The 56,013-nt window shown below is 70.8% G+C and carries 52 protein-coding genes and 5 pseudogenes (2 of these 57 only partly in view); 22 read left to right on the top strand and 35 right to left on the bottom strand.

The genetic code is table 11. From position 1 onward, the window contains the following. Nucleotides 1-90, top strand: the final stretch of a protein-coding gene (locus ACQEV8_RS33160; protein ID WP_432967569.1) for a hypothetical protein. It extends 150 nt beyond the left edge of the window; only the last 90 of its 240 coding nucleotides appear in the window; the start codon falls outside the window, past its left edge; the stop codon is at nt 88-90. A gap of 134 nt (nt 91-224) precedes the next feature. Continuing rightward, on the top strand, nt 225-716 hold the full coding sequence (locus ACQEV8_RS33155) for a CinA family protein (protein ID WP_432967566.1): 492 nt from the start codon (nt 225-227) through the stop codon (nt 714-716). A gap of 166 nt (nt 717-882) precedes the next feature. On the opposite strand, the gene ACQEV8_RS33150 is transcribed toward ACQEV8_RS33155, so the two are convergent. The 7 genes from ACQEV8_RS33150 to ACQEV8_RS33120 all read right to left on the bottom strand — a co-directional run bounded on the left by ACQEV8_RS33150 (nt 883) and on the right by ACQEV8_RS33120 (nt 5,017). Further along, the gene (locus ACQEV8_RS33150) at nt 883-1,761 is read right to left on the bottom strand and encodes a cytochrome P450 (protein WP_432967563.1); all 879 of its coding nucleotides are present in this window, start codon (nt 1,759-1,761) and stop codon (nt 883-885) included. Beyond that, nucleotides 1,758-2,081, bottom strand: a complete 324-nt coding sequence (locus tag ACQEV8_RS33145; RefSeq protein WP_432967560.1) for a hypothetical protein — start codon at nt 2,079-2,081, stop codon at nt 1,758-1,760. The genes ACQEV8_RS33150 and ACQEV8_RS33145 overlap by 4 nt, the downstream gene beginning before the upstream one ends. Then, complete coding sequence (locus tag ACQEV8_RS33140) at nt 2,078-3,013, bottom strand: hypothetical protein (protein WP_432967557.1); 936 nt, start codon at nt 3,011-3,013, stop codon at nt 2,078-2,080. The genes ACQEV8_RS33145 and ACQEV8_RS33140 overlap by 4 nt, the downstream gene beginning before the upstream one ends. Further along, nucleotides 3,013-3,387: a phosphatase PAP2 family protein gene (locus ACQEV8_RS33135; RefSeq protein ID WP_432967554.1), complete on the bottom strand. Its 375-nt coding sequence runs from the start codon at nt 3,385-3,387 to the stop codon at nt 3,013-3,015. Before ACQEV8_RS33135 ends, ACQEV8_RS33140 begins: the two co-directional genes overlap by 1 nt. After that, a complete protein-coding gene (locus tag ACQEV8_RS33130; protein WP_432967551.1) occupies nt 3,368-3,667 on the bottom strand; it encodes a hypothetical protein in 300 nt (99 codons plus the stop codon). Before ACQEV8_RS33130 ends, ACQEV8_RS33135 begins: the two co-directional genes overlap by 20 nt. Further along, on the bottom strand, nt 3,664-3,789 hold the full coding sequence (locus ACQEV8_RS33125; RefSeq protein ID WP_432967548.1) for a hypothetical protein: 126 nt from the start codon (nt 3,787-3,789) through the stop codon (nt 3,664-3,666). The genes ACQEV8_RS33130 and ACQEV8_RS33125 overlap by 4 nt, the downstream gene beginning before the upstream one ends. A gap of 64 nt (nt 3,790-3,853) precedes the next feature. After that, nucleotides 3,854-5,017, bottom strand: coding sequence for a hypothetical protein (locus ACQEV8_RS33120; RefSeq protein WP_432967545.1), 1,164 nt, complete (start codon nt 5,015-5,017; stop codon nt 3,854-3,856). Between the two features lie 963 nt (nt 5,018-5,980). On the opposite strand from ACQEV8_RS33120, the gene ACQEV8_RS33115 reads away from it, so the two are divergent. From ACQEV8_RS33115 to ACQEV8_RS33085, 7 genes are all read left to right on the top strand, one after another. After that, nucleotides 5,981-6,622: a TauD/TfdA family dioxygenase gene (locus ACQEV8_RS33115; protein WP_432967542.1), complete on the top strand. Its 642-nt coding sequence runs from the start codon at nt 5,981-5,983 to the stop codon at nt 6,620-6,622. A gap of 218 nt (nt 6,623-6,840) precedes the next feature. Further along, complete coding sequence (locus ACQEV8_RS33110) at nt 6,841-7,758, top strand: polyprenyl synthetase family protein (RefSeq protein ID WP_432967539.1); 918 nt, start codon at nt 6,841-6,843, stop codon at nt 7,756-7,758. Then, entirely contained in the window at nt 7,755-8,864 is a 1,110-nt protein-coding gene (locus ACQEV8_RS33105; protein WP_432967536.1) for a Rieske 2Fe-2S domain-containing protein, read from the top strand. Before ACQEV8_RS33110 ends, ACQEV8_RS33105 begins: the two co-directional genes overlap by 4 nt. Beyond that, a complete protein-coding gene (locus tag ACQEV8_RS33100; RefSeq protein ID WP_432967533.1) occupies nt 8,861-10,969 on the top strand; it encodes a Rieske 2Fe-2S domain-containing protein in 2,109 nt (702 codons plus the stop codon). Before ACQEV8_RS33105 ends, ACQEV8_RS33100 begins: the two co-directional genes overlap by 4 nt. After that, nucleotides 10,962-13,346, top strand: coding sequence for a PEP/pyruvate-binding domain-containing protein (locus ACQEV8_RS33095; protein WP_432967530.1), 2,385 nt, complete (start codon nt 10,962-10,964; stop codon nt 13,344-13,346). Before ACQEV8_RS33100 ends, ACQEV8_RS33095 begins: the two co-directional genes overlap by 8 nt. Further along, entirely contained in the window at nt 13,343-14,311 is a 969-nt protein-coding gene (locus ACQEV8_RS33090; RefSeq protein ID WP_432967527.1) for a lysylphosphatidylglycerol synthase transmembrane domain-containing protein, read from the top strand. The genes ACQEV8_RS33095 and ACQEV8_RS33090 overlap by 4 nt, the downstream gene beginning before the upstream one ends. Next, complete coding sequence (locus ACQEV8_RS33085) at nt 14,308-14,766, top strand: protein-tyrosine phosphatase family protein (RefSeq protein WP_432967524.1); 459 nt, start codon at nt 14,308-14,310, stop codon at nt 14,764-14,766. Before ACQEV8_RS33090 ends, ACQEV8_RS33085 begins: the two co-directional genes overlap by 4 nt. A gap of 98 nt (nt 14,767-14,864) precedes the next feature. Here ACQEV8_RS33085 and ACQEV8_RS33080 read toward each other — a convergent pair whose 3' ends face one another. After that, on the bottom strand, nt 14,865-15,566 hold the full coding sequence (locus ACQEV8_RS33080) for a restriction endonuclease (RefSeq protein ID WP_432967521.1): 702 nt from the start codon (nt 15,564-15,566) through the stop codon (nt 14,865-14,867). Between the two features lie 424 nt (nt 15,567-15,990). On the opposite strand from ACQEV8_RS33080, the gene ACQEV8_RS33075 reads away from it, so the two are divergent. Together ACQEV8_RS33075 and ACQEV8_RS33070 are read left to right on the top strand one after the other, a co-directional pair. After that, complete coding sequence (locus ACQEV8_RS33075; RefSeq protein WP_432967518.1) at nt 15,991-16,521, top strand: C39 family peptidase; 531 nt, start codon at nt 15,991-15,993, stop codon at nt 16,519-16,521. Nucleotides 16,522-16,819: 298 nt separating this feature from the next. Continuing rightward, nucleotides 16,820-17,560, top strand: a complete 741-nt coding sequence (locus tag ACQEV8_RS33070; RefSeq protein WP_432967515.1) for a DUF1775 domain-containing protein — start codon at nt 16,820-16,822, stop codon at nt 17,558-17,560. 255 nt (nt 17,561-17,815) lie between these two features. Here the strand turns inward: ACQEV8_RS33070 and ACQEV8_RS33065 are convergent, their stop codons facing one another. Genes ACQEV8_RS33065 through ACQEV8_RS33035 form a run of 7 tightly spaced genes read right to left on the bottom strand, consistent with a single transcriptional unit; the run spans nt 17,816 to nt 27,915 of the window. Then, a complete protein-coding gene (locus ACQEV8_RS33065) occupies nt 17,816-18,766 on the bottom strand; it encodes a DUF6183 family protein (RefSeq protein WP_432967512.1) in 951 nt (316 codons plus the stop codon). 44 nt (nt 18,767-18,810) lie between these two features. Beyond that, nucleotides 18,811-20,190, bottom strand: coding sequence for a TIGR02679 family protein (locus ACQEV8_RS33060; protein ID WP_432967509.1), 1,380 nt, complete (start codon nt 20,188-20,190; stop codon nt 18,811-18,813). Beyond that, nucleotides 20,187-21,851 (bottom strand): TIGR02680 family protein, encoded by a 1,665-nt coding sequence (locus ACQEV8_RS33055; RefSeq protein ID WP_432967506.1) that lies wholly within the window; start codon nt 21,849-21,851, stop codon nt 20,187-20,189. Before ACQEV8_RS33055 ends, ACQEV8_RS33060 begins: the two co-directional genes overlap by 4 nt. Nucleotides 21,852-21,865: 14 nt before the next feature. Further along, nucleotides 21,866-24,400 (bottom strand): TIGR02680 family protein, encoded by a 2,535-nt coding sequence (locus ACQEV8_RS33050; RefSeq protein WP_432967503.1) that lies wholly within the window; start codon nt 24,398-24,400, stop codon nt 21,866-21,868. Continuing rightward, nucleotides 24,397-25,659, bottom strand: a complete 1,263-nt coding sequence (locus ACQEV8_RS33045) for a TIGR02678 family protein (RefSeq protein WP_432967500.1) — start codon at nt 25,657-25,659, stop codon at nt 24,397-24,399. Before ACQEV8_RS33045 ends, ACQEV8_RS33050 begins: the two co-directional genes overlap by 4 nt. Then, nucleotides 25,656-27,395, bottom strand: a complete 1,740-nt coding sequence (locus ACQEV8_RS33040) for a TIGR02677 family protein (protein WP_432967497.1) — start codon at nt 27,393-27,395, stop codon at nt 25,656-25,658. The genes ACQEV8_RS33045 and ACQEV8_RS33040 overlap by 4 nt, the downstream gene beginning before the upstream one ends. 31 nt (nt 27,396-27,426) lie before the next feature. Then, nucleotides 27,427-27,915 carry an ATP-binding protein gene (locus ACQEV8_RS33035; protein WP_432967494.1) on the bottom strand — a complete coding sequence of 163 codons (489 nt, stop codon included), beginning with the start codon at nt 27,913-27,915 and terminating at the stop codon, nt 27,427-27,429. Nucleotides 27,916-28,059: 144 nt separating this feature from the next. Between ACQEV8_RS33035 and ACQEV8_RS33030 the strand changes: the two are divergent. Next, nucleotides 28,060-28,923, top strand: a pseudogene (locus ACQEV8_RS33030) (helix-turn-helix domain-containing protein). After that, nucleotides 28,920-29,117 (top strand): DUF397 domain-containing protein, encoded by a 198-nt coding sequence (locus ACQEV8_RS33025; protein WP_432967491.1) that lies wholly within the window; start codon nt 28,920-28,922, stop codon nt 29,115-29,117. The pseudogene ACQEV8_RS33030 and the gene ACQEV8_RS33025 overlap by 4 nt, the downstream one beginning before the upstream one ends. 62 nt (nt 29,118-29,179) lie before the next feature. Here the strand turns inward: ACQEV8_RS33025 and ACQEV8_RS33020 are convergent. Continuing rightward, nucleotides 29,180-29,461 (bottom strand): annotated as a pseudogene (locus tag ACQEV8_RS33020) (3'-5' exonuclease); the annotation flags it as partial. Nucleotides 29,462-29,887: 426 nt separating this feature from the next. On the opposite strand from ACQEV8_RS33020, the gene ACQEV8_RS33015 reads away from it, so the two are divergent. After that, complete coding sequence (locus ACQEV8_RS33015) at nt 29,888-31,078, top strand: acetyl-CoA C-acetyltransferase (RefSeq protein ID WP_432967488.1); 1,191 nt, start codon at nt 29,888-29,890, stop codon at nt 31,076-31,078. 70 nt (nt 31,079-31,148) lie between these two features. Here ACQEV8_RS33015 and ACQEV8_RS33010 read toward each other — a convergent pair whose 3' ends face one another. Further along, nucleotides 31,149-31,274 (bottom strand): hypothetical protein, encoded by a 126-nt coding sequence (locus ACQEV8_RS33010; RefSeq protein WP_432967485.1) that lies wholly within the window; start codon nt 31,272-31,274, stop codon nt 31,149-31,151. Between the two features lie 59 nt (nt 31,275-31,333). Here ACQEV8_RS33010 and ACQEV8_RS33005 point away from each other — a divergent pair, with 59 nt between their 5' ends. After that, nucleotides 31,334-31,594, top strand: coding sequence for an acyl carrier protein (locus ACQEV8_RS33005; protein ID WP_432967482.1), 261 nt, complete (start codon nt 31,334-31,336; stop codon nt 31,592-31,594). Next, nucleotides 31,591-31,986, top strand: a pseudogene (locus tag ACQEV8_RS33000) (esterase/lipase family protein); the annotation flags it as partial. The gene ACQEV8_RS33005 and the pseudogene ACQEV8_RS33000, both read left to right, overlap by 4 nt. 18 nt (nt 31,987-32,004) lie before the next feature. Here the strand turns inward: ACQEV8_RS33000 and ACQEV8_RS32995 are convergent. The 4 genes and pseudogenes from ACQEV8_RS32995 to ACQEV8_RS32980 form a co-directional block, all read right to left on the bottom strand. Further along, nucleotides 32,005-32,137 (bottom strand): annotated as a pseudogene (locus ACQEV8_RS32995) (IS110 family transposase); the annotation flags it as partial. 603 nt (nt 32,138-32,740) lie between these two features. Continuing rightward, the gene (locus ACQEV8_RS32990; RefSeq protein WP_432967479.1) at nt 32,741-34,069 is read right to left on the bottom strand and encodes a class I SAM-dependent RNA methyltransferase; all 1,329 of its coding nucleotides are present in this window, start codon (nt 34,067-34,069) and stop codon (nt 32,741-32,743) included. Between the two features lie 121 nt (nt 34,070-34,190). Next, on the bottom strand, nt 34,191-36,242 hold the full coding sequence (locus ACQEV8_RS32985; RefSeq protein WP_432967476.1) for an APC family permease: 2,052 nt from the start codon (nt 36,240-36,242) through the stop codon (nt 34,191-34,193). Nucleotides 36,243-36,507: 265 nt separating this feature from the next. Further along, complete coding sequence (locus ACQEV8_RS32980; RefSeq protein WP_432967473.1) at nt 36,508-37,422, bottom strand: adenosine kinase; 915 nt, start codon at nt 37,420-37,422, stop codon at nt 36,508-36,510. Between the two features lie 260 nt (nt 37,423-37,682). Here ACQEV8_RS32980 and ACQEV8_RS32975 point away from each other — a divergent pair, with 260 nt between their 5' ends. Next, nucleotides 37,683-38,354, top strand: coding sequence for a potassium channel family protein (locus ACQEV8_RS32975; protein WP_432967470.1), 672 nt, complete (start codon nt 37,683-37,685; stop codon nt 38,352-38,354). Next, nucleotides 38,354-39,031: a potassium channel family protein gene (locus ACQEV8_RS32970; RefSeq protein ID WP_432967467.1), complete on the top strand. Its 678-nt coding sequence runs from the start codon at nt 38,354-38,356 to the stop codon at nt 39,029-39,031. Before ACQEV8_RS32975 ends, ACQEV8_RS32970 begins: the two co-directional genes overlap by 1 nt. A 63-nt stretch (nt 39,032-39,094) precedes the next feature. Here the strand turns inward: ACQEV8_RS32970 and ACQEV8_RS32965 are convergent, their stop codons facing one another. The 8 genes from ACQEV8_RS32965 to ACQEV8_RS32930 form a co-directional block, all read right to left on the bottom strand. After that, nucleotides 39,095-39,826, bottom strand: a complete 732-nt coding sequence (locus tag ACQEV8_RS32965; protein ID WP_432967464.1) for a DUF3159 domain-containing protein — start codon at nt 39,824-39,826, stop codon at nt 39,095-39,097. Nucleotides 39,827-39,829: 3 nt separating this feature from the next. Then, nucleotides 39,830-40,228 carry an OB-fold nucleic acid binding domain-containing protein gene (locus ACQEV8_RS32960; RefSeq protein ID WP_432967461.1) on the bottom strand — a complete coding sequence of 133 codons (399 nt, stop codon included), beginning with the start codon at nt 40,226-40,228 and terminating at the stop codon, nt 39,830-39,832. Nucleotides 40,229-40,372: 144 nt separating this feature from the next. Further along, nucleotides 40,373-41,056: a response regulator gene (locus ACQEV8_RS32955; protein WP_432967458.1), complete on the bottom strand. Its 684-nt coding sequence runs from the start codon at nt 41,054-41,056 to the stop codon at nt 40,373-40,375. Further along, a complete protein-coding gene (locus tag ACQEV8_RS32950) occupies nt 41,053-43,596 on the bottom strand; it encodes an ATP-binding protein (protein ID WP_432967455.1) in 2,544 nt (847 codons plus the stop codon). Before ACQEV8_RS32950 ends, ACQEV8_RS32955 begins: the two co-directional genes overlap by 4 nt. A 131-nt stretch (nt 43,597-43,727) precedes the next feature. Next, nucleotides 43,728-44,894: an alginate lyase family protein gene (locus tag ACQEV8_RS32945; protein WP_432967452.1), complete on the bottom strand. Its 1,167-nt coding sequence runs from the start codon at nt 44,892-44,894 to the stop codon at nt 43,728-43,730. Between the two features lie 182 nt (nt 44,895-45,076). After that, on the bottom strand, nt 45,077-45,826 hold the full coding sequence (locus ACQEV8_RS32940; protein ID WP_215118086.1) for a DUF3710 domain-containing protein: 750 nt from the start codon (nt 45,824-45,826) through the stop codon (nt 45,077-45,079). 1 nt (nt 45,827) lies between these two features. Next, nucleotides 45,828-46,397, bottom strand: a complete 570-nt coding sequence (dut, locus tag ACQEV8_RS32935) for a dUTP diphosphatase (protein ID WP_382832370.1) — start codon at nt 46,395-46,397, stop codon at nt 45,828-45,830. Nucleotides 46,398-46,456: 59 nt separating this feature from the next. Beyond that, a complete protein-coding gene (locus ACQEV8_RS32930) occupies nt 46,457-47,041 on the bottom strand; it encodes a PaaI family thioesterase (protein ID WP_432967448.1) in 585 nt (194 codons plus the stop codon). A gap of 58 nt (nt 47,042-47,099) precedes the next feature. Between ACQEV8_RS32930 and ACQEV8_RS32925 the strand changes: the two are divergent. Further along, nucleotides 47,100-47,566, top strand: a pseudogene (locus ACQEV8_RS32925) (DUF3093 domain-containing protein). 45 nt (nt 47,567-47,611) lie between these two features. Here the strand turns inward: ACQEV8_RS32925 and ACQEV8_RS32920 are convergent. The 4 genes from ACQEV8_RS32920 to ACQEV8_RS32905 form a co-directional block, all read right to left on the bottom strand. Further along, nucleotides 47,612-48,598: a hypothetical protein gene (locus tag ACQEV8_RS32920; RefSeq protein ID WP_432967445.1), complete on the bottom strand. Its 987-nt coding sequence runs from the start codon at nt 48,596-48,598 to the stop codon at nt 47,612-47,614. 13 nt (nt 48,599-48,611) lie between these two features. Beyond that, nucleotides 48,612-48,908: a DUF4193 domain-containing protein gene (locus tag ACQEV8_RS32915; protein ID WP_003993510.1), complete on the bottom strand. Its 297-nt coding sequence runs from the start codon at nt 48,906-48,908 to the stop codon at nt 48,612-48,614. Between the two features lie 406 nt (nt 48,909-49,314). Beyond that, nucleotides 49,315-50,547 (bottom strand): sensor histidine kinase, encoded by a 1,233-nt coding sequence (locus tag ACQEV8_RS32910; RefSeq protein ID WP_432967442.1) that lies wholly within the window; start codon nt 50,545-50,547, stop codon nt 49,315-49,317. Nucleotides 50,548-50,553: 6 nt separating this feature from the next. Beyond that, nucleotides 50,554-51,207, bottom strand: a complete 654-nt coding sequence (locus ACQEV8_RS32905; RefSeq protein ID WP_016432179.1) for a response regulator transcription factor — start codon at nt 51,205-51,207, stop codon at nt 50,554-50,556. Nucleotides 51,208-51,631: 424 nt separating this feature from the next. Here ACQEV8_RS32905 and ACQEV8_RS32900 point away from each other — a divergent pair, with 424 nt between their 5' ends. Continuing rightward, nucleotides 51,632-51,805 (top strand): hypothetical protein, encoded by a 174-nt coding sequence (locus ACQEV8_RS32900; protein ID WP_432967438.1) that lies wholly within the window; start codon nt 51,632-51,634, stop codon nt 51,803-51,805. A gap of 119 nt (nt 51,806-51,924) precedes the next feature. Here the strand turns inward: ACQEV8_RS32900 and ACQEV8_RS32895 are convergent, their stop codons facing one another. Both ACQEV8_RS32895 and ACQEV8_RS32890 read right to left on the bottom strand, forming a co-directional pair. Further along, nucleotides 51,925-52,740, bottom strand: a complete 816-nt coding sequence (locus ACQEV8_RS32895; protein ID WP_432967435.1) for an inositol monophosphatase family protein — start codon at nt 52,738-52,740, stop codon at nt 51,925-51,927. 8 nt (nt 52,741-52,748) lie between these two features. Further along, nucleotides 52,749-53,876, bottom strand: coding sequence for a ferrochelatase (locus tag ACQEV8_RS32890; RefSeq protein WP_432967432.1), 1,128 nt, complete (start codon nt 53,874-53,876; stop codon nt 52,749-52,751). A gap of 169 nt (nt 53,877-54,045) precedes the next feature. Between ACQEV8_RS32890 and ACQEV8_RS32885 the strand changes: the two genes are divergently transcribed. Together ACQEV8_RS32885 and ACQEV8_RS32880 are read left to right on the top strand one after the other, a co-directional pair. After that, a complete protein-coding gene (locus ACQEV8_RS32885; protein WP_432967429.1) occupies nt 54,046-55,287 on the top strand; it encodes an MFS transporter in 1,242 nt (413 codons plus the stop codon). Next, on the top strand, nt 55,247-56,013 hold the 5' portion of the coding sequence (locus ACQEV8_RS32880) for a D-arabinono-1,4-lactone oxidase (protein WP_432967426.1). 553 nt of this gene lie beyond the right edge of the window; 767 of the gene's 1,320 nt are visible here — the first part of the coding sequence; the start codon lies at nt 55,247-55,249; its stop codon lies off the right edge, out of view. The genes ACQEV8_RS32885 and ACQEV8_RS32880 overlap by 41 nt, the downstream gene beginning before the upstream one ends.

The raw sequence follows: 56,013 nt of genomic DNA, 5'->3' as shown, positions 1-56,013 counted from the left end.
AACCTCCTCAGCAGAACCACCAACGCACTCAACACCCTCAACCCCCTCACCAGCCTCCTCCCGGTGAACATCAGCAACCTGTCCCGCTAGACGTACCGGCCCCCGGGAATCTCCTGGCGATTCCCGGGGCACGGCACGGCGCGACTCCGCCGCGTACCGAGTTGATTCAATGAGCACTCGCGGCGACGGACCCCCCGGCGCGGCCCCGCAACGGAGGAGTCTTTGTGACACTGGAGGACATCGCGGCACAGCTCGGTTCGCTGCTCCGCGCCGGCGGACTGTCCGTCAGCACCGCGGAATCCCTCACCGGCGGCATGCTCGGAGCGACGATCACCGCAACCCCCGGCGCGTCGGACTACTACCGCGGCGGCGCCATCACCTACGCGACGGACACCAAGGCCACGGTCCTCTCCGTAGCCGAGGCGACCCTCGCCTCCGACGGACCCGTGAGCCCTGCGACGGCCGAACAGATGGCGCGCGGCGTACGGGAGTTGTTCGGCAGTTCCCTCGGTCTCTCGACCACCGGCGTCGCCGGCCCCACCGGCCAGGACGGCAAGCCCGTGGGCCTCGTCCACATCGGCGTCTCCGACGCGGAGCACACGGTCAGCCACGAGTTCACAAGCACCGGCTCGACTCGCGACGAGGTACGCCGCCAGGCCGTGGAGCGGGCACTGAGCCTGCTCGTCGACCATCTGGAACGCCCGGAGACGATCTGACAGCCACCACGTCCGCCGTGTCGTGGCGGAACCAATCCGCCGGAACTCTCCCAGGCATACGGCCGTGCGTACACGCCGCCCTGCCCCTGGCCGTTCACTTCCCCGTCCTGGCCTCTGGGGCGGCAGGATCGCCTGCTGCCCCAGAGGCCCGCGCAGGGCGTGACAATCAGACGCTGACGGGGAGGTGGGTGGCCCCGCGCAGACTCAGAAGGCCGTTCCAGCGGACCTCCCCCGCCTGCTCCAGGCCGGGGAAGCGGCGGACCAGTCCTCCGACGGCGATCCTTCCCTGGATACGGGCGAGCATCCCGCCGATGCAGTAGTGGGCGCCACCGCCGAAGGAGACGTGGCGGCGTGCGTTCTCGCGGTCCAGCCGAAGTTGGCCGGCGTCCGGGCCCCAGAACTCCTCGTCGCGGTTGGCCCCGGCCAGGCTTGCCAGGACGACCGAGCCGGCCGGGATCTCGTGCCCGCCCACCCGGTGGGGGTGCAGGGTGATGCGCCGGGCGAGGTGCACCGGAGGTTCGTAGCGGAGCAGCTCCTCGATCGCGTTCCGGTCGAGATCGGGTGTGGCTCGCAGGAGTCCGAGCTGGTCGGGATTGCGCAGCAGCGCGAGTATCCCGCCCGAGAGCAGGTTGACGGTCGTCTCGTATCCGGCGACGTAGAGCATCGCGACCTGGGCGACCAGTTCGTCGTGGCTGAGCCGGTCACCGTCGTCCTCGGCATCGATGAGGGCGGTGAGCAGGTCGTCGCCGCGCTCCCGGTGCTTGCGGGAGATCGCGTCGGACACGAGCTCGAACATCTCCGCGTCGGCAGCTTCGATGTCCTGTTTCGAGCGGGAGTCGCCACCCGGCTCGCCCAGCCGGATCAGCAGGCCGGTCAGCTCGCGCAGGCGTGCGGTGTCGATCTCCGGCATCCCCAGGATCCGGGTGATCACGGCGAACGGCAGGGGGAACGCGAGTTTTTCGACCAGGTCGCCGCCCCCGGCGAGGCCCAGATCGTCCAGTGCCTTGTCGACCAGGTCGTGCACCACCAGCTCGATGCCGCTCATCGCCCGGGGGGTGAACGCCTGGGAGACGAGTTTGCGCAGCCTGGTGTGGTGCGGGGGTCCAGGTCGATCAGCGCGAGGCCCTTGAGACGCGGTGCGCGTGCGGAGCCGCCGGACCCCTGGGCCTTGCGTTTGTCGACGGAGTGCTCCGCGCGCAGCAGCGCCTCCACGTCCTCGTGCCGGGAGACCATCCAGAAGCCGCCTGGGTGCTCGTGCACCGGCGCGTGCCGCCGCACCTCCGCGTAGTGGGGGTGCGGGTCCTCCATGAACCCCTCGGAGAGCGGGTTGAACATGACCGGGGTCTGGCGCATCGCGCTGCTCATGCGGTGTTTCCTCTCGTTGTGCGTAGCAATGAGGAGGTGAGCGACGGCCGGGGCCGTCCACGGCCGTACGCCGCTGCGGCGAGCGCGCCGGCGGCCAGGGCCGCGCCGATGGCGGCCTTCTTGCGCAGGCTCGTGCCGGTGGGCCGGGCCGGGGACGCGGGGGACGCGAGGGCCGGGGGCTGGGTGATCATCCGGGGGAACGGCCGCACCGCCGCCGCATAGCGGCGTCGGCACACCTCCGCGACCTGCGCGCTCCGCTCGGGCGGCAGGGCCGAGACGCGTTCCAGGAACATCGATTCGTACCGCTCGACCTCGCGGCGCAGTTCGGTGTCGGCCTTGTCGCCGTAGAGCTTCACGAAGGCGGCGTAGACGTTCAGGGTGCCCTGGGCGACGTCCTGTTCGTAATGTTCGAGATCGTTCGCGATGTCCGCGAGCACTTCCACCGGCCAGAGCAGGTCCCGGGTCGCGGGGTCCATCGTCCGTCCGCGCAGAGCGAAGGTCATGGCGCGCAGCAGGCGTACGTCGGTGGGCCGCAGTTCGACCAGGGCGAGGGTGTCCTGACGGGTGACGGTGCCGCGCGACGTGGTGGCGTTCTCCAAGCGGATGAACCGCTCCGCCTCGTCGACCAGGAAGGCCACATCCTCACTCCATGCTCCGAGGGCCCGCAGGACTTTCTCGAAGGCCTTCTTGTACGTGTGGAACGCCTCGTAGTCGCTGGTGCGTTCGGCGTCGAGGTCCACCTCCGAGTTGCGTTCCGCCAGTGAGTCGACGCGATAGACCAGGTACTCGACGGCAAGTAACACGGGGGTCAGACGTAAGCGCTGTCTGCGCGGTACCTCGTCCACGACGTAGTACATCCGCGACACGTAGTCCCGGGTGATGCCCACCGCCTTCCCCAACGGGGTGGCCGCCAGGCGGGCCAAGCTGTTCATCAGGTTTCCTTTCTGGAGAGGTGCGGGGAGCGGACGTCGACACGCCAGGCGACCGCGAAGCCGACCACGAGCCCCAGGAGGACGCCGCCCGCGACGTCGGCGGCGTGGTGGGCATCTGCCAGTACGCGCGAGACGCCCACGGCCCCCACGAGGGCCGAGCCCAGGACCAGGCACGACCACCACACTCGCGTGCCGCTACGCAGCACGGCCAGGAGCACCATGAGGACGAGCGTCGCGGAGGCCACATGCCCGGACGGGAAGCTGTACCCGGGGTCGGGGGAGAGCCGTCGGCCGGCAGCGGCATGGGCCGTCCCACCAGCGTTTCGAGTGCCGTTTCCGCCGCGAACTGCACGGTCAGGCCGACGAGCACCCACAGTGCGGCGCCGGGCCGGCGACGGTACAGCAGTACGCCGAGCGCCGTGAGCAGGCCTGCCCCAACAGGGCCGAGCCGACCGCGTCGGCCGGCCCGTCGGGGCCGAGCCAGCCGGCCGGCGTCCCGAAGGCACGGTCGGCCCCTGCACGGAACCGGGCGTCGAACGCGCTGACGAGGTCGCTCCCGGACGCCACCAGCGCGGTCAGTGCGGCGAGCACCGACGCCGCGACCGCCGATCCGAGGAGATGTCTGGAGGCGGTCCCGGCTGCGGCGCCGGTCACGGCGTGGGCTCGACGGGGGCGCCTGTGATCGGGCCGGCGCCGCCCATCCTGGTCGTGACGACCTTGCCTGGGGTGTCCCGGCGTGCTCCCTCGGCGTTGCGCGCGTCCTGTCGGCGGGGCACGTTCACCGCACTTCCTTCCTGTCGTGCGAGCGCGGACCGCGGCCTTGGTGTGGAGCGGAGGTGCTCAGAGCCGGCGCCAAGGCGACATGCCGGCGGCCTTGAGGGAGCGGTGGAGCAGGACGCAGTAGGCGACGTCGAGCAGGAACGTCCAGGCGTACATGACATTGATCAACGGCGTCAGCGGGTACGAGCGATGGCCCAGCGACTTCCGTACGAATTCGGACCAGCTGGTGGGCCAGGTCCGCTGCGACGAGGTGGTGACGGTGAGGGCCGTGGCGATCCAGGCGCACAGCGTGCCCAGCCATTTGCCGACGGCGATGTACATCGACTGGCCCGCGGGCGATCCGCGGTCCTCCAGCATCTTGAGGTACAGGATGGACATCATGAGGTTGATGCCGAATCCGGTGTACTCCCCGTCGGGGTCAGCCAGGTCGATGAACGCGTGGTAGTTGACCGACAGGGCGGCGGCCACGCACACTCCGAAGAGTGGCCGGAAATAGCGGCCGAGCGTGCTGTTCGGGAACTGCGCCGCACCGTACTTCCACACCTGCCAGGCGATCACCACGTCGACCAGGAAGCCGGCGATGCTCGCGGTGTGGAAGTAGTCGCCCAACGGGTCCAGGAGGAAACCGTAGGCGAACTCCCAGGTGAGATTGGCAAAGAAGGCGGCGAGTGGCACGCCGTACGTCTGGTCGGCGAATCCCCGGTAGACGATCGCCACGTAGGCCACGAGCCATCCCAGGGCGCACAGCAGGCCGAACAGGACGACGGCGCTGGAGACGCCTTCAGCCGCGTTCCTCTCCTCGTGCCGGTCGGCGGCCGGATCCGGTAAGGCGTCCCGGAGCGGGGCACAGGTGAGCGCAAACGCACGTTCGAGTCGCTCCCGGTCCGCCACGCCGACCGATCGCAGTCCTCGCTCGAACTGTGCCTCGAAGTACGCGACTTCTTCGCGCACTCGTTCCGCCGCCGTGTCGCCGTAGGTCTCGACGAAGGCCGCGTAGATGTTGGTGCGTTTGATCGGTTCGGTGGCGGAGGCGTACTGCTTCAGGTCCCACGCGACGTAGGCCAGGCTCTCGGCGGGACGCAGCGCCTCGCGGAGCTCCTCGTCACCGTCGTGGTCCCAGGGCCGGCCGAGGTCGCGGACGATGCGCAGTTCACTGGGAGCCAACTCCACGAGCCGCCGCAGTTGTTCCGGTTTCGCCTCGCCCGCACGGATCGCGAACTCCACTTCGGCGAGTTCCGTGACGTCCCGCTGAGCCCGCCGGCCATCGGGGATGCGGGCGCAAAGACGGTTCAGGATCTTTTCGATACCTGCATCCCGAAGTTCCGCCAAATGTCCGGAAAGATTGCCTCCAATAGGCTCCGGAGCGAGAGCCGCATGGCGGGCGCGTTTCACCGCGAAGGCGAGATACCGCGCCGTCAACCGGACTGGAGCAGCCCGGAGTTGCCGCTTCAGGGAGGACCCGAGGACGGGGTCGTGCATACGCTCACTGACGGCGGACTCGGTGCCGCGCCGAATGGGCGGGGCCACTTGGGTGACGGCCGAAGCCAACAACCGTTTGGCGCGCTGAGAAGCCGCCAGCCTCAGATTTCGCATCGTGCTCAATCCAGCCTCCTAGAGCCGAGCCCCCGCGCAGCGCGTCCGATCCGTGGACGCTCAACTGGGGTGCCAGGACGGGCCGTTCAGGACAACTTCCCCTGAACGGATGATGAACATGGTGTACCATCAAGATCCGCACCGTCCAGGCTCGCTCGGAAGACTTGACACACAGATTCATGTCCAACCGACCATGGGGGACTCGCAATGGACGTCGCATTAGAACACTCTCCATATGTTTTAGCGTGCGTGCTGTCGGTTGAAGAAGCTGATGGTTTGTGCGCGGCGGCCCAGACAGCTCTGGCCGCTCAGGGGTCTCCCGCGAGGCCCTTTTTCTATGAAGGCCTGGAAGAACACATTCATCGAATACCGGAGTCGATTCGCTCGGTACTGAATGAGTTCAAGGACTCTTCCTCGCTGTGCGCACTGCAAATCTCAGGGGTACGCGTCGACCCCGACCGCTGCGGGCCCACACCGCTCTCCTGGCAGGAAGCCCTCGACAGCGGACGTCAGGCGCTGGAGGAGGCGCAGCTGGCCCTGCTGGCCGCCGGTCTGGGCGAGGTCTTCGCCTGGCCGACCATCCAGCGCGGTCGGATGGTGCAGAACCTCGTCCCGGTCGAAAGCGACCGAGAGGAACAGAGCGGCCATGGTTCAGTCGCTCTGGAGTGGCACACCGAGGACGGCTTCCACCAGGACAGATGCCGCTATCTGGCGCTCCTGGGCATCAGAAACCCCGACCGGGTGCCGACCACGCTCGGCACGGTCAACGACGTGCGGCTGACCGAGCACCACCGGTCCGTGCTCCGCGAGCCCCGCTTCCTCATCCGGCCCGACCTGGAGCATCTGCGCCAACTGGCCAGGTTCGCCCCGGACAGCGACATGCTCAGGCGTGCGCGCGAGATGTACGAGAACCCGGAGCCGGCCGCGCTCCTCTTCGGTGACCCCGAGTCCCCCTGTCTGCGGATCGACGCACCGTACACGACCGCGGTGGCCGACGACGGCGAGGCCGCCGAGGCGCTGGCCGCGATCGTCGACGAGCTCACTCGCGCCCAGCAGGACGTGGTGGTCGGCCAGGGCGACGTGCTGATCGTGGACAACTACCGCGCGGTGCACGGCCGCCGGGCGTTCCTACCGCGTTTCGACGGTACGGACCGCTGGCTGAAGCGCATGAGCGTGGCCGGCAGTCCGCTGTCCGGGACGACGCCCGGCGTGGGCGCGCGTGTACTGACGATCTGAGCGGATCCGCTGTCGCACCGCGGTCCCCCGTCGTCATCTCCGCAATCTCTGCACGAAGGACCCCGGCGAGCCGAACGCAGCTCTTCCGCAGCCCGGATGAATGCGATGGGCGCTGGATCCAGCCGTCAGTCTCTATTTCATCGCCGTGAAGCGGCGCCATCACCTTCCTCGATCACTCGATGGCCCGTCCGGCGTATCCATGGGGAGAGTGAGCACTCGTGTCTTTCGCGATTGACAGCACCCAAGCAGAAACAGACTTTCCGGCACCGATGGAAGAATTCCGTCGCCAGGTCAACGAAAAACTGCGCTCCTCCGTCGACTCGGTGGAGCCGCCTCGACTGCGCGAGGCCATGGCCTACTCGCTGCTGGCCGATGGAAAGCGTGTCCGGCCGACTCTGTGCCTGTTGGCCTACCAGATATTCGACACCGACGTCTCGGTTGCGCTTCCCACCGCCTGCGGCCTGGAAATGCTGCATACAGCTTCGCTCATCCATGACGACCTGCCGGCCATGGACGACGACGACTTCCGGCGCGGCAGCCCTTCCAACCACCGGGTGTTCGGTGAGGGCATGGCGCTCCTGGCGGGCGACGCGCTGCTCGCCTACGCACTGGAGTTCATACTCCAGAACTCCGACTCGCTGCATCCGGAAAGACTGCTGAGCGTCATGGCCAAACTGATCGAGGTGGTCGGCCCGTCCGGGCTGTCCGGCGGTCAGGCGATCGACTTGCACTCCCAGGGACGCGACCATGTCGACCCGTTGACCGTGGAGGAGATGCACATCAAGAAGACCGGCGCGCTCATCGAGGCGGCCGTGGTCACCGGGGCGATTCTGGGAGGGGCGTCGAAGGCCGACATAGCCCGCCTCACCACGTATGCGCGAAACCTCGGACTCGCCTATCAGATCGTCGACGACATCCTCGACGAGACATCGAGTTTCGAAGAATTCGGCAAGGAGGTCGGCCAGGACCGGGCCGCGGGCAAGTGGACGTATCCCCGGCTGGTGGGAGTGGAGCAGGCCCGCGAGCGGGTGCGCGGACTGATCACGCAGGCAGTGGCGGAGCTCGACGGGTTCGGCGAGCGCGCGGCGATGCTTCGCTGGGCCGCGCAGGTGGTTCACGGCCGGGCGGCGGCGTGATCGGCGCAGAGGGCTCCCAGGAAGAGCTGCGGACCGTCCCCGCCTCGGCCGCTCCGCCGAATCCAGCCGGGGCGAACATCGCCGCGTCCTGGTATGCCGCGATCAAGAGCTCCCGTCTGGGCAAGGGACCGCACCGGATGCGGTTGTTCGGGCGCGAGGTCGTGCTGTGGCGCGACCGGAAGGGAGCGCCGCGCTGCGTGGCCGCGCACTGCCCGCACCAGGGCGCCAACCTGGGCCTCGGGGACGTCGTCAAAGGCGAACTGCGCTGCCCCTTCCACCACTGGCGGTTCGACGGGAACGGGGTCTGCTCCGCCATCCCCGGTCTCTCACGCATCCCGACGACGGCCCGGACCCGGTCCTACCCCACCCGCGAGGCATACGGCTTCGTCTGGGTCTGGTACGGCACCGCCGAACCCCTCTTCGAACTCCCGGAGTTCCCGGCGCTGACCGACAGGCCCCGCCGCTACCTCGGCTTCCACTACGACGACGCGACCACCGGGACGGTCCGCCAACTGCTGGAGAACGCGGTCGACCACCAGCACTTCAGCGCCCTGCACGGACTGGCCCTGGACGGGGTGGAGTTCCGCGTGCTGGCCGAACAGTCCGAGGCAGCGGACAACGGCCCGCCGCTGACGCGGGACGACGCCTGGTTCGGCGTCTGGTTCTCAGGCCGGCCATGGCGGCCGCCGCTGCGCCGCTCGCCCCTGGGCTGGTTGACCGGCGTCGTCTCCACCTTCGCGATGGGCCGGCACATGCAGCTGCTGGTCGACGGGTGGCCGGGCGGCCAGCGCTTCACGGCGTACGTGGACGGCACCGAGATCTACAAGGTGATCATGGGCATCGTCCCCGAGGGCGACCGGGTCACCCGCCAGGTCGGCTGGGCGGGGGTGCGCCGCACCGGCCGCTGGTACCGCACCCTCTTCAACTACGTCCTGTTCTGGGTCCAGAACCGCGCCGGCACCTTCCAGGACGTACCCGTCTACGACTCCACCCGCAACGCCCAGCCCACCGTGTACGTGCGCTATGACAACGGGCTGCTCCGGTTCCGTCGCTACTACCAGTCATGGGTCGACCGCGCCGCGGAAGACGGAAGGGTCGGCCGATGAGTCTCGCGCCGGTACGGGGGCGACCACCCCGCGATCTCGAACCGCCCCGCGATCTGGCGCGCGGTTGGTATGTGGCCGGGCGTTCCAGCCACGTCGGGGGGCGGCCCAGGGCCGCCGTGGTGGCCGGGCGGGAGGTGGTGCTCTGGCGCGCGGGAGACGGCGCAGCGGTCGTGATGGACCGCTTCTGTCCCCATCAGGGGGCCGCTCTCGAGTTGGGCCGGGTGGTGAACGGTGAGCTGCGGTGCACGTTCCACCACTGGCGGTTCGACGGCGAGGGGACCTGCGTGGCCGCCCCCGCCACCCGGAGGGTGCCGCGGGGGGCCTCGGCCCGGGTCCATCCCTCCTGGGAGGGGCTCGGCTACGTCTGGACCTGGGTGGGCTCGGCGGACCCCGAGTACCCGCCGCCGGACTTCCCCCACCTGGACAGGCGCTCACCGGCCCACCGGCGTTACCGGTTCGCCTTCGACACCCCCGCACCGGCACGCCGGGTGCTGGAGAACGGATTCGACGTACCCCACTTTCCGGTGGTGCACGGGCTCGCCGACGGTCTGCGGCTCACCTGGGACACCAAGGAGGACCCGCACACGATCGCGGCGCGCATCACTACCGACAAGATCACCCTGCCGGCTCCGCTGGACCGGCGGCCGGGCGGTCTGGGCCGACTCTGTCTGCACCTGCGTTCGACGCCCTCCTACCAGGTACTGACCTTCGAGCTGAACGACCGACCGGTGGCACACGAGCTGCTCGCCGTGACGCCGGTGGCGCAGGGGCGGACCACGATGCACGGCTGGACCGTCGTGCCGCGGTCCGGTGGTCTGCTCGGCTCTTCCCCCGTCTTCTGGGGTACCGGCTCCAGCACTGGTGGGGGACCCGGGCGGATCTGCGCATCTACCGGGACGCCGAGGAAACCGACGGCTCGATCAACACCGCCGACGACGAGGGAGTACTGCGATTCCGCCAGTTTCATCGCCGTTGGACGGGACGGGGGGACACGTGAGAGACCGTCCGAGGGCGGCGCGGAAACTCCGGCGGGGTGTTCGGGAGGAGGCGCGATGAGGCGCAGTACGTCCGATCGGATCGCGGCGTCGGCGAGGCCCACCACAAACCTCGCCTCGGGCTGGTACGTCGCGCTGCCCTCCGAGGAGTTGAAGCGGCGGCCGCGCCGGATCACCCTCTTCGGCGACTCCTACGTGGGCTGGCGCGGCAGCGACGGCCGTGCCCACGTACAGAGCGCGACCTGCCCGCACGCGGGGGCCGCCCTGCACGGCGGCAAGGTGGTCGACGGCACGCTCGAATGCCCCTTCCACCGCTGGCGGTTCGACGAGTCCGGGGCATGTGTCTTCGTGCCGGGGCGGCGTCCTCCGGCGCGGGCCGCCATCACCGCGCTGCCCACCCGCGAATGCTCGGGTTATGTGTGGGCCTGGTACGGCGGCGGGGCGCCCCGTTACGAACCGCCGGATCTCCCGGACCTCGAATCGCGGCAGGTTCCCGGCATCCGGAGGTTCCGGCTGGCCGACCCGACCCGAGCCACCACCCGGCGGATCCTGGAGAACACCTACGACCCCGACCACTTGGTGGCCTTGCACGGGCTGACGGTGACCGGGGAGGCCAGGATCGCGTTCCAGGACGCGCGCGAGGAAACGGCCGGTGACGGGGCGCAGGACGACAAACCGGACCCCCGCCTCGACGCGACCCTGACCTGGCCCGCATACCGGGGCGTGCTGGGCACCGTGTCGAATGTGTTCGGGCTCAACGCGGGCGAGTTCACCCTGCGGATGCGCGGCTGGGCAAGCTGCCAGGAGATCGAGTACTACGCGGACGGCCGGCGCCTGTACCGGATGATTTTGGCCGTCACCCCGATCGGGGAGCACCACAGCATTCAGCACATCAACGCTGTCGTCGACCCTGACGGGGCGGGGGCCCTGGGGTGGCTGCGCGCGCTCGTCCACCGCGCGGAGGTGCAGGTGGCCGCCCGCCAGGACCTCCCGATCTTCGACACCTTGCTGCCGGGGGACCGGCACGGCATCTACGTGCCCGGTGACGAGGCCGTACGGCGATTCCGACGTTTCTATCAGCAGTGGGTGGAGGTGGCAGAGCATGGCTGAGGGTGTCGTGAGCCTGGCCGAGGCCGCGGATTTGCCCGTCGAACGGGTCGGGGGCAAGGCCAAAGGGCTGGGCCGACTGGTGGCGGCGGGATTTCCCGTACCTCCGGGGTTCTGTCTCCCGGTGGATGTCTTCACCACCACGGCGGGCCTGGAGGAAGGTGGGGAAGGAGGGGAGACCACCGGCGGGTCGGGACTGCGCGACGACGCGGTCGCCCAGGTGAGGGCGTGCTGGGAGGCCCTGCCCTCCCCGCACGGCGTCGCCGTGCGGTCGTCGGCCACCAACGAGGACGGTGTGGCGGGCAGTGCCGCCGGCCAGTACGAGAGCGTGCTCGGCGTCCGCACCTTCGACGAGCTGCTGGCCGCCGTCGGCCGCTGCCAGCGGTCCCGGCACTCCGTCGCCTCCGAGGTCTACCGGGGCCGGCTCGGTCTTGCCGAGCAGGCCCCGGCGATGGCTGTCGTGGTCCAGGCGATGGTGGCCCCCGAATGGGCCGGGGTGGTGTTCACCGCGGAGGCACCTGTCGCGAACGACGACCATCTGGTGCTCGTGGAGGCGGTCGAGGGGCTCGGCGATCAGCTCGTGGAGGGCACCGTGGAGCCGAACCGGGCGGCGTTCTCCCGGCAGGAACCGCACGCGCCCGTGTTCAGCACCGCGTTCGGGGAACAGCTGGGCGGGACGGACGGAAGCGAGGGCCCGCTCCGTTCCCTGGTGCGCACAGCGCTGGCCGTGGAACGGGCGCTGGGCGGACCGCAGGACATCGAGTGGGCGCTGGACGACACCGGGCTGCACCTGCTGCAGGCTCGCCCGATCACCGCGGCCGTCCCGCAGCCCACGCAGTTCGGCGACTGGGCGAGCGAGGTGCCCGGGGCGCGGTGGGCCCGGATGAGTATCTGCGACTCGTGGCTGTCCGATCCGCTCTCCCCGCTCTTCGCCACGACGCTGTTCCCCTCGCTCATCGACCGGTGGGCGACGAACTGGGGAGGTCCACGCAGACTGCGCGCCCGCAGCCCGCTCATCCCGGAGCCCATGCACGGGACCGTGAACGGGTTCGCCTATCTGCGCTTCGACTTCCCCCTCTCCGAACATCCGCTGCGCACCCTGCGACTCACCGCGCGCTGGCTTGCCTTCCACCTCTCACCAGTGGAGCGGCGCTGGCGGGACGACATACTGCCCGCGCTCCAGGCGGGCCTGGAGCATGCGCGGGACACACCTCTCGAGGACCTGACGTCCGCCGAAGTGCTGCGCCGGATCCGGGCAGTCGAGGACCTGAGCGCCCGCTACTGGGCGGTGATCGGCGGCCTCGCCTGGCACTGGAACACCACAGAGTGGCTGCTGGGGGTACTCCTGGCGCGCGGCGGCCGGCGCACAGCCGGGCTCACGCCCGGATCCCTCCTCGTCGGCGACGACCGGCTCGCCCACCAGGCCGACCGTGCCCTGGACCGGGTCGCCGCGGCCGCTTTGGAGGACGAGGAACAACTGCTGCAGGAGTACCTGCGACGCTTCGGCCACCTGGTGTACAGCCTCGACCCCGCCGAACCCACCGCGGCCGACGATCCTTCGATGCTTCGCTCGGTGATCGCCGACCGCCGCGGCAAAGGCGAACCGGGCTACCCGGCACCGGCATCGGGCCCTGGCGGCGTCCCGGCACTCCGGCTCGGACGCGGTCCTCTGGGCCGGCTGCGGCGCGGGGTGCACCGGTGGGCGAACCACTGGAGCGGGGTACGGGACGAGGCCCTGCACTACTTCACGCTCGGCTGGCCGTTCATGCGGGCCGGATATCTCGAACTCGGCCGCCGGCTGGTCCTCGCCGACCTGCTCGACGTCGACGAAGACGTGTTCTACCTGACCGGGAAGGAGCTGAGCGGCTGGGTGAACGCCGGCGCGGGCGACGCGCGGTGGCGCGACCTGGTGCGTGAGCGCCGGCTGCGACGCCAGTGGCAGCGGCGGCTAGATCCGCCCGATGTGGTCCCCGCCGACGCGCGGATCATGCTCTTCGGGTCCGACATCACCTCCTTGGCGCTGTTCGGGGCCGAGCGGGGCCAGGACAAGGGCGACGGGCTGAGCGGATCAGCGGTGAGCCCGGGGAGCTACACGGGCCGGGCTCGGGTGATCCACGAAGTCGCGGACGCGGACGCACTGGAGTCGGGCGAGGTCCTCGTCGTCCGCCAGGTGACTCCGGCATGGGCGCCACTGCTGACCCGGGCCGGGGCCGTGGTGGCCGACGTCGGGGGCGCGCTGTCCCACGGCTCGGTGGTGGCGCGCGAGTACGGCATCCCGGCGGTGATGGGCGTGAGGACCGCGACCTCGCGGATCGGAACCGGGGACATGGTGACCGTGGACGGCGATGCGGGCACCGTGCGCTTGCGGAGCGAGCCGTGACCCCGACCGAGTCCCCGCCGAAGGATCACAGCACGCGCGACCGGGTGATCCGGGCGCTGTTGTTCGTGGCGGTCGGCGTCAGCTTGGTGGTCACCTTATGGGGTATGGACCTGGGGCATCTGTGGGCGGCGCTGAAGGTCGCCGACTGGCGCTGGCTGGTCTTGGCGGCACTGGCCAACGTGGCCTCTCAGGTGACCCGGGCCATGGGCTGGAACGCGATGTTCACCGAGCCCCGGATCCGGTTCCCCCTACTGGTGCGGATCGAGTTCGCCGTCCAGGCGGCGGCGGCCGTCAGCCCGGAGGGGGTGGGCGAGTTCGTCCGGATCGGCTATCTGCTGCGCCATGGGATAGCCCGGACGGTGACCGTCACGCTCATGCTGGTCCGCAAGTACTTCTCCAGCCTGGGTCTGGTGCCCTTCCTGGTGTTCGTCTGGTGGCCGGGGAGCGATGTGCCGGGCTGGGCGATGGCCGTCGCCTGGTTGTATGTGGCCGTGCTGACGGTGGAGACCGTGCTGATCGTGAGGGTCGCGCGCACTCCCTCCGCCCCCGCCCGGGAGGGCCGACTGCGCAAAGTCGTGTTCGACGCGCGCACGGCACTCGGGCCGGTGCGGCGTCCGCGCGTCTTCGCGGAGGTGGGGGCGGCCGCGGTCGCCACCCGGGCACTGGACTTCCTGGCCGCGGTGGCCGTCGCGAAGGCTCTGGACCTACCGCTGTCGGTGGCCGTCCTGGTGGTTGTACTGCTGTCCATCGAGGTCTCCAACATCCTGCCGACCTTGCCGGGCCAGCTGGGTACCTTCGAGGCGGCCGTGCTGGGCGCTACAGCGGGCGTCCTCGGGCAGGCCGAGGGGCTAGCCTTCGCATTGGTCCTCCATGCTCAACAGATCCTTCCCCAGATCCCGCTGGGGATGATCGCCATGGCGGACACCTCGATCTTGCGAAACCGATCGAAACGGAATTCATCATGACCGAAATGTGGAACACCGACACCCCCAAGGTAGTTACCCTCCCCTCGGGGCGGACGATTCGCGGACGCGGACTCAGGTACGACCTGCCGGAGGGGCAAACCCCCACGTTAGCCGTGCACTTGACGGACCACGAGCCGCCCGAGACGCCGTGGGAGTCCCTGTGGATTCCGTGGCGCGACTTCTGGCTTCCCGCCGACCCCATGGACGCGATGCGCAAACTCCGCGTCGCCTACGACCGTGCCGAAGACGAACGCGTGGAGATCTGCTGCGGGGGCGGCATCGGCCGGACTGGTACGGGGCTCTCGGCCCTCTGCGTCTTCGAGGGCATGGATCCCAAGGAGGCGGTCAAATGGGTGAGGCGGAACTACCACCCCCGTGCGGTGGAAGTACCGTGGCAACGACGCTTCATCCGCCAGGTCCACGCCGCCGACGCACCCGCCTCGGGGCAGTCGTAGCCACTGGCTCCCGCGGCGGGCGACGGATGCACGCCGCCGCGACATGGTGACCGACCGACCGTGAACAGGAAGGGCGGAACGGCCGGCTGAGCAGCCGGTCATCGCCCATACGCGCGCTTCCAGCGTGCCTGGTGCCTGGAGTCTCCCTGTCCTCTGCCGTTCACCTTGCTCAGGGACTGCAGGGAGGCCCCGTTGTTCCACATGCCGAGGTGATCGCGGTGCACCGCGAGGATGCCGTGCTGCACCGCGAACCTCTCGGAGGGCCGGCTGAAGCGCGTGGTCGTCACGAACACCGCCAGGTCGGCCCCGAAGTGCACCTTGGCACCCAGCAGATCGCGTAACTCGCGACTCGCGATCGAGCTGCTCGGCGCATAGCGCTTGCACTGGATCACCATGGTGCGCCCGTCCGGGAGACGGCCGACGACGTCGGCGCCGTTGTCGTTCGCACCGCCCACCCGCCGGACCTCTGTGCAGCCGTCCCGTCGGCACAGGGTCGCGACCAGGTCCTCGAACTCGGTGCCGGTCATCGCGTCCACCTCGGCGAGGGTCCGGTGGCCGGCCTTCACCGCCTCTTCCTGCCGCCACAGACGGTCCCGCCCTCGCGCGAGCCGGTCCGTGTGCCACAGCCACCAGCCCGTCGCTCCGACGCTGCCGAGGACCAACGCGCCCGTGATGTACGGCCACACGGCCGACCAGAACACCACCAGCAGGACCAGCACCAGACCACCGCCGGCCGCCACCACCTTCCATCGCGCCGCCTGCCGCCTGCGGGCCGCCGCTCTCCGTCTACGCCCAGCCACGATCGAAGCCCTCCCCCACCGGTCCGTGTACGGCAGTCTGGGCAGCTCGAGGCAGCGCGAGAAGGGCGCGAGTCGGCCATGGCCAGAACGGGCTGCCGGGAAAGGTGACGTGAATCCGGCGACGGCGGACGACGCGACCACCTTGGAGGTCGAAGACAGTGCCCTCCGCAGCTCCATCTGGTGGTCATCGAACTGATCGACTTCGTGGACGCGGGCATGTCCCGCGACGGCGACTTCGCGGGAGCGGCCGCGAGGGTCGGTCTCACACACGGATGCCGTTCTGGCGACGTTGCACGAGGCGCCGGCCCGCCCGCCATACGATGGCCCCCTGCCCACTCCCGCCTTCTCCAGCATCACCCCGACGCGGGAGGCTGCCCACTCGCCGTAGGAGCCTGCCACTGTGTCGCGCGTCCACGATGTCCCCTTGTGCAGACAGCGCATCGACCCCACCGAGTGGGATCTGCACGGTGGTTGGGCGCTCGGAGACAGGGTCGAATGGTCCAACCGGGCATGCGGCCTGGCATCACTGAGAATGATCCTGCTCGCCTACGGCCGCGCGGCGCCCACGGTGACGGAACTCCTGAAGCTCGCGGTCAAGCACGAGGTTCTCACCCCGCGTGGAGCCCTCCACGCGGGGATCGCGAACCTGGCGACCGACCTCGGAGTGCCCGCACTCGCAGAACCCGTGCCCGTCGAAGACCTTCCCGGCCGCCTCCACGACGCCCCGCTCATCGTCTCCGTGACCGAGCAACTCCCCGACGACGGCCGCTCCGGCGGCCATCTGGTCATCCTCCGCGGCTACGAGGACGGACCCGACCCGGTCGTCCACTTCCGGGACCCCTCAGCGTGGGGCCAGACACACGACCGCGTCCCCCTCAGCCGCCTGTCCCGTTCCTATGCCGGCCGCGCGATCACCTTCCCGCCCCTGAACCCGACGGAGAGTCCCCGCTTGTGAGCCGGCTCCGACCCGCGAGGTGCTCGCCCCCCACGTAGGTTCTTCTCCGGGTTGGCTTCATCGTGCCGGCCGGGGCTCGGAGGGCCGCGGTGGTCCGGCCGGCCATCGGCGGCCCACTTCTTGAATCCCGGACAACCTCTGTGACGCACAGCACACCCCCTGGATGGAACTCACCGGGGCCGCGGTCCGACTCCCTGAACGATCCACCGCTCGCGCCCGCCGTGGCCCGCGTGCCCCACCACGTGTCCGCGCCGGGCCGGGTGAGACGTCATGCACCGACGACCATCCGGAGTCCGTTGTGTCCCGTCACGGCAAGGCGCGCACCGCGCGCCGTCTCACCACCGTCAGCGCGGTCCTCGTGGCCGGCGTCGTCGCCACCGCCGGCCCCGCGTACGCCCACACGGAGGTCGAGGCGAAAGACGCGCGCGCCCTCGCCCGGAACGTCACCCTGGACTTCCACGCCGCATCCGAGTCCTCCTCAGCCGGCATCACCAAGCTGGAGGTGGTCCTGCCCAAGGGCATCACTCCCTCCGACATCACCTATGACCAGGGCCCCAAGGGCTGGACATTCGACACCACCGGCCGGGGTTACACCGTCTCGGGCAGCAAGCTCGCCGTCGGCGAAGACGCCGAGTTCTCCGTGACCGTCCGTCAGCTGCCGGACGCCAAGGAGCTTGTGTTCAAGACGCTCCAGAGCTACAGCGACGGCCGCATCGACCGCTGGATCGACCTGGACGACTCGGGAGACGACGGCCATGGGCACGGCCACCCCGCGCCGACCCTGAAACTGGGGCCCGCCGAACCCGGCGCGACACCGGTCGGCCCGAGCCCTACGGGCGAAGCCCCCACCGCGGCGCCCTCCAGTGCGGCACCGGGCGAGCCGTCGGATCCGCCGGCGTCACCTTCCGCGAAGCAGGCCGACGACGAGGCCGAGGGCGGGATGTCTCCGGCCGCGTGGGCCGGTATCGGCACCGCCGTACTGCTCGTCCTCGGCGGCGGCGTGTGGTGGTTCAAGCGCCGCGGGACGCCGACCCCGTAAGCCCTGTTCCGACGAGCTCGCCGGCCTCACCGGTCCGAGGTGTCATGGATGAAGGAGATGCCGAGGTCGGTCGGGGCGTGAAGAAGCGCGCCTCGGGCTCACGCCCGCGACCGGGCCCAACTCGTGGTCCTCGCCTACGAGTCCGGCCTGGTCACTCCGCGCAGCGGCTGACGTCCGGGCAGCACGCTGACGACCGGGCGGCAGCTCAGCGACGTTTCTGAGGACCCACGAGCCGCCAGTCGATACAACCGCAGTTCAGCGTGGGTGGGTCGAAGAAGTGCCGGGAGAGTTTCCACTACCCGAGAACGTCGGGTCGGTATCGGTATCGGTCGCCGCCAGCACCGCGACCCGAGTCCGGGTGGGATCGAGCACGGCGAAAGCCAGGTCCGAGGTGTCATGGTGGAACCAGTCCGTGAACGCCATGAACCGCAGCCACCGGTGATCAGCCGCGCGCCTCACGGCTTCCAGGAGGGGCACCACCCCGGCGGGCAGCCCCATGAGCGCGTAGAGACTCTCCCAGGCGTACAGCCGCGCGTACGCACCGCCCTGCCCCTGGCCGTTCACTCCGCCGACGTACGAAGCCGAGAAGAGTTCGTTGAGGACATCGTCGGGTGTCGTCACGCAGGCAAGCGCACTTCCCCGGCGGCTGCCCTCGCCTTCCAGGCAGCGCAAAGGCAGTTCCTCGAGGAAGGAGATCCCGAAGTCGTCAGGGCTGAGCGGGCTCGGGAGCGTGAAGAACCGTGCCTCGGGCTCACGGGCCCATCCACCGGCCCGGAACGGTTCGGCAGCCGCGTTCGCCCGTCCGTCGTCCTGAGCGTCCCCGGCACCGCGGCCTGCGACCGCACCGCCGCCGGTCGAAGGAGCTTCCGGGAATCGCGACCGGAGCTGCTTCGCGGTCTTGATCGATCCCAGTCCCCGGACACGAACCGTGAACCGGTGTTCGATGTCCAGTCGCGTCCTGGGCAGCCGAGCCAGCGGGTGCCCCAGCTCACGCAGCTTCTCGGCGTACGCGTCCAGGGCGCGCCGACCGGTCCCCGAGCCGATCAGCGCCAGCTCTCCCAGGAGACAGGCCCGCAGCTCGACCGCCGGACTCTCGATTTCGTCCGGCAACTCGCCGAACAGAGGCTCGATGTCCCGCAGATGCTGAGCCTTGACCAGCTTCGCGGCCACGGAACGCAGCAATCGATCGCTGTCGCCGGGCGACATGGCACCTTCAGGCAGCAGCCGACTCACGAGAGACGTCGAAGTCGTCATCCTCGACGGCCACTCGCTCCCAGGCCGAGGTCCGCGAGCAAGTCGTCCAGCACCGCTTCCTCCTCGACCCGCACACCGTGCTCGGCGAGAGCGACTGCCAGGGCCGGATCCCAGGGAGTCTCGGCAGGCGGGCCCGTCAGGCCGGGCGCTTCGGCCACTGAGACCACTGCTGTTCGGTAGTGCTCAGCCGTGTAGCGCCATGGCTGCCAAGGGACACTCCGCGCCAGCGCTGCGGCGATGCGTGCACCGCCCCAGTCGAAATCGCCGTGGTAGAGCAGGCAGGCCTCCCGCGTGGACAGGTCGCGCAGCAGCGTGAGGGCGGCTGCCGACGGTTGCCCCTGCAGGCACACCATGGGTGGGCATGCGGGGCCGAAGGCGTCGGCGGCGGCGGACAGCACGGCCGGGTTCTCGCAGATGTATAGGGTCCCCGTCGTCGGAACGGCGGCAACCGGTGCGCCACGGGTGAGGGAGCGGAGCGTCAGTACCACGGGCTCCCCCGCGTCGGCCATCCAGTCGAGAGACGGAGTACCGCGCAGATTGAGGGTGAGGACGGTCGAAGACAGGTCGTCCCTGAGCAGCCCCGCCGAGGCCCATGCCTCTCGTCGCCACTGGGCACCAAAACCGTCGGGGAAGCCGGTGAGGACACGGAGCCCGGACAGGACCAGAGTGGCGAGTGGTGTCCCCTCGTCCAGGACATGGGCGCCCGAGAGGTACCGCGCGGCGAACGTCGCTCGCGATGTCGGGGGCGACAAGGGCAGCTCAACCAGCGCGCGTACGGCAGCCTTCACCAGAGGGCCCGCGTTCTCCGGCGTGCGAGCGAGGCGCCGTACGAGACCGTCCCTGCGGATCCGCCGCGCCCAGTGGCCGAGCTCTCCGTCGAGGGTGCCCAGCGGGGTGTACGCCTCCTCCCAGGCCCGTTCCTCCCTGTTCCGCGTCTCCGCGTGGAGTGTGACGGGGCCGGTGAGGGCCACTACGGCGGCCTCCAGTCCCTCGGGGCTGACGCCGGAGCGGCGCAGGACCGCGTCCACGGAGTCGAGACGCACGCTCAGGGAACCGGCGGCCCGTGGCGCCCGGCCCAACAGGCGATCGGCGGCCTGGCGTTGGGTGTCGTCGGGGTCGGACAGGGTGACGGAGCCGGTGAGCGGCCGCCCGCGTGTCATCCGCTGCCGTACGCGGTCCACGAGCCAGGCGAGGCCGGGGTCACCGAGCAGACGGCCGAGACGCTCGGTGTCGATGCCGGCCTGGTCTCCGGCCGGTGGTGACGCGGTCGCCGCCGGGTCCACGACGGTGCCGTCCGCCGGTGTCTCCCGTGCGGCAGCCGTCTGTATGCCGGGCTTCCGGTCGCCGTGTGCGGACGGAGTCGCCCTGGGATTCACCTCCACAACGACTCCTGTTCGCCGGTGCCCTCGGTGTACCGCCCCGGCTCACCAACGGAACCCACCGGCCCGTCGGCCCCTTCGCCGGCACCGTCGGCGCGGAAATCACCCCTCGGCGCGCCCGTCCTCGCACCGGGCTCCGTACCCCGCCGCCTGTCGGTGCCGTCCCACTCCCACCGCGTCACCAGCACGGCGTCGATGTCGTCGACACGCGAGAGCTGGGCGATGGCGATGCCCGGCACCTGGGGGTAGCAGGCCCATTCGCGTTCGCTGGTCATGACGACGTCGAGGTCGAAGGCGCGCAGCAGGCCGAGGCACTTGGCGCGCGAGTCGTCGTCGACGCCGGCGAACGCCTCGTCCAGGGTGACCAGGCGCGGGGCGTGCGCACCCCCCGCGCTCGCGTAGTGCGAGGACGCGGCGGCGAACAGGGGCACGGACGCGGCCAGTACCCGCTCCCCGCCCGAGGCGGGGCCGGTGGCCGGTACCCACTTGCCGTGCTGGTGGCGTTCGACGCCGAACTCGTGCCAGGCCCGGTAGTCGAGGGCCGCGGTGAGGTCCTCGAGCCAGCTGCCGACACTGTCGTCGGCCTGCCGCTGGGCGATCTGCTCCTGGAGGAACGCGCCGACCGCCGCCCGGTCCTCCGGTGACCAGGCGTCGGCGGACTGGCGCAGCCGTTCACGCGCCTGAGCCAGTCCCTGCGGGGCCCGGCGGGACGCCCGCCACACCAGCCGCAGCTTCATTCCCGTCGAGGTCGGGCGCTCCTCCAGCTCTCTGTTCATGGCGTTCACCTGCCGCTCGGCGGCTGCGATCAGTTCCTGTAGCGTCCCGGCGACCTCGGTGATCAGGTGGGTCTGGAGGATCTCCCGCTCGTGTGCGGACAGGATGCGGGTCAGTTCCGCGACCTCCACGGCCAGTGCCTCGGCGAGTTCGGGCACGGTCCGTTCCCGGCCCTGGTAGACGACGTCGACCCGCATGCCGTCCTCGCTCGGACGGGCGGTGGCGGTGTGGCCGTGCCGGGAGAGCGCGTCCTGGAGCCTGCCGAACTCCTCGCTCAGCTGCTTCTGCACGCGCTCCCAGGCAGCGTCCGAGTCGTCGACCCCGGAGAGCTGGGACTCGACGGCGCGGGCGAGTGCGACGGCGGGGGTCGCCGCCCAGGTCCCCCCTACGTCGTCCGGTACGGCGAGGTCGGGCAGGGCGACGCCGAGCAGCCCCGTCGAGGCGAACCGCTGGAGCGCGGCGACGGCCTCTTCGCGGGCGGCGGTCGCGTCGGTGACGTCCTCGGTGAGCCGCTCGATGCGCCCTTCGGCGTGGCCGGCCCGCTCGACGGCGTCCTGGTGGTCGGCTTGGGCCTTCTGCTGTTCACTCTCGCAGGTGCGGGCTGCCTCGTCCGTCTCCTCCAGCCGCCGCTGCAGTTCGGCGACGGCCGCTCCGACGGTGGAGCGGAGTGTGGTGAGGCGTTCGTCCGCCGCAGCGGCGGCCCGGGCCGACTGTGTCGCCCGCTCCGCGAGTTCGGCGACGAGGAGTTCGGCCCGGCGGGTCTCCGCCTGCTCCGCGGTCACCGCGCGCTCGGACTCCGCTCGTTCGCGCAGTGCGGGCCACAGCGCCGCGAGCAGAGCGGTGTGGTCGGCGATCGCCTGGCGCACGGTGCCCAGTCGCGCCATGTCGGTGGGGAGGTTCAGAGCAGTCGCGGTCTCGGCGAGTTCGGCCGCCGCACGGTCGGCCCGCTCCCCGCGAGGGCCAGTGCCGCCGCCCGCTCGTCCTGCCGTGCACGGGCGCGGTGGGCCGCGTCGGAGGCGGCGGTGACGCGCGCGTGAGCGTGACGCAGGTCGTCGTCACCCGGCACCGCGGCGAGTTCGGCGTCGAGCACGGTGCGGCGCTCGGCGACGGCGCGGGACTCCTCGGCCAGTTGTTCCTGTTGCGTCACCAACACCGCGAGTTCGTCGCGCAGTTCACCGATCCGGGTGCGCCGGGCCTGTTCCCGTGCTCCTTCTCCCACATACTGGGCGCTGTCCTTCGCCCAGCTCCCGATGAGCGCGCCGACACGGAAGTGCCCGTCGGCGCGGACCCAGGTGTCGTGACCGCCGGCCTCCCACGCGGTGCCCTCGGATCGGTCGTCTTTCCCTCCGGCCAGCCCGATCGAGGCGAGCAGCCTCGCGACCGTCTCCTCGCCCACGGCGGCGGCCCCCACGTCCGCGGCGTTGACCGCCGGGCACAGCACGCCGTCGAGGCCGGTGCCGCCGAGCAGGCCGACCGGGTCGAGCAGCACGTCGTGGCCGTCCGCCGTGACCGCGGAGCCGTCCGGCCGTACCCAGGCGTCGAGGAGGCCCGACGCCTCCAACGCGGCCTCAAGTCCCGCGCGGTCGGCCTCGGTGACGTGCGGGCGGAAGTCGACGAGCCGCCACAGCGGGGCACCGAGGCCCCGGTCCCGCATGCCGGGTGTGCGCGTGTACGGAGCCACCGGACCGCGCTCCCCGCCCTTTTCGAGGGCGGCCAGTTCCTCGGCCCCCAGCCGCTGCCGTTCCGCCCGCGCCGCTTCCCGGTGTGCCAGTCCGGCCGCCCGGTCGGCCAGGCGGGATGCGGCGGTGCGGTGTGCCTCGGCCGCCGCCGTACGGGCGGGCAGCGGGCCGTCCAGCCCACTCACCCAGTCCTGCACCGCGTCCAGGACCCCCGGGAGCCCGGTCACCCGCAACTCCACGCACCCGGACAGGTGTTCCCGCAAGGCCGTGACGAGCGCCCGCCCCGCCACGGCGACGCCCTCCTGCGCCTCGGCCAGCCGCTCACCGCTGTGCACGGCCTCCTCATCGGCCTCGTCGGCGCGCAGCCGGGCGGCCCCGCGCTGCTCCTCGGCCCGCTCGGCCCGCTCGGCGAGTTCCGCCACGTGCTCGACCGCGCGTCGCCGGCTCGCCGCCGCCTCGTCTGCCTCCCTGCGCAGGACCGCGTCGGGGGCTCCTTCCGTCCGGGGAACCTCGAGCCGTGCCGCCGCAGCGCTCTCCGCCACCCGGTCGTGGATGTCGTCCAGCGCCTCCTGGGCCGCCGTGAACCGGTTGCCCGCGGTGTCGAGCCGCCCCAGAGCCCGGGTGTGCGCCTCGGCCGCCGTCTGCCGGTCCGCCTCGGCCCGCTTCAGCTCTCCGGCCGTGCGGGAGGCGTCGGCCGCCGCCTGGTCGAGTGCGCGGGCGTCACGCATCTCGGGCCCGGACCGCAGCGCGGCGTCCTGGGCGGCCAGCCGCGCGGCCCGCTCGTCGAGTGCGGCGCCCCTGGCACGGGCCTCCTCGCGCTCCGTCACGGCCCGGTCCCGGTCCGCCTGTGCCTTGAGGAGTTCCCGCTGGAGGTGCTCGTAACGGGCGTGCTCGCGGCGGGGCAGGCGGGCGCGGCGCCGCGAGGCGAGGCGGGCGTAGCGCAGGTAGTGGTCGAGGAACGCCGAGGAGGCCTGTTCGGCCTCGCGGGCCGCCCGCAGTTCCTCCTTCTCCTCGTCCAGCGACCGGAAGGCCTCCGCCGCGTCGGCGACGACCGCCTGGTCCATCGGCGGCAGCGCCTCGGTCAGCGCCCGGGACAGGGCGGCTTCGCTCGGGCGCTTGGACAGCTGGGGCTGGCGCAGCTGGATCAGCAGGTCGACGAGGGCGCCGTAGCGTCGCTCCCCGAGCCCGAAGAGGGCCTCGTCGACCGCCCTTCGGTACGCCTTCGCCGTGTCGTACACCATGCCGTGGCTGCCGACGGCCTCCGCGAGCCGGTCCCGGGACAGCGCCGTGCCGGTCGCGTCCAGCAGGTTCAGGCCGACGGCGACCCGCTGGTCGGTCACCGCGAACCAGTGGCGGGCGATACCGCGTCCGGCGACCGCCTTCAGCCCGCACAGCAGCGTGCGGAAATGCGCCTCGCCCGTGGTGTCGTCGAGCCGTCCGAACTCGATCCAGGTGTAGCCGAGGCGTTCCGGGTACGGGTGGGCGCCGCCGAGGAGCAGGTTCCACTCCATCCGCTTGCCCGGGTCGCCGTCGGGCTCGACGCGTCGGGCGGACAGGTCACCGTCCAGGAGGAACGGCAGGGTGAGGGCGAGCACCTTCGACTTGCCGGTGCCGTTGTTGCCGCGCAGCAGCAGCCGGCCGTCGCGGAACCAGAACTCCTCGACGTCGTAGTGGAACAGGTCGACGAGCCCGATGCGCAGGGGCCTCCACCGGCCGGGCGCGGGGCTGGGCAGCGCGATCACGGCGCGGTTCACCTTTCGTCCTTCACTTCGGCTTGTTCGGCCAGATCCAGCGTCGCGGCGGGATGGTGCCGGGCAGGTCCCGGTTCCCTGATCACGGGCTCTCCGACCGCGTACCGGGCGAGGGCCGGTCGCGGTACCACGCCCCGTTCCGTGCGCTCGGCGAGTCCCAGCGCCACCAGCTTGGCCAGCGCCTGCTCGACGAGTTCGGGCTCGGCGCCCGGTTCCCGCGCCGACTTGGACCAGAAGCCGCCGTGCTCCACGGCCAGTTCCCGTACGCGTGCGGCCAGCTCCGCCGGATCGACGGGCCCGGCGGCCCGCGCCAGATGCCCTGCCAGCAGCAGGGTGATGTGACCGTGGGTGCCCTGTTCCGGCATGCGTACGTCGGTGAGGTCGTCGAGAGGGTCGACCATGGCGATGCCCTCGGCCCGGACCTCCGGGACCAGTCCGGTCAGTTCGTTGATGCGTGCGGTGATGAAGCCGCGCTGCCGGGTGAGGTAGGCCAGTTCGTCGTCGGTGAGGTCGTCGTAGTAGAGCACCGGGTCGTCGAGGAGGCAGCGGGTCAGCTTCCAGCGGATGGCGCGGAACCTGAGTTCGTCGCTGTCGAGAGCGGTCCGCGCCGTCATCTCCACCAGGCGTTCGTCGAAGTCGCCGGACTCGACCATGGAGGGGCCGCGCAGGGTGGCCGGCATCCCGGCGAGCACCCGCCGCCGTACGTCGTAGAGCACGTCACCCGATCCGCTGACGTAGGCCTCCTCGTCCCCTGCCACCCGCCGCAGCACACCGAGCCGCAGCAGCAGGCGGACGACGGCCGCGAGGTCGAGGCGCTCGTCGCGTCGCTCCAGGGTGAACGTGATGCCGGCCGCGACGAGTTCGGGTTCGGCGGCGGCCAGAACGACCTGTTCGGCCAGGCGTCCGAGCGCCACCTGCGACTCGCCCCGCTCCAGCGCGGCCAGCGTCAGGCAGAGCAGGACGTAGCGCCGACGGGTGAAGGGCAGGGCGGTACGGGTGGCCTCACGTGCGGGGTGGGTGGCGTCGGTGAGGGTGCCCGGCGTCTTGCGCAGGCGTGCGGCGTCGGCGTCGGTGCGCAGCGACCATCCGGCGTTGCGCTCGAACCACTCCCGCAGTTCGGCGGCATGCCTGCGCACCAGCCGGAACTCGTCGGAGTGCGGCCCGTCGGCGGTGAGCAGCGGCACTTTCAGCAGCGCTCGCGCGGCCCGTTGCAGGTCGGCCTGCCGCTGGCCGTCCAGCACCTCGGCGAGGGGCCCGCTCATCGGCCCTCCGCGCGGTGCGTGGCGGCCCCGGAGGGCTGGAGGGCGCCGTCCCGCCGAGGGACCGGCACAGCCACGGGCGCGGGCCCGGGCGCGGTCGTCGGTCCGTTCGCCTCGGCCGGGTCCGGCGCGTACTCGGCGGGCGCACCGGCCTCGCTACCGCCGCTGCCGCTGCCGTTGCCGCTGCCGTTGCCGTTGCCGTTGCCGTTGCCGTTGCCGCCCACCGTGAGGTCGATGATGTCGATCAGGTGGTCGGGGCCGCTGAACACGCCCTCAGGTGTGCGCACTTCGGCTGTGGAACCGTCGTCGACGGCGGTCAGCCGGATCTCCATCGAGCCGTCCCCGCTGGTGGCCGTGCTGGTGGTCATGCCCGGCCGCCAGGTGGCGAGTGCGTCACCGAGCAGGCGCAGAAACAACTGGAAGGCGGCCGGATCGAGTTCACCCAGCCGGGACAGCCGCACCGGCCCGCCCGTCACAAGACGCTCCCGCGCCTGCCGGGCCTCGCCCGCCTGCCGGGTGGCAATCTCGGCGAGCTTGCGCTTCGCCTCACTGCGGTCCGCGACCTTGCGCGGCTTGCCGCGCCGCTCGTAGCTGCCGGTGCGGCGCAGCTGGGGGCTGATCCGCAGCGGTCGCGCCTCACCCCACGGCGTGGAGGCCGGTTCCGGTGAGGCCGTCCGCTCGGCGAGGGTGTCGGCGTCGACGGTGAGGTGCCGGGAGGAGTGCAGGCCGAACGCCACCCGCCACAGCCGGTGCCGTGCCGCGTCGTCGGGCGCCTGGGCGAACCAGCGCGCCAGCGTGCGGAAGTCGGCCGAACGGTCGGAGCGCCCGGCCCGCCGCTCGTTCAACTGCCGCACCACGGCCAGGAGCTGCGGAATCGAATGGAGCGCCCGCCCGCGCAGCAGCCTGGCCTGCGACTCCCGCCCCTCCCCCGACACGAACCACTGCGCGAGCCCGGCCCACCGGGCGGCCCACCGCTGGTACGCCACCGCTTCCGCTCGCCCGGCGTCCTCGGGGGCGGCATCGGCGGCCTCACGGCCAGCGGCGAGGGACAGGAGGGGCCCCACCCTCCCCTGCTCCTCAAGCTCCCCGATCAGCAGGGCGATCCGCCCGCCGAGGGTGATGAGGTCCTGGATGAACCGCTCCAGGTACTGGATCAGCCGGTCCTTGTACGCGAGGAACGCCTCGACCTCGATGTCGTGCAGGTCGATGGTGCGCTGGAGCGAGCCCATGAAGGCACGGGCGTTGTCCGCGAGGTCGGTGAAGCGTGCCGTCAGCACGGACAGGGCGATGTACGCCTTGGCCGGGTCGGGCTCGTCCTCCGCGGCGATCACCAGCAGCGCCCGCAGCTGCGTGACGATGTCGTGCAGCGCGACGGCCTGAAGCTCCCCACGCCGCCCCAGTACCTCGTCGTATGTCCCGAGTGCCGCCTCGGCCGCCTCACCGGCCCGGGTGAGCTGGTAGATGAACCGCCTGCGGTAGAAGTCCTCGACCGCCGTCACCCGCGCGTGGTCCGGGTCGGCCCGCAGGTTGCCCCACTCCACGAGCTTGTCCAGCGCCTGCGTCACCGGCTCGAGGTCGGCGGGCCGACTCCCCGCGTCCAGCGCGGCGAACACGTCCTCGGGCCGCAGATGCACGGCGAACCGCTCCTTGGCGACCAGGAACGCGCGCATCACCTGGCGGTAGAGGGGGGCGTTGGGCGTGGTGAGGTGGGCGAAGGGGGTGTAGTCGGCGGAGGTCATCTCGGCACATTCTTCCACCGCGTTCACGAGCTCACGTGGGAGTTGTGAACACGCACTCCGCCCAGACCGTCTTGCCCGGACCTCCGGGCCGGAGGTGCCGGCCCCAGCGGGTGGCGGGCGCCGCGACGAGAAGCAGCCCTCGGCCGCAGGTGTCCTCGGAGCCGGGGGCGGGCAGCCCTTCCGGTTCGGGCGGCGTGCGTTCGGTACGGGTGTCGGTGACCTCGATCCTGACCGTGCGGGCGGGTGCGATCGCGTGCAGGAGCAGGTGGAAGTCCCGGCTGGGGACGTGGCTGTGCTGTACGGCGTTGGCGGTCAGCTCGCCGACAACGAGCACGATCTCTTCGTGCGGGCCGGTGCCGTACGGAAGGCCCCACGTGTCCAACCTGTGTGCGGCCAGTCGGCGGGCAAGGCGGGCGCCCCGTGGGGTGGAGGTGAAACGCATCTCGAAGGTGCGGCTCAAGTCATTGCTGGGGCGCACGGGTTGCGAGGCGCTGACAGGGCTGGGGAGTTGGCTCGTCACGCCGACAACCGTGCCCCCGGTCGCGTAGCGTGACCAGTGGTGACGCTACGACGCGGGCCGTTGTACGCGTGGTGGCGGTACGGGTACGAGGTGCGCGGCGTGACGAGGCCGCCGGGACGGCGTTGGGCCGGGGAGGCGGTAGCGATGACCGAGGGTACGGACGAGAGGGCCGAGACCGTGCTGGCGGACGACGCGGGACAGGCGACGGCGGACACGTCCGGCCAGGCTGTGGTCATCGCGTTCGGGCAGACGATGAAGACACTGCGGGTGCGGGCGGGGCTGGAGCGAGAGGATTTCGGACGGCGGATCGGATACTCGGCGTCCACCGTCGCGTCGTACGAGCAGGGGCGGCGGATCCCCTCGCCCAGGACCATCGAGCGGGCGGACGAGGTTCTGGACGCGGGCGGGTTGCTGACGGTGTGGAAGGAGCAGGTGGAGCGGGCTCAGTATCCGGTGTTCTTCCAGGGGATGGCGACGCTGGAGAAGGGGGCTCTGGAGCTGCTCATGTACGACACCCATGTCGTCAACGGCCTCTTGCAGACCGAGGAGTACATGAGGGCCCTGCTCGCCATGCGCTGTCCTCCCCTTGACCAGGAAACGATCGAGCAGCGGGTGACCGCCCGACTGGCAGGACATCTTCGACCGTCGGCCCGCACCACTGCTGAGCTTCGTTATGGACGAGGCGGTGTTGCGACACCGCTACGGCGGCAAGTACGTCCTACGGGGACAGTCGGAGCACCTTCTACTGATCGGCGACAAGCGGAACGTGGAGATTCAAGTCATGCCGGTCGATTGCGAGGACAACGCGGGTGTGAATGGACCGTTCACGGTCCTCACGCATAAAGACGGCAAGAAGTTCGTGTACTCCGAGGCGCATGCGACCAGCACCCTTGAGACCGACTCGGAGCAGACAGTCCTCGCCGCCGCCCGTTATGGATTATCCGATCGCAGGCTCTCACTCCGCGAGAGTCGCTGAAGTTGATCGAAGGGTTGTTGGGATCGCTATGAGCAACGCTGAGTCCTCAACCGTCGCGTCCGACCTCGCTTGGTTCAAGAGCAGCTACAGCGGAACCGAAGGCGGTCAGTGCGTCGAGGTCGCGGCCGACACGGGAGTCGTACACATCCGTGACTCCAAGGCCGTGGCCGGACCCGTCATCCGTGTGTCAGGTGAGGCGTGGGCGGGGTTCATCGGGGAGGCCTGACGGTCGTACGCGAAGCGTGAGCCCTGCCGCCTTTCTGGGGACGGCAGGACTCACGCACACCTCTACTTGGGCAGGTACGGGCTCGGCTTCCCGTACCAGCTGATCCGCAGGGTGTCGCGGGCGCGGGTGGCCGCGACGAACAGCAGTGACCGGGCCTTCAGTTCCTCGCGGGCGAGGCGCCGGGGGTCCGTATCGCGGTAGCGATGGACGACGGACGCGCGGGGGATGACGCCGTCGCGGACACCGCCGATGGCGAGACTCTGGTATTCGAGGCCCTTGAAGCGGTGCATGGTGCCGACGTGGATGTCGCCGTCTCCCTTGACGCCCTCCTTGGTGAGTTCCCCCGTCCGGCTCGCCGCGCGTCGACGTACGCCTTGCGGGTGCCGAGGGACTGGCCGAGGATCACCTGCTCCCACTCCTCGTAGAGGAATTCCGCGTCCCACCGCTTCTCGTCGCGCATCACCTGGCGGTAGAGGGGGCATTGGGGGTGGTGAGGTGGGCGAAGGGGGTGTAGTCCACCGGTTCAAGGATGGCAACGCACTCCACATGATGCGTCATCGGGAGCGGTTGGACCTCTGGCACTACCTGAAAGCATGCAGCTCAGAGGCCATCTACTCACCAGGCGGCGGGCCCTTCCTCGCCGGGGCGGTGCCGGGACGACTCCGCTCGGCTGTGCCGTGGCTCACACCGTCGAAGGCCGCATTTCCTTGACCCAACTCGTGGGTAACGTAGTCGTGTTGTGGTTCACAACTTCTACCACGGAGGACGTCGTGTCCGGATCCGTCATCCTGGCTGGGGCCCGTACTCCTACCGGTCGCCTGCTCGGGGCTCTGAAGGACTTCTCCGGTGCCCGGCTCGGGGGCATCGCGATCAAGGCGGCTCTGGAGAAGGCGGGGGTGGCGCCCGAGCAAGTGCAGTACACGATCATGGGGCAGGTGCTCACCGCGGGCGCCGGCCAGATCCCGGCCCGCCAGGCCGCGGTGGCCGCCGGCATCCCGATGAGCGTCCCGGCGCTGACCGTCAGCAAAGTGTGCCTCTCCGGGATCGACTCGATCGCGCTGGCCGACCAGCTGATCAGGGCCGGTGAGTTCGACCTGGTCGTGGCGGGCGGCCAGGAGTCCATGTCACAGGCTCCGCACGTGCTTCCCAAGTCGCGTGCGGGCTTCAAGGCCGGCGATGTACAGCTGATCGACCACATGGTCCACGACGGCTTGTTCTGCCCCTTCGACCAGCTGGGCATGGGCGTCTCGACCGAGAAGTACAACAGCCGCTACGCCGGGCTGACCCGGGAGAAGCAGGACGCCTTCGCCGCGGCCTCGCACCAGCGGGCGGCCGCGGCGGCGGCCGCCGGGCGGTTCGCCGAGGAGATGGCGCCGGTGACGGTCCCACAGCGCAAGGGCGACCCGGTGGTGTGTGACACCGATGAGGGTGTGCGTCCCGACACCACGGCGGAGGCCCTGGCGAAGCTGCGTCCCGTCTACAGCGCCGACGGCACCATCACGGCGGGCACGGCGTCTCAGATCTCCGACGGCGCCGCGGCCGTGGTGGTGGCGAGCAAGGCCAAGGCCGAGGAGCTGGGCCTGCCTTGGATCGCCGAGATCGGCGCCCACGGCGTGGTGGCCGGACCGGACGGAAGCCTGCACGAGCAGCCGTCGAACGCGATCAGTGCGGCGTTGGTCAAGGCCAAGCTGGAGCCGTCCGACCTGGATCTGGTGGAGATCAACGAGGCGTTCTCCGCCGTCGGCATCGTCTCGACCGAGCAGCTGGGCATCAGCCCGGACATCGTGAACGTCGACGGCGGAGCCATCGCGCTCGGCCACCCGATCGGCGCCTCCGGTGCCCGGCTCATCGTCCACCTGGCCTATGAGCTGCGCCGCCGTGGCGGCGGTCTCGGCGCGGCGGCCCTGTGCGGCGGCGGCGGTCAGGGCGACGCCCTGCTGATCCGCGTGCCGTCCGCCTGAGGGCCGGTCGGCGCGGCGCGGCCGGGGACCGTCCGCGAGCCCGGCGGGCCGGGTTCCCCTGGAGCCGGGGTCACTGGGTGGGCGTGACCCGGCCCTCTGGCGCCTGCGCCGCGTCCGCGGCCGCCGGCGCCGGTTTCGGTCGCAGCATGGTGAGCATCGTGCACACGACGGCCGCACACAGGAGGTTGACGGCCATCGCGGCGACATAGACATGGTGGAAGGACGCGATGCCGCGGGGGGCCGGGCCCGACAGCCGTGGACGTCGACGTGCCGCTCCAGGACATCGGCATCGACTCGCTGACCGCGGTGCTGATGCGCAACCAGCTCGCGGACCTGACCGGACTCGCCCTGCCCGCGAAGATCGCCTTCGATCACCCCAACCTCACCTCGCTGGGCGACTTCCTGCCGACGAAGCTGCTGGAGGCGGGACTGGACGCGGCGCCCGGGACGGCCACCGGCCCGGCGGCCACCACGACGGCCGAAGGGGGCGATGCCGCTCGCACACCGTCAAGGTGAACGGCCGCTTCTACGAGTACTTCCAGAGCGGAAGCGGCCCGACCGTCCTGCTCGTCCACGGCCCGAACACCAATCTGGGCAGCATGGTGGCCCTCGCCGAGGAACTCCTCGCGCAGGGCTACCGGGTGGTGCTGCTCGACGTGCCACCGCACGGGGAGGCACTGGGCACCACGGGCGATCCCACCGAGATCCGCGCCCTGCTGCGCGCCTGTAGGCTCACCGGCCTGCACGCGGTGGTCTGCCACTCCATGGGCGGCTTGTGGGCCCTGACCGCGTGGCACGCCGGGGTGGCCGCCCGGACCGTGGTCTCGATCTCCTCCCCGCCCGCCAAGCTGTTCCTGGTCGAGAAATTCGCCGAGCTGAACGCCCTCGACGACGACCGGGTCCGGGAGGTGGTCGGGGAGATCGACGTGTTCGCCGTGGCTCGGGGTCCCCCGAGGACTTGGTCGTCGGGGCGAGCCCGGCGCAGGAGGCCTGGTGGACGGCGGCGGGCAAGCCGGTGCCGTCGCCGGCAATGACCAGCGCAAGGGCGAAGGTCCTGATCGCGGACCTTGATCGCGTCGATCACCCGGCGCTCCGTGCCTCACACCTGGCCGGCTGCTGGCGTGACCGTTGGGCGAGCGAGGTGCGCGGCACTGCGCGCGGCCACCGGCCGGTTCAAGGACGGAGAAGCCCCCCGGGAGGATGGCGCCGCCGATCGCGGGAATGGACTGCCCCGGCGGTTCGGCCCAGCTGGCGTGCCTGCGGGCCGGCGGCGGGTCATCAGCGTGACAGCCGCCGCGGGATCGGAGTTCGCGGTGCCGGACGAACCTTCGTCAAGCGCTCACCGTCACCCGGGGCGGCCGGGGCGGACCTCCGCGGCTCGTCCCGGGACAGTCCCCAGGCATCACCACCGCTCCGCCTGGAGGAGGTCACCCGGCACCTGTACGAGGCCGGCTTCGCCCGACGACAGCCGGTCTCCCCACCAGGCAGCCAGCCGTGTCCCGCACGCCCACCAGCCTCGCCCGCACCAGCATCCGGCGTCGAACGAATGGTGTACACCGACTGCCACGCCCCGGCGCACGGAGCCGGCTGGCGCGAGGACGCCGGGACGCTCGTGGCCTCGACTCGACTGCCATCGACCGACTCACCGGGATAAGCAGCAGGTCAGGCGCCCTTCGCGGCCGGTTCAAGGATCGCCACGCACTCCACATGATGCGTCATCGGAAAGAGATCGAACGCCCGAAGCGTCCGCACCCGATATCCCCCATCCCGGAAATACCCCAGGTCCCGCGCCAACGCCGCCGGATCACAAGCCACATACGCGATCCGCCGCGCCCCCAGCGACGCCATATGCTCCACCGTCTTCCGTCCCGCCCCCGCCCGCGGCGGATCAAGCACGATCAGGTCGACGTCCGTGATGCCCGTGCGCGGCAGCACGCTCTCGACCTTGCCCTGCTCGATACGCACACGGTCGAACTCGGCGAGATTGTGCCGGGCGTCCTCCACCGCGCGCTTGCCGGACTCGATTCCGAGGACCGCCCCGCCTTCACCGACCCGGTCGGCGAGGGCCCCCGCGAAGAGGCCGACGCCGCAGTAGAGGTCGAGGGCCATGTCGCCCTTGCGCGGCAGCAGGCCCTGCATGACCGCCGTCACCAGGGTGTCGGCCGACTTCGGGTGGACCTGCCAGAAGCCGCCGTTGCCGACCCGGTGGGTCCGGCCGTCCGCGCGTTCGCGGACGAAGGGGCGGCCGTGGACGCGGTGGACGCCGCCGTCGCGTTCGTCCACCCGCAGGACGGACACGGGACGGTCCAGTTCGACCAGTGGCAGGCGCGCGCCCGGCTTCGGCGTCAGGACCACCTGGCGGTCCTGCGAACCCGTCGCCGCGATCGCCTCGACGGAGTCCATGCCGGTCCAGTCGCGCTTCTCGATGCCCAGCTCGCTGACCCCCTCGGCGGCGATCATGCAGTGGTCGATCGGCTCGACCTCGTGGGAGCGGTGCCGGCGCAGACCGGCCCGGCCGTCGGCCGTGACGGCGTACTGGACTCGGGTGCGCCACGCGGGGACCTGGCCGGCGGGCAGTTTGTCGCCCTCGGCGGGCAGCACCGTGCCGTCCCAGCCGGCCTCCTCCGGTGTGAGCCCGGCGAGCCGCTGGAGCTGTTCGGCGATGACGTCGGCCTTCAGGCGCCGCTGCGCGCCCGGCTTGGCGTGCTGCCAGTCGCAGCCGCCGCAGCGACCGGGACCGGCGAACGGGCAGGGGACGTCGATGCGGTCCTTGGAGGCGTCCAGGATGTCGACCGCGTCGGCGCGCAGGAACCGGGCGCCCTCCTCGCCGTCCGTGACCCGCGCCACGACCCGCTCACCGGGCAGCGCGTGCCGTACGAACAGCACCTGGCCCTCGGACGTACGGGCGATGCAGTGACCGCCGTGGGCGACGGGGCCGACCTCGACCTCGTACTCCTCCCCCACCAGCGACTTCCTCGGTTCTGCCTGCATGGCGGGGTGACTCCAAAACACGTGAGGGGAAGGGCCGAACGAAAACGGCCGGACAACAGCCCACCAGTCTACGTGGCTGCCGTCCAGCCGTTTCACACGAGCCGTCGCCTCAGGGCCCGCCTCAGGACTTGCGCTCCGAGGACTCCTTCGACCGCACCTGCGCCGGCCCCCGCCGCACCGCCCCCGGCGCGTTCCAGTCCTGCTGCCTGCGGGCCCGCCGCTTGGCCGCCTCGGAGGACTGGAGCTGGTACGGCACCGAGGTCACCATGATGCCCGGCGTGAACAGCAGCCGGCCCTTGAGCCGCAGGGCGCTCTGGTTGTGCAGCAGGTGCTCGTACCAGTGGCCGACGACGTACTCGGGGATGATCACGGACACCGCGTCACGCGGCGACTCCTTGCGCAGTCCCTTGACGTACTCGATGATCGGCCGCGTGATCTCGCGATAGGGCGAGTCCAGGACCTTCAGCGGTACGTCGATGCCGCGCCGCTCCCACTCGTCACGCAGCGCCTTGGTCTCCGCCGGGTCGACGTTGACGCTCAGCGCCTCCAGGCTGTCCGAGCGCATCAGCTTGGCGTAGGCCAGGGCGCGCAGCGCCGGGCGGTGGATCTTGGAGATCAGGACGACGGAGTGGATGCGGGAGGGCCGCACACTGTCGTCGCTCGGGCCCTCGGGTGCGGCGATCTCCTCGGCGACCCGGTCGTAGTGCTTACGGATGGCCGTCATCGTCGCGTAGAAGATCACCATGCCGAGCAGGGCGACCCACGCGCCGTGCGTGAACTTGGTGACGAGGACGACGACGAGCACCAGGCCGGTGAAGAACGCGCCGAAGGCGTTGATCGCGCGCGAGCGGATCATGTGGCGGCGCTTGGCCTGGTCCTGCTCGGTGGCCAGGTGGCGGTTCCAGTGCCGGACCATGCCGGTCTGGCTGAGCGTGAAGGACACGAACACGCCGACGATGTACAGCTGGATCAGGCGCGTGGAGTCGGCGCCGTAGATCCCCACCAGGAGTCCGGCGGCGCCCGCGAGGAGCACGATGCCGTTGGAGAAGGCCAGGCGGTCGCCGCGGGTGTGCAACTGGCGCGGCAGGTAGCGGTCCTGGGCGAGGATCGAGCCGAGCAGCGGGAAGCCGTTGTAGGCGGTGTTCGCTGCGAGGAAGAGCACCAGTGCGGTGGCCGCGGCCAGGATGATGAAGAGGAAGCTGCCCTTGCCGAAGACGGCCTCGGCGACCTGGGAGATCACCGGGTTCTGGACGTAGTCCGCGCCGAGCGGGACACCGTTGTGGACGAGGTCCTTGGCCGGGTTCTCGGCCATGCGGACGTCGGTCGCGGCGGCCAGCGCGATGATGCCGCAGAACATGGTGACGGCCAGCAGGCCCATCGCCGCGAGGGTGGTCGCGGCGTTCTTGGACTTGGGCTTGCGGAAGGCCGGGACGCCGTTGGAGATCGCCTCGACGCCGGTGAGGGCGGCACAGCCGGAGGAGAAGGCGCGCAGAAGGAGGAAGACGAGGGCGAAGCCCGCGAGGCCCTGGTGCTCGGGTTTGATGACGTAGTCCGCCGTCGGGGCCCGCATGGTGTCGTCCAGGACCAGTCCGCGGAACGCGCCCCAGGCGATCATGGTGAAGACGCCCGCGACGAAGATGTACGTAGGGATCGCGAAGAGCGAGCCGGACTCCTTCACCCCGCGCAGGTTCATCAGCGTCAGCAGGACGATCACGCCTATCGCGCAGAGCACCTTGTGCTCGACCACGAACGGGATCGCCGAGCCCAGGTTCTCGATGCCCGAGGAGATCGACACCGCGACGGTGAGGACGTAGTCGACGAGCAGCGCGCTGGCGACCGTGAGGCCCGCCTTGGGGCCGAGGTTGGTGTTCGCCACCTCGTAGTCGCCGCCGCCGCTGGGGTAGGCGTGCACGTTCTGCCGGTACGAGGCCACCACGGTGAACATCAGTACGACGACCGCGACGGCGATCCACGGACTGAAGTGGTACGCCGTCACGCCCGCGATGGACAGGACCAGCAGCACCTCCCCTGGCGCATACGCCACAGAGGACAGCGGGTCGGATGCGAAGACGGGTAGTGCGATGCGCTTCGGCAGGAGAGTCTCCCCCAGCCGGTCACTGCGCAGTGCGCGCCCGATCAGGATCCGCTTGGGCACGTCGGTCAGTTTGGACACAACAGAGGATCGTAAGCGTTCGATTGCGCGCTCGCCCACCCGCCACCCCTCATCGGCCTCCCATCTGCCCTCCGAGTGAATTCGAAGGCCGCTGCGGCTGCGGATTCCGCAGGCCACCCGGTTCCCATGCCTATATGACTAAGCTCCGTCCGCTTCCCGGCCGTTGTCGACCCCGGAGGTCCCATGCACACGCCCGCAGAACTGATCGGCGCCGCGGCCACCGTCATCGCCCTCGGAATCCTGACTCTCGCGAGCGTGCGCAGCATCAGCCGCCGCTGACCAGGCCGGCGACCCGGGCACACAGTTCCGCCCGCCCGACGCTGTCGGCCCGGGTCGACGGCACCGTGCAGGCGTACGCCCCCGCCACCGTGCCGTACAGGGCGCAGCGGCGGGGCGGCTCGGCGTTCAGCCAGGCGTAGAGGAACGCGGCGGCGAAAGCGTCGCCCGCGCCATTGGAGTCGACGACCGGCGCCGGGGGTGTCGCGGCGGGTACGTGGGTCAGCTCGCCGTCGGCCAGCAGGTAGGCCCCGTCGGCCCCGGCGGTGGCGACGACCACCCGGGCCCTGCCCCGCTCGGTGATCCGCCGCATGGTGCGCTCCGGGTCGGCCAGGGCCGCGCTGGACAGGAAGACCAGGTCGGCCTGGTGCGCGAAGGCCTCGTGGTACGGGTTGGCCCCGTCCCAGTCGTGCAGGTCGGTCGAGACGGTCACGCCCGCCTCGCGCAGGGCGGTCAGCGCGTGGCCGCACGGCTGGGTGATGACGACGTGGGCGTGCCGGCTGACGGTGGCCAGCTCCCGGACGGTCGCCTCGGGCAGCCGGTCCGTGTCCGCCGCGCGCGTGGCGTCGTAGAGGGAGAGCCGCCTGCCGTCGGGGCCGACGAGGTTGACCGCGCGCTTGGTGCCGAGCGGCTGGGGGACGGCGGTGAGCGCGATGCCGCGGTCGCGGTGCAGGGCCCGGACGAGGTCGCCCTCGGGGTCGTCGCCCAGCATGTCGAGGTGGTGGGTGCGCAGGCCCAGCGCGCTCGTCCCGAGGGCGACGAAGTCTCCGCTCTGGCCCGCGCGCGTCACGATCCCGGGCCGGATCATGTGGCTGTCGGCGAGCGGCACGGGCAGCTCGGGCACGTGCACGATGGTGTCCACTCCGGCGCCGCCCAGGACCAGGACGTCGATCTCGGTGCTCATCACGAGTTCCTCCTCGGCCGAAGGCCCGCCCGAAGCCGGGGCAGGGCCCTCGGCAACCCCCTCGACTTTGCCGATACGTTGGAGTCGGGCAGTCGAACGCGGCACCGCCCCCGCAGGGCATCATGGCCTGATTCCCCCGGCATGATGTTGCCCGGCGGTCCGCACGCAGGCCGCGATGTGATGCCCGGCGAGCCGAGAGAGAGACATGATCACAACATTCATGAAGGTCAGAGGGCCTGCAGGAAGCGCGGTGTGACGCGATGCATATTGTCATCATGGGTTGCGGGCGGGTGGGCTCCGCCCTGGCCCAGAACCTGGAGCAACAGGGCCACACGGTCGCCGTGGTCGACCAGGACCCCACCGCCTTCCGCCGCCTGGGGTCCTCCTTCGGCGGCCGCCGGGTCACCGGGGTCGGCTTCGACCAGGACACCCTGCGGGAGGCCGGCATCGAGGAGGCCGGCGCCTTCGCCGCCGTCTCCAGCGGTGACAACTCCAACATCATCGCCGCACGCGTGGCCCGCGAGATGTTCGGCATCGAGAACGTCGCCGCACGCATCTACGACCCCCGCCGCGCCGAGGTCTACCAGCGTCTGGGCATCCCCACCGTCGCGACGGTCCGCTGGACGGCCGACCAGATGCTGCGCCGGCTGCTCCCCTCGGGTGCCGAGCCGCTGTGGCGCGACCCGACCGGCGGCGTCCAGCTCGCCGAGGTGCACGCCTCCACCGCCTGGGTCGGCCACAAGATCAGCCGGCTCCAGGAGGAGACCGGCGTGCGCGTGGCGTTTCTGACCCGGCTCGGCGAGGCGGTCCTGCCCACCTCGCAGACGGTGCTGCAGGAGGGCGACCTGGTGCACGTGATGATGCGCGCCGACGAGGTCGACAAAGTCGAGGCGGCATTCGCCAAGGGTCCCGAAGAGGAGGGCGGTCACTGATGAGGGTCGCCATTGCCGGAGCCGGCGCGGTCGGCCGCTCGATCGCGGGCGAGCTGCTGGAGAACGGCCACGAGGTCCTGCTCATCGACAAGGCGCCGACGGCCATCTCGGTCGAGCGCGTCCCGCAGGCCGAGTGGCTGCTCGCCGACGCCTGCGAGATCACCTCCCTGGACGAGGCGGCGCTCCAGCGCTGCAACGTCGTCATCGCCGCGACCGGCGACGACAAGGTGAACCTGGTCGTCTCGCTCCTCGCCAAGACGGAGTACGGCGTTCCGCGGGTGGTCGCGCGGGTGAACAACCCGAAGAACGAGTGGCTCTTCAACGAGTCCTGGGGCGTGGACGTAGCCGTCTCCACGCCGCGTCTGATGTCCGCCCTGGTCGAGGAGGCGGTGAGCGTGGGCGACCTGGTCCGCCTGCTCCGCTTCAGCCACGGCGACGCCAACCTGGTCGAGCTGACCCTGCCGGAGGAGTCGGCCCTGGCCGGCACGCAGGTCGGCGACGTGGAGTGGCCCGAGGACACGTCCCTGGTCACGATCATCCGCGGTACCCGGGTGCTGACCCCCTCCAGGGAGGACTCCCTGGAGGCGGGCGACGAACTCCTCTTCGTGGCCGCGCAGGCGCGTGAGGAGCAGCTGGAGGACCTGCTGTCGGTGCGCAAGGACAGCGCGGCGAGCTGAACTGAGCAAGCAGGAAGGGGCGTCCCGAGTGCTCGGGACGCCCCTTCCTGCTTGCTCCGGAGGTTACTGCTCGGCCGACCGGGCGGCAGCCTCCCGCTCCCTCTCCTCGGCGGCCTTCTCCTCCGCCTCCATCTCCGCGAACACATCGATCGGCGCGGGCGCCTTCGCCAGGAACACCCAGGTCAGCCACACGGCGAGCAGGAACGGCGGGATCTTCAGGGCGATCAGCACCCAGCCCAGCTGCGTGGTGTCGGCCCACCAGTACAGCGGGAAGAGGATCGCGCACTTGGCGAGCAGGATCGCACCCCACGCGTAACTGGCCTTGGCATAGGCCTTCTTACGGCCGGGGTTGCGCGTGCGCCAGGAGAGGTTCTCCTTGAAGACCGGGCCGAGCATCAACCCGATCAGCGGGACACCGCACAGCGTGGTGACGATGTACGCGAGTCCGAGGCCCAGCGTGTAGAGCATGCCGGGCAGGTAGAAGTCCTTGGCGTTGCCGGTCATCATCGCGAAGACGACACCGAAGGCGACACCGAAGACACCGCTGAAGGCGTGCTTGACGGTGTCCTTCATCACCAGCCGGACCACGACCAGCACCAGCGACACGGCCAGCGCCGCGATCGCCGACAGATGCAGATCCTTGTTGATCGTGTAGATGCTGACGAAGAGCAGGCCGGGCAGCACCGTCTCGACCATGCCCCGGACGCCGCCGAACGCTTCGAACAGGGCGGCCTCGGTCACCGCCCGGTTGTCGTCCGCAGATGTCTCTTCGGTCGGCTTGTCGAGCGACGTCACCGGCTACTCCCGTCCGAGGGGTCTCAGTTCGTACTTGGGGTTGAACAGCACCCGGCGGCCCCGGCTCATCGAGATCCGGCCGGATGCGATCAGCTTGCGCCCCGGTTCTATGCCCACGATGGAGCGTCTGCCGAGCCACACCACGTCCAGCGCGGCGGAGCCGTCGAACAGCTCGGCCTCCAGGGCCGGGACTCCCGCGCGCGGCCGCAGGGTGACCGTGCGCAAGGTACCAGTAACCGTCACTACCTGCCGGTCCTGACAGTCTCCGATCCGGATACAGCCGGTCGTCTCGGTGTCCTCCCGCAGCTCCTCGGACTCCAGGTCCTCCTGCGACGAGGAGAGCCGGTCGAGCATGCGCCGGAACCGGCCCGCCGGCTTCTGCGAACGAGGAACAGCACTCATGACTAGAGCGTACCGGGGCCCGCTGACAGCCACGCAGCCCTGTGGCACGGGCCTTACCTCTCGAAGCGGTAGCCCATCCCCGGCTCCGTGATCCTGCGTCCCCCGGGGGCCAACCCCCGGACCCCCGGCCGTGTGCCGAACCGCTCACTTCTCGAACCGGTATCCCATCCCCGGCTCCGTGATGAAGTGCTTCGGATGCGAGGGGTCCGCTTCCAGCTTCCGCCTCAGTTGTGCCATGTACACGCGCAGATAGTTCGTCTCCGTCCCGTACGACGGCCCCCACACCTCCTGGAGCAGCTGCTTCTGCCCGACCAGGCGGCCGCTGTGGCGCACCAGGACCTCCAGCAGATGCCACTCCGTCGGCGTCAGGCGTACGTCCTTCCCGGCGCGGTTGACCTTCTTCGCGGCCAGGTCGACGGTGAACTCGTCGGTCTCCACGATCACGTCGTCCTCACCTCCTCCGGCCGGCTCGGCCCGGCGTACCGCGGCCCGGAGCCGGGCCAGCAGCTCGTCCATGCCGAACGGCTTGGTCACGTAGTCGTCTGCACCCGCGTCCAGCGCCTCGACCTTCTCGTCGGACGAGTGCCGGGCGGAGAGCACCAGGATCGGCACCCGCGTCCAGCCGCGCAGCCCCCTGATCACCTCGACACCGTCCAGGTCGGGCAGCCCGAGGTCGAGGACGACCACGTCGGGGTGGCGGGCGGCGGCGAGCTGGAGGGCGGTGGCACCGTCATGGGCCGCGTCGACCTCGTACTTGCGTGCCCTGAGGTTGATCACGAGAGCGCGCACGATCTGGGGCTCGTCGTCGACCACCAGGACGCGGGTCATGAGGCCTGCCTTTCGGGTTCTGCCGCGTGGAGCGGTTCCGGGCGTGTTCCCGCCGCGCGGAGGGTGAGGACCATGGTGAGCCCGCCGCCGGGCGTGTCCTCGGCGTCGAGGGTGCCGCTCATGGCCTCGGCGAAGCCCCGCGCCACCGCGAGCCCCAGGCCCACGCCGGCGCCGCGCGGGGCGTCGCCGTAACGCTGGAAGGGTTCGAATATGCGGTCCTTGGCCTCGTCGGGGACGCCCGGCCCCCGGTCGACCACCCGCACCTCCACCCGGTCGGCGAGCGCGCTGGCGGCGACCAGCACGGGCGAGCCGGGCGGGCTGTACTTGACCGCGTTCTCGACCAGGTTGGCCATCGCCCGCTCCAGCAGCCCCGGGTCCACGGCGACCATCGGCAGGGTCTCGGGCACGTCCAGGCCGGCGCTGCCCTCGGGCACCCCGCCGAGCGCCATCGGCACCACCTCGTCGAGGTCGATCTCGCGGATCAGCGGGGTGACCGTGCCGGTCTGGAGGCGGGACATGTCGAGGAGGTTGCCGACGAGGTGGTCGAGGCGGTCGGCACCCTCCTCGATGCCCTCCAGCAGTTCCGCCTGGTCCTCGTCGGACCACTCGACGTCCTCGGAGCGCAGGGAGGACACGGCCGCCTTGATTCCGGCGAGCGGGGTGCGCAGATCGTGGCTGACGGCGGCCAGCAGCGCCGTACGGATGCGGTTGCCCTCGGCGAGCGCGCGGGCCCGGTCGGCCTCCTCCTGGAGCCGGCGGCGGTCCAGTACGACGGCGGCCTGGGCGGCGAAGGCGGCCAGTACCCGGCGGTCCTCGGCGGGCAGCACGCGGCCGGTCATCGCGAGCGCCATATGGTCCCCGACCGGCATGTCCACGTCCGCCTGCTCGGGCCGCTCCACGGGATGCCCCTGCCCGACGCGGCCCGCGCAGGTCCACGGCTCGACATCGCTCGCCCGCTCCAGCAGGGCCGCCGACTCCATGCCGAAGGTCTCCCGGACGCGTTCCAGCAGGTCCTCCAGGCCGGTCTCGCCGCGCAGCACGTTGCCCGCGAGGAAGGACAGGATCTCGGACTCGGCCCGCAGCCTGGCCGCCTGGTGGGTGCGGCGAGCCGCGAGGTCGACCACGGACGCCACCGCCACACCGACGGCCACGAAGATCACGATGGCGACGATGTTCTTCGGGTCGGCGATGGTCCACCGGTGCAGCGGCGGTGTGTAGAAGTAGTTCAGCAGCAGCGATCCCACCGCCGCCGAGGCCAGCGCCGGGAGCAGCCCGCCGAGCAGGGCCGCCGCGACCGTCAGCGCCAGGAACAGCAGCATGTCGTTGGCTAGGCCGAGGTCGACGGTGTTGAGCAGCGCCGCCAGGGCCGGCGGTCCGCCGACGCCGACGATCCAGCCCCACACCCGCCGGGAGCGCCCGAGGCGGGCGTCCCGGGCCACCGGCAGTCCGCGGCCCTTGGCGACCTCGTCGTGGGTGACGATGTGCACGTCGAGGTCGGGGCCGGACTCCCGGGCGACCGTCGCGCCGACGCCGGGCCCGAAGACGTACTGCCAGGTCTTGCGGCGCGAGGAGCCCAGCACGATCTGGGTCGCGTTCACTCCGCGGGCGAAGGCGAGGAGGGCGGCCGGTATGTCGTCGCCCACGACGTGGTGGAAGGTGCCGCCGAGGTCCTCGGCCAGGGTCCGCTGCATCGCCAGTTCCTTGGGCGAGGCCGAGGTCAGTCCGTCGCTGCGGGCTATGTAGACGGCGAGTACCTCGCCGCCGGCGCCCTTCTCGGCCAGCCGGGCGGCGCGGCGGATCAGCGTCCGGCCCTCCGGGCCTCCGGTCAGGCCGACGACGATCCGTTCGCGCGAGCCCCAGATCCTCGACACCCGGTGCTCGCTGCGGTACTGGGTGAGATAGGCGTCGACCCGGTCGGCCACCCACAGCAGCGCCAGCTCCCGCAGGGCGGTCAGGTTGCCGGGCCGGAAGTAGTTCGACAGGGCCGCGTCGACCTTGTCCGGCTTGTAGATGTTGCCGTGGGCCATCCGCCGCCGCAGCGCCTCGGGCGACATGTCGACGAGCTCGATCTGATCGGCCCGCCGCACCACCTCGTCCGGCACGGTCTCCCGCTGCCGCACCCCGGTGATCGACTCGACGACGTCGCCGAGGGATTCCAGGTGCTGGATGTTGACGGTCGAGATCACGTCGACGCCGGCCGAAAGCAGTTCCTCCACGTCCTGCCAGCGCTTGGCGTTGCGGGAGCCGGGGACGTTCGTGTGGGCCAGTTCGTCCACCAGGGCGACCGCGGGGGCGCGCCGCAGGACGGCGTCGAGGTCCATCTCGGGGAAGACTCCGCCGCGGTACTCCAGCTGCCTGCTCGGTACCTGCTCCAGGCCGTGCAGCATCACCTCGGTGCGGGGCCGGTCGTAGTGCTCGACGAAGGCCACGACGCAGTCGGTGCCCCGCTCGACACGTCGATGCGCCTCGGAGAGCATCGCGTACGTCTTGCCGACGCCCGGTGCCGCACCGAGGTAGATCCGAAACTTGCCGCGTGCCATGGCCTCATTGTCTTCCGGTCCGCTGCCTGCGCAGCGTCGACCTTACGGCCAGCAATTGCGACATTCGGGTGCCGGGCGCGGCTCCGGGTCCGTCCTTGACGGAACTCTGACGCGCCCGGCGGGTCAGAGCCTCACGCGGGATTGTCGCCGTGGCTGAGGGTCTCCCAGGCGACGAAGAGGTTGTTGCTCCCGGCCGGGCGGCCGCGCAGGGTCAGCGTCTCGGTGTTGGTCATGGCGTGCCCGAGACGGTTGGCCAGGGCGTTGTGGCCGACCTCGGGGACCGGTCCGAGCCCGAGCTTGAGCGAGCCGCCGCACAGCCGGTCCGGGGCGGCGGCGCCGAGCTGATACTTGGCGTGGAAGCCGAGCCCGTGCCGCAGCCGCTCGCCCACGTCGGTGCCGTAGAGGTCCTGGCCCTGGATCCGGCTGGTCTCGGCGACGTGCGAGATGGCGGAGAGGCCGTAGCCGGTGTGGGTGAAGTCCCGGCAGGTCTCCTGGCTGAGCCCGTCGACGAAGGTCGACTGCCCCTGCCAGTACCGGACGATCTTCTCCCGGGTGTTCAGGTTCTGGCTCGGCACGGTCTTCGGCAGCTCACCGTCGGAGGCCAGGTAGACGTAGGCGGCCGTACGGGTGCGGAACTTCGCCATGGCCTTGTCGTACGACGTCTTGTCCTCCAGGAGGACGGAGATGCCGACGGCGGCCTCCATCATCGACAGTTCCCAGTTCCCGTTGGAGTGGGAGCCGTTGATCACCTCGGGGAGGTAGACGTTGCGCAGCATGGTGGCGAAGCGGCCGGAGTTCGCCCAGGTCCCGGTGTAGGTGTGCTTGATGATCTCGGCGGCCTTGGGCCAGGAGGAGCCGGCCCAGCCGGTCTGCAGGGGCGCGTTGCTGTCGGTGTGGTCCCTGATCACGGCCGACCAGGCGTCCATCAGCTCGATCGCCTTGCGCGCGTGCCGTTCGTCGCGGGTGACGTACCAGGCGAGGGCCTGGGTGTAGGCGGCGATCGCGTCCTCGCGTTCGTCGGTGCAGCCGTGGTTGGGGTTGGAGTACGAACCGCACTCGACGACGGCCCGGGGCTCGGGCGTGCGGTTCAGGTCTGCGTACTTGCTCGCCATCATCCGGTCGAAGGCGCCCTTCCAGGGCTGGGCACCGGAGTTGACCTTGGAGCGGGTGAAGTCCAGCTGCCCCTTGGAGACGGTGACTCCGGGGTGGACGAAGGTTCCGGGAGCGGCGTCGGCGGGCCAGGCGAGGACACCGGCGACGAGGGCAGCCGCAGCCGTCAACAGAGCGGTTCTGCGCATAGATGAGGGCCTTCCGTTCTTGTACATGAACGCGAAGCTCCTTTATGAACAGACGCGTGGAACGGAGACGGTAGGTACAGACCAATACCCCGTCAAGGCTTCACGCATGAGCAGGCATGAGAAAGGGCCGCACCCCCTGGGGGTACGGCCCTGCTGTCTCTACGAGGCTGTCTCCGCGCGTCTCAGCGGACCTCGGTGATCTCCGGTCCGCGCTGGAGCTGGCCCATTCCGCCGGCGAAGCGGGAGCCCTCCTCCTGCTGGACGCCCTCAGGGACCATCTGGGCGTCGTTCGGCAGCTTCAGGACGATCGGGTCGCGGGGCGCCATCGGGCCCTCGCCCCGGACCACGACCGTGTCCCGGAAGATCTGCTCGAGCAGCCCGGCCGCCTGCGGCTGCACCGCGCCCTGGCCCGAGATGACCCCGCGCAGGAACCACCGGGGGCCGTCCACGCCGATGAACCGCACGACCTGGAAGCCGCCGGTGCCGTCCGGCAGCTGCACCGGCACCTGGGCCCGCAACTCCCAGCCCAGCGGCCCCTCGACCTCGTCGACGATGCCGCCCTGCTGGGTGATGCCCGAGCCGATCTCCTCGCGCACCTCGCCCCAGATGCCCTCACGCTTGGGCGCGGCGAAGCCCTGCAGCTGCACGGCGCTGTCCCGCAGCACGACTGTCGCCGCCACGATCGCGTCACCCGCGACCTCGACCCTGAGCTCCATGCCCTCGACGCCCGGCACGAACAGACCGCCCAGGTCGACCCGGCCCTCGGCCGGATCGTGGACCTCGGAGCTGTCCCAGGGCCCGTCGGGCCGCGGTGCCGGCTCGAGCCTCAGGCGCTCGCCCTCGTCCGCCTCACTGTCGACACCGTCGACGACCTGCTCGGTCTCGCCGGCCGCGTCTTCGGCGGCATCCCTATTCTTGCGACGTCCGAACACGTCACTGTCCTTCCCGGTCGGATACGACCGAAGCGTATCGATTCCCACCCGTCCGACCGCCCAAGGCGGCCTGACCGCTTGTGCCGCTCGTCCCGTCCACCGCCGCATGGCCTCCGGTGGACCCGAAGCCCCCCTCGGCCCGCGCCGAGTCGGGAAGTTTTGCCACCTCTTGGAAGCGAACCTTCTCGACCTGCTGGACTACCAGTTGGGCAATCCGGTCGAAGCGCTCGAACCGCACGGCCTCGCGCGGGTCGAGATTCACCACGATCACCTTGATCTCCCCACGGTACCCGGCATCAACCGTCCCCGGGGCATTCACCAGGGCGACGCCGCAGCGCGCGGCCAGACCGGATCGCGGGTGCACGAAGGCCGCGTACCCCTCCGGCAGCGCCACAGACACGCCCGTGGGCAGCACGGCCCGCTCGCCCGGCTCCAGTTGACACGCCTCGGTGGTGCGCAGATCGGCTCCCGCGTCGCCGGGCTGCGCATACGACGGAAGGGGTACGTCCGGGTCGACGCGCCGGATCAGCACGTCCAGGGGCTGCCGGCTCGCGGGGCTCGTGGGAGTCATGGGGCTTTCCGTGCTCGCGGGGTTGATGGCGTCGGTGAGGCTCACGGGGCTTTCCGGGCTCACGGGTTCACCTCGAAGGCGCGGGCGCGCCGGACCTGGTCCGGGTCGCTCATGGCCGCCTGGATCTCCTCCTGGCGGCCGTGGTCGACGAAGTGGTCGACCTTCACCTCGACGAAGAGCGCGTCGGCGCGCACGGCGACGGGCCCGTCGGGGCCTCCCACGCGTCCGGTCGCGGTCGAGTAGATCTTCCGCCCGGCCACCGCGGTCACCTCGGCCTGCAGGTGCAGCGTGGTGCCGACGGGCACGGGCCCCACGAAGTCGGTCTCCAGCCGCCCGGTCACAGCGATCGTGCGCAGCAGCCAGTTCAGCGAGCCGAGGGCCTCGTCCAGGGCGGTGGCGAGCACCCCGCCGTGCGCGAGACCTGGGGCGCCCTGGTGGGCGGGCCGCACGGTGAACTCCGCAGTGAGTGACACGCCCTCGCCGGCCCGCGCCTCCAGGTGCAGCCCGTGCGGCTGGTCGCCGCCACAGCCGAAGCACTGGCCGTAGTGCGCGCCGAGGAGCTCACCGGGCGCCGGAGCGTCCGGATGCCGCACCGGTCGCACGGCGTCGGCCGGAGGCTGAAGAGCTGCGGAAGTACGACTCACAGCCGGAGACCTTACCCGCGCGTCGGCCCGTTCCGGACACCGTGTCAAGCTTGGCTCCATGCAGCTCTCCGCCGCCCCGTACGAAGAACGCCTCACCGCCCCCGGACCTGGTGGCTGATCTCGTTCCTCGTCGGCGTCTCGATGGCCCTGATCCTGCTTCCGTTCGGCACGCTGCCCATGCTCGGCGGCCTGGCCGGAGGCACCGCGGTCGCGGCCGTCGCCGCGAGTTCGTACGGCGCGGTCCGCATCCGCGTGGTGGGCGATTCGCTGATCGCGGGCGAGGCGAAGATCCCGCTGGCGGCGCTGGGCGAGGCCGAGATCCTGGACGCGGAGGAGACCCGCGCCTGGCGCACGCACAAGGCCGACCCGCGCGCCTTCATGCTGCTGCGCGCCTACATCCCCACGGCCCTGCGCGTGGAGGTCACGGACCCGGAGGACCCGACTCCGTACCTGTATCTGTCCACGCGCGAGCCGGAGCGTCTGGCGGAGGCGCTGAGGGCCACGAAGCCGGCGAAGCCGGAGTAGTAGTACATCCGAGCGGGGCCTCACCCGACGGCGGACGGGCGGACTTCAGCGCCCGTCGTCGTGCTTGTCGTCCTTGTCGCCCTTGTCGCCCTTGTCGTCGCGTTCCGCGTCCGCGCGGCGGCCCAGAGGGTCGCTGGTGATCTCGCCCATCTCCAGGGCGTCCGCCGGACGTTCCAGCGTGGGAAGCGTCTCGAGAGCCTCCCAGGGCACCTGGAGCTCGCGCAGGTCCTTACGGATCCGCGCGGCGAGCTTTCTCGTCTCGCTGCGGTTCATGGCCGCCCCCACGGCGGCGCCCACCAGGAACGGGATCAGGTTCGGCATGCTGCGGACCATCCGCTTCATGATCCGCTGCCGCAGCTCCCGCTTCATGCGGCTGTTCAGCGCCACGCTCAGCGTCGACGGCTTGGTCGCGTCGATCCCGCGCTCCCCCGACCACGAGTCGAGGTAGGCCGTGCTGCGCTGCTTGAGGTTGCCGGGCGGCCGTACGCCGTAGACCTCGTGGAGTTCGGCGATCAGCTTCAGCTCGATCGCGGCGACGCCGGTGATCTCGGCGGCCAGTTCCGTCGGCATCGCGGGCGGCACGGGAAGCATCGCGGCCGCGCCGATGCCCGCTCCGACCGTCGCCGTCGCGCTCGCCGCGCCCGCCACGAGTTTGTCCGCGAGCTCTTCGGGCCCGAGGCCCGGGAACTGCCTGCGGAGCGCCGCCAGGTCCCGTACGGGGATCCGCGGCGCGAGTTCGATGATCCGGTCGGCGAGGTACGCGAGCCCCGCCCGGGCCCGGGCACCGCCCTTGCGGGCGCTCTCCCTGGCCCTCTCCCGGATCGTCCCCGCCCGCCGTCGGGCGACGGGTGCGGGGACATCCACGGACGCCGGGAGGTCACTCCGGTCCGCGGCCGATTCGAGCGAGGCCGCCCCCGTACCGGTTGGGCCTCGCTCGTCGTCACGCGCGCCGTACTGCGGGCCGTCCATCGGCCCTTCGTCCGCTTTCCGCTTGGAGAAGCGGCGCTTCCAGGGAGGGGTCGAGCCAGTCACGGCCGACCCGTCCTCAGTCGCAGTCGCGGCAGATCGGCTGACCGTTCTTCTCCCGGGCCAGCTGGCTGCGGTGGTGCACCAGGAAGCAGCTCATGCAGGTGAACTCGTCCTGCTGCTTCGGGAGCACCCGGACGGCCAGCTCCTCGTTCGAGAGATCGGCTCCGGGCAGCTCGAGGCCTTCGGCGGCCTCGAATTCGTCGACGTCCACTGCGGAAGCCGACTTGTCGTTCCGTCGAGCCTTCAGCTCTTCAAGGCTGTCCGAGTCAACGTCGTCATCGGTCTTGCGTGGAGTGTCGTAATCGGTTGCCATGGTCGCTCTCCCCCTCTGGGTGTCTGCGGTGTCTCCAGCGCACGTAACGCGTGAGAGGCCGGACTTGTGCCCGACCTGAGGCGGAGATTTTGCCTCACATCAAGGTCTGTTACTCAATCGACACCCAACCGGACTCCTCACGAGTGATCGGCTTGGATGGCGATGGGGACCGTACACGGTCCGAATGCCGCACCTCAAAGGCGTCTCACCCTGTACTTCCCGTGATCAAGACCCCCGAAAACCGGGATTTTCCCGGCTTTCCGACAGGACTCATGATCACGGAGAGTAGATGGCCTGAAAGGCGCCCCTGTGATCGATCACACACGGGGTGCCCGAGGTGAGGCCTCAGAAATTCCGCTCAAAGCGAACATCCCCGTGCACCGCCGAGTTGATCGGCGACATGATCTCAGATGGGCAGCGTGACTCGCATCACGAGCCCACCTCCCTCGCGTGGCTGGGCGTAGATGTGCCCGCCGTGCGCCCGGGCCACGGACCGGACGATGGACAGGCCGAGTCCGACGCCCTTGTCGCTGCCCGTGCGCTCCGTGCGCAGCCGCCGGAACGGCTCGAAGAGATTGTCGATCTCGTACGCCGGCACGACCGGGCCCGTGTTCGATACGACCAGGAGAGCCTGGCCGTGCTGGACCTCCGTGGTGACCTCGACCCAGCCGTCCTCGGCCACGTTGTAGCGCACGGCGTTCTGCACCAGGTTGAGCGCGATCCGCTCCAGCAGCACGCCGTTGCCCTGGACGACCGCGGGCTTCCGTTCGCCACGGATCCGCACGCCCTTGTCCTCGGCCTCACCGTGCACCTGGTCGATGGCCTGCGAGGCGACCTCGGCGAGGTCCACCGGCCCCCGCTCCACGATCTGGTTGTCGCTCCGGGCGAGCAGCAGCAGTCCTTCGACGAGCTGCTCGCTGCGCTCGTTGGTGGCCAGCAGCGTCTTGCCGAGCTGCTGGAGCTCCACCGGTGCGCCCGGGTCGGAGAGATGCACCTCCAGGAGCGTGCGGTTGATCGCCAGCGGCGTCCGCAGCTCGTGCGAGGCGTTGCCGACGAAGCGCTGCTGGGCGGTGAAGGCACGCTGCAGCCGCTCCAGCATGTCGTCGAAGGTGTCCGCCAGCTCCTTCAGCTCGTCGTCCGGGCCGTCCAGCTCGATCCGGCGGGACAGGTCGGAGCCCGCCACCGTGCGGGCGGTACGGGTGATGCGCCCCAGCGGCGACAGGACCCGGCCGGCCATGGCGTAGCCGAAGGCGAAGGCGATGACCGCCAGGCCCAGCAGGGCCAGGAGCGAGCGGCTGAGCAGGTTGTCCAGGGCGTGCTGGCGCTGGTCGTTGACGCAGCGGTTCATGGCCTCGTTGAACTCGCTGGGCGAGGCCTGGCTGGGCAGGTTGCAGATGTCGCTGGTGACCTTGCCCTCGACGATCTTGAACGGCAGCTCGCTGCCCACGTTCAGTGCCTGTGCGGCCAGCAGATAGATGATCGACAGCAGCAGGATGCCGGCGATCAGGAACATGCCGCCGTAGAGCAGCGTGAGCCGTATGCGGATGGTCGGGCGCAGCCACGGGATGGGCGGGGCGGGCCTTCTGGGATCCCAGGTGGGTTTCGGGGGCGCCTGCGGGGGCGCGGGAGTCGCTGCCACGGGGTATCAGATCCGGTATCCGGAGCCGGGGACAGTGACGATGACGGGTGGCTCGCCGAGCTTGCGGCGCAGGGTCATGACGGTCACGCGCACGACGTTCGTGAACGGGTCGGTGTTCTCGTCCCAGGCCTTCTCCAGCAGCTGCTCCGCCGAGACGACGGCGCCCTCGCTGCGCATCAGCACCTCCAGGACGGCGAACTCCTTGGGCGCGAGCTGGACCTCCTTGCCGTCGCGGAAGACCTCCCGGCGGTTGGGGTCGAGCTTGATGCCGGAGCGCTCCAGGACGGGCGGCAGGGGCACGCTGGTGCGCCGGCCGAGAGCCCGCACGCGCGCGATCAGCTCGCTGAACGCGAAGGGCTTGGGCAGATAGTCGTCCGCGCCGATCTCCAGGCCCTCCACACGGTCGCTGACGTCGCCGGAGGCCGTGAGCATCAGCACGCGCGTGGGCATGCCCAGCTCGACGATCTTGCGGCAGACGTCGTCGCCGTGCACGAGCGGGAGGTCGCGGTCGAGGACGACCACGTCGTAGTCGTTGACGCCGATGCGCTCCAGGGCGGCCGCACCGTCGTACACGACGTCGACGGCCATGGCCTCCCGGCGCAGTCCGGTGGCCACCGCATCGGCGAGCAGTTGCTCGTCCTCGACGACGAGTACGCGCACGTCCCTTGTCCTTCCTCATGTCCACCCGCGCAGCGCCTCACGGGCGCACGCGAGCAGGGGTCTTCCAGGTCTGCTGGTGTGTTGCCCTCCATCCTGCCCTTTTCGGCCATAAGTCGGAGGTAAGGCGGGTGAGGGAGGGGTCGGGCCCGGGTGTGAGCGCGGGGAATAGGAGATTTTCTCCTCCGGTTGGGTTTCCACGGAAGGGAGCTGGGGGAGGACGGCTTTACATCCCACGATCACACTCTGCTGGTACCGCGCCACCATGCGGTGCGCATCAGTCCGCTTTCCGCAGAGCGGGCGTGGGTGTCCGGCACCGCCGCCGCCCGGCTGAGCGGCGCTGGGCATCCACCGGAGGCGTGATCGTCCCTTCCGAACGGCACACCCCCGTGCCATCGACCCACGACCCAGGACGAGGGGGCGCAGCATGGACGCATTCACCGCAGGACTTCTGCAGCGCATAAGGACGACCGAGTCCGATCTGTCCCGGGCTCGCGACGAGGGCGACGACTTCCTCGTCGAAGTGGAGCAGGGCGAGCTCGACGACCTGCGCCGCCTCGCCGCCGAGCACGGTGTGGAGGTCGGCGCAGCGAGCGTCTGATCAAGGCGTACGAAGCGGGCCCCGGCGAATCCAGCGCCGGGGCCCGCTTCGTCGTCGAACGGGCTCGTTCACCCGGTGTTCAGCACGACGCGGGCCGTCGTACGCCGGTGGGGCCCTCCTCAGTCGTGCCAGGCTCCGAAGTCCTCCAGGAGGCGCTGGAGGGGTTCGAAGACACCCGGGGTCCCCGCGACTGCCAGATCACCGGACGGACGCTCTCCGGGGCGTCCACCGGTCAGGGCGCCCGCCTCCCGGGCGATGAGGTCACCCGCCGCCAGGTCCCAGGCGTGCAGACCGCGCTCGTAGTAGCCGTCCAGGCGTCCCGCGGCCAGGTCGCACAGGTCGACCGCGGCCGAGCCGCCGCGCCGGATGTCGCGCAGCAGCGGGATCAGCCGCCGGGCGACCTCGGCCTGGTGGGTGCGGACCTCGGCGACGTAGTTGAAGCCCGTCGAGACCAGCGCCTGGTCCAGGGGCGGCGCGGGACGGACGGCCAGCCGGCGCTCGCCGTCCCAGGCTCCCGTGGCCCGGGCACCGCCGCCGAGCACGGCGTGGAACGTCTCGCCGCGCATCGGGGCCGTGACGACTCCGACGACGGTCTCGCCGTCCTGCTCGGCGGCGATGGAGACGGCCCAGGTGGGGAGCCCGTACAGGTAGTTGACCGTGCCGTCGAGCGGGTCGATCACCCAGCGGATGCCGCTGGTGCCCTCCGTGGCGGCGCCCTCCTCGCCGAGGATGCCGTCGTCCGGGCGGCGCTCGGCGATCAGTCCGGTGATCAGCTTCTCGGCCGCGATGTCCATCTCCGTGACGACGTCGATGGGGCTGGACTTGGTCGCGGCGACCGCCAGGTCGGCCGGGCGCCCGTCCCGCAGCAGGGCGCCCGCACGGCGGGCGGCCTCCTGGGCGAGTTCGAGCAGGTCCGTGTGCAGGGGGTCGGTCACGGGGCTCCTCACGCGTAGGTGCTGTCGGCGCCCGCGGCGGCGGGCCGGGGGGCGCGGGCCGGGCAGCAGCCGACCGGGCAGAGGTCGTGGCTCGCCCCGAGGGCGCCGAGGGCACACGGGGTGACTTCCTGCCCGCGCTCGACGGCGGCCCGCTCCACGACGAGCTCGCGGACGGCGGCGGCGAACCTCGGGTCGGCGCCGACGGTGGCCGAGCGGCGCATGGGCAGCCCCAGCTCCTCGGCCTTCGCCTTGGCCTCCGTGTCGAGGTCGTACAGGACCTCCATGTGGTCGGAGACGAACCCGATGGGCGCGATCACCACGGCCGGGACACCGGCCGCGTGCCGCTCCTCCAGGTGGTCGCAGATGTCGGGCTCCAGCCACGGGATGTGCGGGGCGCCGGACCGCGACTGGTAGACGAGCTGCCAGGGGTGGTCGACGCCGGTGCGCTCCCGGACGGCGTCCGCGATCAGCTGCGCCACTTCCAGGTGCTGTCTGACGTAGGCGCCGCCGTCGCCGTGCTCCTCGACGGGCCCGGAGGTGTCGGCGGAGGCCGTCGGGATCGAGTGCGTCGAGAAGGCGAGGTGCGCCCCGGCCCGGACGTCCTCGTCGAGCTCGGCGAGGGACCGGAGCACCCCGTCGATCATGGGCTCCAGGAAGCCCGGGTGGTTGAAGTAGTGCCGCAGCTTGTCGATCTTCGGCAGCCCCAGGCCCTCGGCCTCCAGGGCGGCGAGCGCGTCGGCGAGGTTCTCGCGGTACTGGCGGCAGCCCGAGTACGAGGCGTAGGCGCTGGTGGCGAGGACCAGAACGCGGCGGCGGCCGTCGCGGACCATCTCGCGCAGCGTGTCCGTCAGATACGGCGCCCAGTTGCGGTTGCCCCAGTAGACCGGCAGGTCGAGGCCGTGGTCGGCGAAGTCCTTGCGCAGGGCGTCCAGCAGGGCGCGGTTCTGGTCGTTGATGGGGCTGACCCCGCCGAACAGGAAGTAGTGCTGCCCGACTTCCTTGAGGCGTTCCTTGGGGATGCCACGCCCTCGTGTCACGTTCTCCAGGAACGGGACCACGTCGTCCGGGCCTTCCGGGCCGCCGAAGGAGAGCAGCAGCAGGGCGTCGTAGGGGGTGACATCGCGCGCGTCTGGCATGGGTCGATCCTGCCACCCTGCACCGACACCCGGGAAACGGCGGGGTGACACCTGCGCGGCACCCGGGTCGGGACGGATCCGGGGCTGGGCCCGCACGGGTGCGACGGGTCGTTCCGGGCGTAAGCTGTGCCGACTGCGTTCGCAGCTTACTGAGCCCTCGGAGACCCCGTTGCCCAGCCCCTACCGCGCTCTGTTCGCAGCCCCAGGCTCAAAGGGTTTCTCCGCCGCCGGCTTCCTCGGCCGGATGCCGCTGTCGATGATGGGCATCGGCGTGGTCACGATGGTCTCCCAGCTCACCGGTCGGTACGGCCTGGCCGGTGCCCTGGCGGCGACCATCGCGCTGGCCGCCGCGGTGGCCGGACCGCAGGTCTCGCGGCTGGTCGACCAGCACGGACAGCGGCGCGTGCTGCGCCCGGCGACGCTGCTGTCGCTGACCTCCGCGGCCGTGCTGCTGTTCGCGGCGCACTACAGGTGGCCGGACTGGGTGCTGTTCGTGGCGTGTGCGGGGATCGGCTGCGTACCGAGCGTCGGCGCGATGGTCCGGGCCCGTTGGGCGGCCCTGTACCGGGGCACGCCGCAGCTGCACACCGCGTACGCCTTCGAGTCCGTGGTGGACGAGGTGTGCTTCGTCTTCGGGCCGATCATCTCCATCGGCCTGTCGACGGCCTGGTTCCCGGAGGCCGGTCCGCTGCTCGCCGCCTGTTTCCTCGCGGCCGGCGTCTTCTGGCTGACCGCGCAGCGCGCCACCGAGCCCGAGCCGCACCCGCGCGAGCGGCACGGCGGCGGTGGTTCGGCGATCCGCGCGGGGGGTCTTCAGGTCCTGGTGGCGACCTTCGCAGCGACGGGGGCGATCTTCGGGGCGGTCGACGTGGTCACCGTGGCCTTCGCCGACGAGGAGGGACACAAGGCCGCCGCGAGCATCGTCCTCGCGCTGTACGCCGCGGGCTCCTGTGTGGCGGGCATGATCTTCGGGCTCCTGCACTTCGCCGGGGCGCCCGAACGTCGGTGGTTGCTGGGCGTGTGCACCATGGCCGTGAGTATGATCCCCCTCCTACTGGTCGGAAACTTGCCGTTTCTGGCCGTGGCGCTGTTCGTTGCGGGTCTGTCCGTCGCTCCGACGATGGTCACGACGATGTCCCTCATCGAAGAGCACGTACCACGTGCGCAGCTCACCGAGGGCATGACCTGGGTGAGCACCGGGCTCGCGGTGGGGGTCGCACTCGGCTCCTCCGCGGCCGGCTGGGTGATCGACGCGGCCGGGGCGCGTGCCGGGTACGGGGTTCCGGCGGTGGCCGGGGCCGTCGCGGTCGCGGTGGGTTTCCTGGGATTCCGCCGGCTCAAGCGGCCGGCTCCGGGTCGGGGAGGCTCCGTTGAGCAGCACAGCGAACGGAAAGAACGGCACGTGGCGTAACTGGGGCGGCAACGTCTCCGCGCGTCCCGCGCGGCAGGTGACCCCGGCCTCCGTCGACGAGCTGGCCGCCGCCGTGCGGCGGGCCGCCGAGGACGGCCTCAAAGTGAAGGCCGTCGGCACCGGGCACTCCTTCACGTCCATAGCCGCGACGGACGGTGTGTTGATCCGTCCTCAACTGTTGACCGGCATACGCGGCATTGACCGCGACGCCATGACAGTCACGGTGGAGGCGGGCACCCCGCTCAAGAGGCTCAACATGGCCCTCGCGCGTGAGGGCCTGTCGCTCACGAACATGGGCGACATCATGGAGCAGACCGTCTCCGGGGCCACCAGCACAGGCACGCACGGCACGGGCCGCGACTCCGCCTCGATCGCCGCCCAGATCCGGGGCCTCGAACTGGTCACCGCCGACGGCTCGGTCCTCACCTGCTCCGAGAAGGAGAACCCGGAGGTCTTCGCGGCGGCCCGTATCGGCCTCGGGGCGCTGGGCATCGTCACCGCGATCACGTTCGCCGTCGAGCCGGTCTTCCTGCTCACGGCCCGCGAGGAACCGATGCCGTTCGACAAGGTCCTCGCCGACTTCGAGGAACTCTGGGCCGAGAACGAGCACTTCGAGTTCTACTGGTTCCCGCACACCGGCAGCACCAACACCAAGCGCAACAACCGCAGCGCGGGCCCGGAGAAGCCCGTGCCGCAGCTCCAGGGCTGGTTCGAGGACGAGTTCCT

Origin of the sequence: Streptomyces sp. CA-179760 (genome assembly GCF_050937045.1) — a bacterium.
In the GTDB taxonomy this organism is placed as follows: Bacteria; Actinomycetota; Actinomycetes; order Streptomycetales; family Streptomycetaceae; genus Streptomyces.
Note: the sequence above shows the minus strand (reverse complement) of the source record. Positions and strands in the feature narration are given on the sequence as shown.

Excerpts from the sequence above, each read along its gene's own strand:
- ACQEV8_RS33150 (WP_432967563.1), bottom strand. The coding sequence starts at position 1,761 with ATGAGCGGCATCGAGCTGGTGGTGCACGACCTGGTCGACAAGGCACTG.
- ACQEV8_RS33145 (WP_432967560.1), bottom strand. The coding sequence starts at position 2,081 with ATGAGCAGCGCGATGCGCCAGACCCCGGTCATGTTCAACCCGCTCTCC.
- ACQEV8_RS33140 (WP_432967557.1), bottom strand. The coding sequence starts at position 3,013 with ATGAACAGCTTGGCCCGCCTGGCGGCCACCCCGTTGGGGAAGGCGGTG.
- ACQEV8_RS33115 (WP_432967542.1), top strand. The coding sequence starts at position 5,981 with ATGGTGCAGAACCTCGTCCCGGTCGAAAGCGACCGAGAGGAACAGAGC.
- ACQEV8_RS33100 (WP_432967533.1), top strand. The coding sequence starts at position 8,861 with ATGAGTCTCGCGCCGGTACGGGGGCGACCACCCCGCGATCTCGAACCG.
- ACQEV8_RS33095 (WP_432967530.1), top strand. The coding sequence starts at position 10,962 with ATGGCTGAGGGTGTCGTGAGCCTGGCCGAGGCCGCGGATTTGCCCGTC.
- ACQEV8_RS33085 (WP_432967524.1), top strand. The coding sequence starts at position 14,308 with ATGACCGAAATGTGGAACACCGACACCCCCAAGGTAGTTACCCTCCCC.
- ACQEV8_RS33065 (WP_432967512.1), bottom strand. The coding sequence starts at position 18,766 with ATGTCGCCCGGCGACAGCGATCGATTGCTGCGTTCCGTGGCCGCGAAG.
- ACQEV8_RS33055 (WP_432967506.1), bottom strand. The coding sequence starts at position 21,851 with ATGGCGCGACTGGGCACCGTGCGCCAGGCGATCGCCGACCACACCGCT.
- ACQEV8_RS33045 (WP_432967500.1), bottom strand. The coding sequence starts at position 25,659 with ATGAGCGGGCCCCTCGCCGAGGTGCTGGACGGCCAGCGGCAGGCCGAC.
- ACQEV8_RS33040 (WP_432967497.1), bottom strand. The coding sequence starts at position 27,395 with ATGACCTCCGCCGACTACACCCCCTTCGCCCACCTCACCACGCCCAAC.
- ACQEV8_RS33025 (WP_432967491.1), top strand. The coding sequence starts at position 28,920 with ATGAGCAACGCTGAGTCCTCAACCGTCGCGTCCGACCTCGCTTGGTTC.
- ACQEV8_RS33010 (WP_432967485.1), bottom strand. The coding sequence starts at position 31,274 with ATGGCCGTCAACCTCCTGTGTGCGGCCGTCGTGTGCACGATGCTCACC.
- ACQEV8_RS32990 (WP_432967479.1), bottom strand. The coding sequence starts at position 34,069 with ATGCAGGCAGAACCGAGGAAGTCGCTGGTGGGGGAGGAGTACGAGGTC.
- ACQEV8_RS32980 (WP_432967473.1), bottom strand. The coding sequence starts at position 37,422 with ATGAGCACCGAGATCGACGTCCTGGTCCTGGGCGGCGCCGGAGTGGAC.
- ACQEV8_RS32975 (WP_432967470.1), top strand. The coding sequence starts at position 37,683 with ATGCATATTGTCATCATGGGTTGCGGGCGGGTGGGCTCCGCCCTGGCC.
- ACQEV8_RS32970 (WP_432967467.1), top strand. The coding sequence starts at position 38,354 with ATGAGGGTCGCCATTGCCGGAGCCGGCGCGGTCGGCCGCTCGATCGCG.
- ACQEV8_RS32960 (WP_432967461.1), bottom strand. The coding sequence starts at position 40,228 with ATGAGTGCTGTTCCTCGTTCGCAGAAGCCGGCGGGCCGGTTCCGGCGC.
- ACQEV8_RS32955 (WP_432967458.1), bottom strand. The coding sequence starts at position 41,056 with ATGACCCGCGTCCTGGTGGTCGACGACGAGCCCCAGATCGTGCGCGCT.
- ACQEV8_RS32950 (WP_432967455.1), bottom strand. The coding sequence starts at position 43,596 with ATGGCACGCGGCAAGTTTCGGATCTACCTCGGTGCGGCACCGGGCGTC.
- ACQEV8_RS32945 (WP_432967452.1), bottom strand. The coding sequence starts at position 44,894 with ATGCGCAGAACCGCTCTGTTGACGGCTGCGGCTGCCCTCGTCGCCGGT.
- dut (WP_382832370.1), bottom strand. The coding sequence starts at position 46,397 with ATGACTCCCACGAGCCCCGCGAGCCGGCAGCCCCTGGACGTGCTGATC.
- ACQEV8_RS32915 (WP_003993510.1), bottom strand. The coding sequence starts at position 48,908 with ATGGCAACCGATTACGACACTCCACGCAAGACCGATGACGACGTTGAC.
- ACQEV8_RS32900 (WP_432967438.1), top strand. The coding sequence starts at position 51,632 with ATGGACGCATTCACCGCAGGACTTCTGCAGCGCATAAGGACGACCGAG.
- ACQEV8_RS32890 (WP_432967432.1), bottom strand. The coding sequence starts at position 53,876 with ATGCCAGACGCGCGCGATGTCACCCCCTACGACGCCCTGCTGCTGCTC.